Raw genomic sequence first — 49,828 nt, 5'->3', positions numbered from 1 at the left:
AAAGTAGGCTTCTCTCTTTCATAGGAGTAAAAAATCTAAAAGATATGTCTTTTAAACAAGCACAAACCGCTTTGTTTTCTTTGAAAAAAAAGCAACGAAAGCAAATGAATAAAGCACAACAAGAGCAATTAGATGCACCTATACAAGATATCGAATATGCGCCAACTCAACAAGAAACGGCGGTGTGAAATGGAACAAAGGACAGCAGAGTGGTTTCAAGCGCGCTTGGGTAAAGTCACTGCATCTAATGTCTACAGCGTACTCAGTAAGACAGCTAAAGGCTTGCCTACCAGCAAATATGAAGACTACAAAACGAAACTCATGACAGAACGCTTAATAGAGGAAATAAGCCAATCTTATACAACACCTGCTATGCAATGGGGTATCGAACATGAAGAAGATGCCTTAAGAGAATATGAATTCATTTATGACGCAGAAGTCACAAGATGCGGGTTTATCCCCCACCCCAAAATGGAAATGGCGGGGGCTAGTCCTGATGGGTTGATTGGAGAGGACGGTTTAATAGAAGTCAAATGTCCACAATCAACCACGCATTTGCGTTTTTTTATTTATGACGAAATCAAGCCTGAATATATCGCACAGATGCAATTCCAAATGGCATGCACTGGACGCAAATGGTGTGATTTCATGAGCTATAATCCAAACTTTGTAGGCAAATCTACTGGTTTGAGAATGAAAATCAAACGCGTCCTCCGTGATGAGAAACACATTGAAGAGATCAATAAAGCGGTCGAAATCTTTTTAGGGGAAATAGAACAAGAGATGCAAAAGATTTTGGCAAAAGCTGCTTAAACCTATGGGGGTGCTCTCTCCTTCCAGCACTCCCACCCATTTAATTAATATAAAAAAGAGAAAGGTAATGAGATGATATTTGATGATGGAGATAGATATGTAACGACACGTGAGTGTGCACAGCTTTTTAGTGTATCCACAACAACGATTCGCAATTGGGTGCTTCAGGGGTTGTTTCCGGAGCCATATAAGCTAGGGAGAGCAGTGAGATGGAGAAAAAAAGAGATCTTAGCCTTCACTCCAAAGAAAAATAAGGAGCAAATAAGAACAAATTAGGTAAAATTATATAAACTGTAGAAGGTGGTCTAAAAGGTGGTCTGAAAATGGCTATTTAAAGAAAAAATCTATATATTTCAATATGTTCAAGAAATAAAATGGTGCCCCCAGAGAGACTCGAACTCCCGACCCCCTGATTACAAATCAGGTGCTCTACCAACTGAGCTATAAGGGCGTAACCATGTAGGAGTTAGCACAAACTAACAAAAAGGAAAACAGAAAATTATTAAATTTTATGTATATTAAAAGAAAACTATGTAAAAAATAACCAATTTATTTCCTTTTTCCACTTTTTACAGCAAGGTTGGAACTATCCTTATGTTGATATCTTATAGAATCTTTTATAAGAATGCACCGTTTTGCTATCGAATTACGAATCTGAAGACTTTGATTGATGAGCAAGGTAATTTTCTAGCCAGTGAATATTATAATTACCATCAGCAACATCTTGATTATTAATAAGATCGCGAAAAAGAGGTAGTGTAGTTTTTATCCCATCGACGACAAATTCATCTAAAGCACGCCGTAAACGCATCATACACTCTAAACGGGTACGTCCATGAACAATCAGCTTTCCAATCATGCTATCATAGTAAGGAGGAATGCGATAACCTGAATAAGCGCCTGAATCAACACGAATCCCTAAACCTCCAGGTGTATGAAAATGTGTAATGGTTCCAGGTGATGGCGTAAAGTTAATAGGATCTTCTGCATTAATACGGCATTCAATGGCATGACCAGAAAAACAGACTTCATCTTGTGTCACTGAAAGTTTACAGCCTGATGCAATATGGATTTGTTCGTGGACTAAATCTATACCTGTAATTGCTTCAGTTACAGGATGCTCGACTTGTAAACGTGTATTCATTTCAATAAAATAAAATTCGCCATTTTCATAAAGAAATTCAATAGTACCAGCTCCACGATATCCAAGTTGGGCACAAGCATTTGCAACAATATTTCCAATTTTTTTCCGTTCAGTTTCATTAAGTGCAGGTGACGTAGCTTCTTCCCATACTTTTTGATGCCGTCGTTGAAGTGAACAATCGCGTTCTCCTAAATGAATAGCATTTCCCGCACCATCACCTATGACTTGAATTTCAATATGACGGGGTTTTTCTAAATATTTTTCTATGTAAACAGCGTCATCACCAAAAGCAGCTTTCGCTTCTGAACGCGTTGTTTTGAGAGCTATAGAAAATTCTTGTTCAGAATGAACGACTTTCATACCACGTCCGCCACCACCGGCAGAAGCTTTTATAATAACTGGATAACCAATTTCACGAGCAGTGCGTAAAGCATCTGATTCTTCAGTGACTGCTCCATCTGAACCTGGAACTACAGGAATACCAAGTTTTTTGGCGGTTTTCTTTGCTTCGATTTTATCGCCCATGATGCGGATATGAGTAGCTGTTGGACCGATGAATGTAATATCATGGGCTTCTAGAACATCTGCAAATTTTGCATTTTCAGAAAGAAAGCCATAACCTGGATGAACAGCATCCGCTCCTGTAATTTCACAAGCAGCAATAATTTGCTGAATACTCAAATAAGAATCACGAGCGGGAGGAGGGCCAATACAAACACTTTCGTCAGCAAGACGAACATGCATTGCATCTGCATCAGCGGTAGAGTGAACAGCCACGGTTTTTATGCCAAGTTCTTTACATGCACGTAAAACGCGAAGAGCAATTTCTCCTCGATTAGCAATGAGGATTTTTCGAATCATGGTTGCCCCTCGCTTTATTCAACAATAATAAGTGGTTCACCAAATTCAACAGGTTGACCATCTTTGACAAGAACAGTGGTTACCGTACCGGAGCGCGGTGATGAAATTTGATTCATTGTTTTCATGGCTTCAATAATAAGTAATGTCTCCCCTTCAGAAACATTTTGTCCTACTTCTACAAAAGGTTGTGCGCCTGGTGAGGGTGCAAGATAAGCTGTTCCAACCATTGGGGAGGTTATTGTGTTTTTTGATTTATCTTCTTGGATAGATTGTATAGGAGATTCAGCTGTTGGAACTGGAGAAGATGTTACAGAAAAAGTAGGAGTAGAAACAGGGGCATAGATTGCTTGCTCAGAAGAAGTTAAGGTATTTTGGCGTGAGACACAAATACGAAGCTCCCCTTGTTCAACTTCAATGTTCGTTAAATTTGTATCATTCAAAATTTCAGCAAGATCACGAATAATTTTCGTATCAATTGCGGTTTTTGCCGAATCCATTTTTTTTGTTGCCATTTTATTTCTAACTCCTTGATCAATGAAGATCGTCATTATCTCATTTTATGACCGAATATCTCTAGATTAGGGATGACATCTTTTGAGGCTTTAAAGATTTTTATTTCCTTTAAATCATTATACTTTGCAATTTAAAACTTGTATCTGCTTTACGTAAAATTGCACTTATAAGCCTGTTATCAAAAAAGAGAAAGCATAAAATTACCTCATTTACAGTATTCTTCCTAAAACGGATCAGGTATTCACTGTGTATTATCTATCGCTTGTTTTAGAATATCTTGTCTGGCTGCGCCGATGAATATTTTATCACCAATGATGTAAGAAGGTGTTCCCGTAATATGAAGTGCAGAGGCAATTTGAATGTTTTTTTTAAAAGCGTTTTGCAGAGTGGGATCTTTTATTGCATTATGTAGTTTTTTTTCATCTGCTCCTAATGAAACAGCTACTTTAATAGCTTTAGCTTCATTTGCACGACCCTGATACATTAAAAGCGTTTTGTGAAACTGAGGATATTTCTCTGGAAATTGTTTTCGAAATGCGTAGGCAACAGTATGGGCTGCCATAGAATCAGAGCTTAAAATTGGTAAGTCCTTGATAATAACCTTTAAATCTGGATATTCTTTTATCAAGTCTTCTATATTTGAATAGGAAATTTTACAATAACCACAGTTGTAATCAAAAAAATTGACAAGCACTCTTTTACCATTTGGGTTTCCCAAAACAGCGTCATGAGGAGAATGAAAAATCTCTTTTTCTAATGAATGAATGACAGAAGTTTGTTTTTGGTTTTCGTATTCATTCTGTTTTTCCAGCTTATCTTGAAGAATAAGCTGCATTTCAATCATAATTTCTGGATGAGTAAGAAGATACTCTCTGACGATTTGTTGAATATGATGAGAATCAGTATGTGGTATCATTTTTTCTTTAAGCTTAGATAAAAAGCTAGAATCTTCCAAAAGTTGTGATTTAAGCTTTTCTAAGCTTAAATCATTTGCTGTTTTTGAGTGTGATGTTGCGTTTGATAAAGAAGGTAAAAAGATTAAAATACTCGACATAACTATGACTAAAATTTTTGAAAAAAGTGTTATTTTCGAGTTTTGAGAGTGATAATTCATTTGTATACCTTCACATTTTTTAGGGTGTCATTGAGTGAACTATATGAAAAGCGCTATCTATGTGCAATGAAGCATTTAGTTATAGTGTATCTTTAAGAATGAGAAAAAACATCAATTTTTCTCTAAAAAGATTTCATATGATAAACCTTGGCTTGGTAAGGATTATGTTTTGTAAAAGATAAAAAAAATCTCTTTAATTTGTCAAATGTTGTTTTGATGTATAAGGGTATCAAAAGCTTTTTGTGCGTGTTTATTTTAGGAAAAAGTACGTTGATAATACAATGAAGAACATTTGTATTATTTTTTCCTGTTGCTTTATTGAGTACTGAGAAACAAAATTAAATAATGAAAAGTGAAATTATGAAAACCACAACACATTATGATCTGTTTATCATTGGAGGAGGGATAAACGGCTGTGGATTGGCAAGAGATGCAGCAGGACGCGGATTTAAAGTGGGATTGGCTGAAATGAACGATCTTGCATCTGGGACCTCAAGTGCGTCAACAAAGCTTATTCATGGTGGGCTTCGTTATCTTGAACACTATGAGTTCAAACTTGTTCGTGAAGCATTGAAAGAACGCGAGATTATTTTACGTATGGCTCCACATATTGTGCGTCCTTTGCGTTTTCTCCTTCCTTATCATAAAGAATTGCGCCCTGCTTGGATGTTGCGTTTTGGACTTTTTATTTATGATTATTTAGGGAATTGGAATCAGAAATTGTGGCGCAGTAAAACGATTAATTTTTCACAAAAATTTTGCTCTACACTGAAGAAAGAATATCAGAGAGGTTTTGAATATTCTGATGCAAGAGTAGATGATGCGCGTTTAGTTATTGGCAATGCTCGTGATGCAGAAAAGTGGGGAGCTGATATAAAAGTACGAACAGAAGTTCTCTCTTTAAAAAAAGAAGACAATAAATGGCGTATCTTTCTTCAAGACAAGTTAAGTAGCAAAGAATATAGTGTCACAGCTTCTTATGTCGCGAATATGACAGGTCCTTGGATTGATCATGTTTTAGCAAGCATATTAGATTGTAAAGAACATTCACCAGTACGGCTTGTTAGAGGTTCTCATATTTTGGTTCCCAAGCTTTATACTCATGATCGTGCTTATATTTTTCAAAATGGTGATGGGCGTATTATATTTGCTATTCCGTATCAAGAAGAGTTTACCTTACTTGGAACAACAGATTGTAATTATCAAGGAGATCCGGCTGACGTTCATATTACTGATACAGAAATTGATTATATTTGTGCAGCAGCCAGTGAATATTTCATACAACCAGTGTTGCCTGAAACGATTGTCTGGTCTTACTCGGGAGTTCGTCCACTCTATGATGATGGAGCTTCAAAAGCACAAGAAATTACGCGCGATTATGTTTTAAAAGAAATGGGAACAGGAACGACACCAAAGATACTTAATCTTTATGGTGGAAAGATTACAACTTATCGTAAGTTGGCTGAAGATGCGATGAAATTTGTTGAAAAAGAGCTTGGTAAAAAGAGAGCATCATGGACGGCTAAGGCAGTACTTCCAGGGGGTGATTTTCCCTATAACAAATTAGATACAATCGAAAATAGGATTGCTCTTTTGATGCCAGATTTAGATGCTTTTACACATCGCAGGCTTGCACGCTCCTACGGTACGGAAGCATTGGTGATCTTTGCACATGGTAAGGCAAATAAAGGAAAAAATTTTGGACATGGGCTTTATGAAGTAGAAGTAAAATGGTTGATGGAAAAAGAATGGGCTAAAGTATGTGAAGATGTGTTATGGCGTCGTTCAAAACTGGGTCTCCTATTTAATGAACAAGAGGTTGATACTCTTTCTTCCTATATGCAAAGCCAACAAGAGATTGAACAACTTTTATGATCATTTTATTTTACAGATTTTATCTGCAATATTGTAAAATATTTTCCTTAAAGAGATACTGATATCAGTCATAGATATTAAAAAGGCAATGGCTGTCTATACCCTGATTTTAGTTTTTTTTGCAAGAATCACAAAATGGCAAAATTAGATAGAATATTTAGGATGAAATTTGTCTATCTTATAAAGTGAAATTCAAGAATGTTACCAAGAATAACTCATTGAAAAAAATGATTTATAATTAGATTCATGTGAAATAAGGATTTTTCCTTCTTTAAGAGAAGATAAAAGCTACTTTCTGTATCGTTTATTTGCACAATGAGTTAAAAAAATCTAAAGAAAATTAAATCGATCATGAAAAATTCTATAATGTGTTAGTTTAGCATTTATTATCTTAAATGCTGTACTAAATCATGTAAGGGAAGAGGCTTGAAGAGCGTAAGAAGAACTTATAAATGAGTTTTTTATATTATAGTAAAAATCTTCTTTTTTCATGTTTATATACCTGAACACTAATCTATGAGAAATGCGATATTGTGTTTTGGCATGATTGATTGTAGTAAACCTTGATATCAATTGAAAATAATGAGCTGTTATTATATTCATGATAGTATAAGAGAATAAAATTTTCCGTAAACTAAAAGTAAGTATTTTTTATGTATAAAGAGAGAGCTATAGGGACATGAGAGTAATACCCTCATGATATTTTACAATCTTCCATCGCCTATAAAATTTGCAGTAGCACCAATGTTGGACTGGACAGACCGACATTGCAGATTTTTTTATCGTCTTTTAACGAAAAAAGCTCTCCTTTATACGGAAATGATGGTAGCAGATGCTGTCATTCATGGTGTTCGCGAACAATTGTTGGCTTTTAGCGATAAAGAACGTCCAGTTGCATTACAACTAGGGGGGGCTGATCCGAGAAAGTTAGCAGAAGCTGCACGAATTGCTGAGGATTTTGGCTACAACGAAATAAATCTTAATGTCGGGTGCCCATCAAATCGTGTTCAAGCAGGTGTCTTTGGGGCTTGTTTGATGCTACATCCAGACATTGTGGCAAATGCCGTGGAAGCGATGAAACGAGAGGTTACTATACCTGTAACTGTCAAATGTCGGATTGGAGTGGACGAACAAGATGAAGAGTTAGCGTTAGATCTTTTGGCTAATCAGGTTTGGAATGCTGGATGTGATGCGCTCTGGATACATGCACGCAAGGCATGGCTGCAAGGATTGAGTCCGAAAGAAAACCGTAATATTCCGCCCCTTAATTATGAAAGAGTTTACAAATTAAAACGTAAATATCCTCATAAATTCATTGGGATAAATGGTGGAATTAAATCGATTGATGAGATCAAAGAACACTTAACTTTCTGTGATGCTGTCATGGTTGGTCGCCAAGTTTATCATAATCCAGCTTTGTTAAAACATATTGATTTTGAACTCTATGGTGAGACGCAAAATAATCTGAGTGAGAGTGATCTTATTGAGGTTATGTGTGATTATACAGCTCGACATATTGCATCGGGGGGGCGGCTTTCTCATGTGACACGTCACATGATTGGTTTATTTCATGGGCGGGGTGGGGCACGTCGATGGAGGCAAATATTATCAAATGATGCGACAAAACCAAATGCAGATATATGTATTTTAAAAGAAGCTTTTTATGCTCTCATTTAATAATAGCCTAATAATTAACATATATTAAAGTTGAGATCCTTTGCGTTTGGATGTCTTTGCGATAATTTTGATCTCTTCAATTTTATAAGTTTTTGAAAGTTTATAACTTTTATTATGCATAAGAATTGTTGGAATGTATATATTAAACGGCATGCTGATTATGCCTATTAAATAAAAAATAGGTTAAGGGTATCACTGTAAAGGTAATCATAAGATATTAATAACATTTTGAATCTTGCACGTTTGTTATTAGGGTTGAAAATAGAATGTAGAAATTATTGCTTTCATAGTATTTAACATTTTTAAAGCACTGTTAAAAAAACAATAAATTATTCATATCCTGTATATATGACGGGATTTTCATAAACATTGTAGATTTTAAAAGGTATCCTTATGACCGCTAGTCCATTTGATGATTTTCGTGCTTTGCTTACAAATTTACCTGTTGCTGATGAGTTTTCTATAATTTTGGCAAAAAAACGGCAAAAAGACTTAACAAAAGAGCAAGGAACATTAGGAAAACTAGGAGATATTGCTGTTTGGTATGCGGGGTGGAGGGGTACAGAAAAACCTATCGTAACGAGACCTTTGGTCGCTATTTTTTCTGGAAATCATGGTATTGTAGAGGAGAATATTACACCATTTCCACAATCTATGACACAAAAAATGGTAGAAAATTTTGCCTCTGGTGGAGCTGCTATCAATCAAATTTGTATTGCTTATGATCTTGGATTAAAAATATTTGATTTAGCATTAGAATATCCAACAATGAATATTACGAAGGATGCCGCAATGGATGAGCGGAGTGCGGCTGCTACAATGGCATTTGGAATGGAATCCATTGCGGGTGGAACAGATCTTTTATGTATTGGAGAAATGGGAATTGGAAACACAGCAATAGCTTCAGCTTTATGCTTAGCATTGTTTGGAGGGGAAGTGGAAGAATGGACAGGAAATGCTATGGAATCAGAAGGTGATTTTTATCAGCGTAAAATTGCAGCGGTTAAGACAGCTATTTCTTTGCACAAGGATTATTTCAATGATCCTTTTGAGATAATGCGTCGCTTAGGAGGACGTGAGATTGCTGCTATGGTTGGTGCTATTTTAGCAGCAAGAATAGAAAAAATACCCGTTATTTTAGATGGTTTTGTGGCAACAGTAGCTGCAGCGGTTCTTTATAAAATGCATCCAAAAGCTCTTGATCATACCCTTGTTGGACATGTTTCTTCTGAGACAGCTCATCGTAAACTTTTAAAAAAAATTGGCAAAGAACCACTTCTAGATTTGGGGATGCGTCTTGGTGAAGGGACAGGAGCAGCTATGGCAGCTGGTATCGTCAAAGCCGCTGTTTTAACACATGCACAAATGGCAGTTTTGGAACAAGAAAGTTTGAATGCCTAAAAGATCATGAGACGGATATAAAAATCTTAAGAGTTTTGTTCATGCGTCTTGTCGTGTAATTTAATATAATTAAGTGGAAGTTCCGTTGTATATTTAATCTGTTCCATTGCGAAAGAAGATGAGACATCACGGATATCAATTTTAGAAATTAATTTTTTATAAAAAAGATCATAAGCTTCAATGTTGGGCACAACAACACGCAATAAATAGTCAATATCTCCACTCATTCGATAAAATTCAATGACTTCACGGAATTCTTGCACAATTTTTGAAAAACGCTTAAACCATTCATGACTATGTGTATTTGTGCGAATAGACACAAAAACAGTGACGTGTGCGTTTACTTTTTCTGGAGAAAGAACAGCAACACGACGCTGAATGACGCCATCTTCTTCAAGTTTTTGAATTCTACGCCAGCAAGGAGTGGTCGAAAGTCCCACTTTTTTAGCAATATCAGCAACAGAAAGTGTCGCATTTTCTTGCAAAAGATGTAAAATTTTTCGGTCAAGACGATCCATATTTTTTCTCAATATTTTAATTTATAAAAATTTACGCACTAAACAACGCAGATATACAATAAGCTCATCGTTAAACCATGGGTTTTTCTGTAACCAAGAAGTATTTCGCCATGACGGATGAGGCAAAGGCATAACATTATAGCCTCGAGGTTGAGGAATGGAAAGAATATTTCTCCAATCACCAACAGTTGCAGAAACGGTTTTATGTTTTAATTCTGTAATGTGCCACTTTTGCGCATAACTGCCAATAGCAAGAACAAGCTTTATTTGAGGCATTGCCTGAAATATCTTTTCATGCCATATTTCTCGACATTCACGTCTTGGTGGTAAATCAGCTTTATTTTTATCATAACCTGGAAAACAAAATCCCATAGGAACAATAGCAAAGAGAGATTTATTATAAAATTCTTCTTTCGTGACACCCAGCCAATTACGCAATTTTTCACCAGAGCGATCATTAAAAGGGATAGACGTTTCATGGACACGCAACCCTGGTGCTTGGCCTGCAATTGCAATCGAAGCAGTATCGGATAAATAAACGACAGGGTTTGGTTCATGAGGAAGAGGAGGAAAATAATGGGGTTGTTGGACGCAAACACGACAGGAATAGATCTCTTTTTCAAGTTTGATAATTGGGCTACATTGTTTCATTAGTAAATAAAATTAAAAAATATTTTTTTATTCTGTGCGAGGATTTGCTTTGCGCCATTCTTTTGGTCGTTGAAAACTTGATGCCCATATTCCTTTCTTTTTCTTTCTAGCTTCTTGCTCTTCTTTGGGGTATTCATAATAATTTACAGCCCAACCATTATGTACAAGTGTTGCGTTGATATTGCTAACTTGTTTTGTTTTACATGTTGCAAGAATACGGCGATATTTATCTGTTTTTTTCCAGTGACATGTAACAGTTTGATTTTTTAATAGTTGTTCTAAATATTTTTTTGCCTCAAGCCCACAAGGGTAGCGCGCTTCCTTTTTTCCACAAAATTGGTGGAGTTCAGGAGCATCAATTCCAGCTAGTCGAATCTTAATTGAAGAAATCATAATGGTATCGCCATCAATGATTAATGCATTTCCTTCAACAGAGTTTTGAGAAGAAAATTTTTCTTTTTGAGGCAACCGCTGAGTTTTCTTAAAATAAGTTGACATAATGATAAGAATGCTAGCAGCGACAAAAATACTGAAACCGATAACTTTTAGATTAAAGCTTCTTAGATTAAAATGAGAAAAAGATTTTTTCATGAAATAAAGAAACTGCTAACATTATTATAACTCTATTTTAGTATTGTTTATAATTGACCCGAGAAACTTTATTCATATGACGAAACAGTGTTTCGTTTTAATGACAAAATTTTCATTAGATATCACAATAATCAAATACTCATACAGAATATATGTAAGCAACTTAAATAATAAATCAACTTATCCAAATCCGTACAAAACATACAAAGTTTAAAGTAAACTTTTTAAACTTAAGGAAATAAAAAAACATCCCTCAAAAAATAACTTTGAAGAGCAATACTCCCACATTTCTTTTGGAGTATAAAATCTATCAATTTAATAATAATTTTATTTATTTAATTTTTGTTTCCTTAAATTCAACGTGCTTTTTTACAACTGGATCATATTTACGCTTGCTCATTTTATCTGTCATTGTACGGCTGTTTTTCTTTGTTACATAGAAAAAACCAGTATCTGCAGTTGATAAAAGCTTGATCTTAATGGTTGCTGCTTTAGCCATAATGTAAATACCCTATTTATACTGAAAAAATATTATTGCTGTCAAAACTTATTTCCGACATCATCAGATTTTCCGGCAACACTACGGATGTTCTCAAAAAAGTCAAGAGCTGATTAATTTTCTCATAAGTTGGACAAACACCAAAATGACATATAAACCGAAAAAAACAGCCATGGCTATTGAAAAACCAAAGGGTTTAAAGATATCCATGGATTTTCCGATAAAGGTCGGTCCGATGAGCATACCAATTCCATAACAAAAAATAAAAGCAGAATTAGCAGCAGCAAGTTCTTGCCCCTTGAGACGGGCTCCTAAATGTGCAAGACTAATTGTATAAAGGCTCGCTGATACACCACCCAGAAAAAACAAATCAAGCATCAGAATCCATGGATATTGAAGAATCCATGGTACTATAAAAGTTCCTATAAAACCTAAAATAGCGCAACTCATCAGCGGGTAGCGTCGATCTTTGGCGTAGTCGCTTATAATGCTGATAGGAATTAAGAGGAAAATATTCCCAAGTGCAAGGGTTGCCATAAAATGTGCTGCTTCATTCTCATTATAACCAATGGATAAACTAAAGGGTATTATAAGAGTTAATACGCCCATTTGAATGGCCCCGTAAACAAGGACCGCCATCATTGCACTTGGAACGTGAAAAAGATAACGAAAAAATGGCATATATTGATTTTTTTGAAATTCTGGACTTAATTTCCAAGCGGTAAGAATTGGTATAGTAGCAAGTATAATAAGGCTATATCCAACAGCAAAAGGAATAAATCCTTGTGTTCCCACTTTTGCTAGCAGCGTTAGACCTATTATAAACCCTAATCCTAAGACAATAGCATAAATAGAAAGGATCAAACCGCGTTTTTTTGGGGGAGCATAACTGTTGATCCAAAACTCTGACAGGATAAACATAACTGTCATGCTGAAATGTAATATAAACTTTAAAATAAACCAAACCCATATGGGATCAAAAAAATAGAATCCTAAAAAACTTAAAGATCCTATCGCCATCATAAGCAATATTGTTTGAGCGATTCCTAAGTATAAGGCAATTCGAGACGTAAAAATAGCTGCAATAATTGTGGCGATTCCACCAACTGTTCCACTATAGCCGATTGTACTGTTGGAAAGTCCTTTCTCTGCCATAAGAAGAGAGACAAGTTGTGTTCCCATTGCCAATGCTGTTCCAACAGTGCCAATGGTTGCAATAGCGGCAATAATTGCACGCAAAGAATTATTTTGAGAGTCAAAAGGTTTTTTTTTCATGAGAATGGCTTAAGGTACTCTTGTTTATTTAAACAATGAAAAGATGAGCTGAAATGAAAGGGAGCCAAAACTATCCTTTGCAGTTTCTCTCATTTTCTAAGTATAAAAAACTGCAAGATTTTTATATGGTTATTATAGACTTAACAATAAAATTTATCCTCTTGTATACTAAAGAAATAAGATTGTATATATAAATATTATATAATATAAGTCATTTCTTAAATTGAATTTATTATTCATATATATTCAATGGAGGGCAAGAAGATTAATTTTTTCTTTTCCCATAAAAAGTATACTTTTGTTTTTTTAATTTGTTTTTATGGTAGGATGTCGGTGAAAATTTTATTGGACGAGGTTTTGTTAACAGTTCAAAGCATAAAGCGCCAGCAAAAGGTTGTACCGTTATAAGTTTTACTTCTACAACATCACTGAGCTGATAGCCTTTATGGCTACGCTGTCCTACAAGAACATGTTGTGCTTCATCAAAATGATAATAATCATTTTTAAGTGTAGAAATATGGACAAAACCATCTGTATTGAGTTTATCAAGTGAGATAAAAAGACCTGCTTTTGTAACTCCGGAAATGCGGCCTGTAAAAATACGACCGATTTTATTCGTTAAATAGTGAGCAACAAGCCGATCAATCGTTTCTCTTTCAGCCATCATTGCACGGCGTTCGTATAAAGAAACTTGCGTAGCAATTTCTGCAAGATTTTGTTCTTGTGTATCTGTTAATTGATCATTTCCTAATTTGAGAGCTTTAATGAGTGCTCGATGAATAATGAGATCAGCATAACGACGGATTGGTGATGTAAAATGTGTATAGTTCTGCAAATTTAAACCAAAATGGCCACTATTTTTAGGGTTGTACTCTGCTTGTGATTGTGAACGCAAAATAACTTGATTGACTAGTTCTTGTTGTTGAGTATGAGCGACCTTTTCTAAAATTCTATTAAGGCGCGCTGAGGTAAGTTCGCTTCCGCGGGAGAGTGGTATCCCCAAACTTTGAAGAAAGCTCCGAAGTATTTCTTGCTTAGCAAGAGAAGGTTTTTCATGAATACGATAAATGAGCGGCTGGTGATGTTGTTTTAATGTTTCAGAAGCTGCAATATTAGCTTGTATCATAAACTCTTCAATTAAACGATGCGCTTCTAGTTGTGGTTCACTCACAACATCTTTTATGCATCCATTTTGATCAAGAATAATCTTTTTTTCTGCAATTTCTAATTCTAGTGGTTGGCGACGATTTCGCGCAGCTTTAAGGCATGCATAGGCTTCCCATAAGGGGTGCAAAATGCTCTCAAAAAGAGGGGTTATTTTTTCATTTATATTACCTTCAATTGCCAATTGTACTTCTTGATAAGAAAGTTTGGCTCTTACACGAATCATAGTACGATGAAAACTATGTTTTCGTTTATTACCGTTTGCATCAAAAATCATACGAACGGCTAAAGCTGGTCTTTCTTTTCCTTCACGCAGAGAACATAAATCATGAGAAAGGCGTTCAGGTAACATTGGCACAACGGTATCGGGAAAATAAACAGAATTTCCACGTTTCAATGCTTCTTTATCTAAAGCACTTCCTGTTTTGATATAATAAGAAACATCTGCAATGGCTACAATAATAATCCAACCATCATTATTTGCTGGATCCTTATCCTTGGTTGCATAAACTGCATCATCATGGTCTTTTGCATCTGGTGGATCAATTGTAATAAAGGGTAATTGTCGCCAATCTTCACGATTATCCATATTGGCAGCTTTGATATGTTTGGCTTGCTCAAGAACACTTTCAGGAAAAATATAAGGAATTCCTTTCGAAAGAAGCGCTATCATTGAGAGTGTTTTCTCACTCTTAATGTGCCCTAAAACATTCTTTATTTTTGCGCTCTTTAATCCGTAACCAGTATTTTTTTTTATTTCGACTTCAACGAGATCACCAATTTGAATCTTCATTTCTGGAGACATTTCAACAATGAGTTCATTGGTTTTGCGGTCTATAGGATCAAGGCGCCATTGATTATTTTCCAATTTTCGTACAATAGCAAATGCGCTTTTGGGAGATACATCAATTTTACGAATAATTCGTCCCGTATAAGGATGGCTTGAGCTTTCAGAATTTTTATTTCGAAAAACTTTTACAAGAATATGATCTCCAACACCAATATTACTTCCTGTTATGTGATGAAAAGAGTGTATTTCAATATTGGGCTTTGGAGAATCTTCCCATTCAAGAGGTTGTGCAATAAAACTTCCATCTTTATCACGTCCGCTAATTTTTACTAAAGAAACAGGGGGTAATTTTCCTTTGTTTATTGCTCTTTTGTGGTGTTTAGATATGAGATTTTGATCCTTTAACTCACGTAACATATCTCTAAGCCAGATACGAGAATCGCCTTTTAAGTTAAAAGCTTTAGCGATTTCTCGTTTACTTGAGTGGTTAGGATTCTCAATTATAAAGGAAAGGATTGCTTCCTTATTGGGAAAAGTTTTCCCCTTGAATGAAGAGAGATATTTTATGTTTTTTTCACCTTTAGCCAAAATTTATGTCTCTTTTATTTTTGCTTTTGTTTTAGAAGAAGCTCTTTTTGAAGTTGTTTTTTTACTCGATGCTTTAGCCGATATAAGTTCTAGTGCCTCTGGAAGTGTTACACTAATGGGATCTTTATCTTTTGGCAATGTTGCATTAATTTTACCCCAATTGACATAAGGACCATAACGCCCGTTGCGCACGGTAATGGTTCCTCCTTCGGGATGCTCTCCTAATGTTGCCAATGCTTCAGGTGTTGTTCTGCTTTGCCTGGTTTTGTTTTCTTGTTGTTCTGCTAATACTGTAACAGCGCGATTGATACCAATATCAAAAACTTCATCTGCATGAAGAAGGCGCGCAGATTTTCCATTATGGCTAAGATAGGGACCATATCGTCCAATCGTAGCCGTGATTGTTTTTCCGGTTTCAGGATGAATGCCAATTTCACGGGGAAGGGATAGTAAAGCCAAGGCTTTATCAAGGGTTACATTTTCTGCCTGCCATTCTTTTGGTAATCCTGCACGCTTAACTTCTTTGCTTTCACCAAGTTGAATATAGGGACCAAACCGGCCATTACGAAGAGAGATCTCTTTTCCTGTTTCAGGGTCAATACCAAGTATAACAGGTTCATCATTGCGTACAGCTTCATTCTCTTCTCCAGTATCTGTACCAAGTTGGTGTGTGTATTTACATTCGGGATAATTGGAACAGCCAACAAAAGCACCATAACGCCCAAGTTTTAATGATAATTGACCATTTTTACAAAGAGGACAGGAACGCACATCACTTCCATCTTCGCGTTCAGGAAAAGCGAGAGGTGCTAATGTTACATTTAAAGCATCAAGAACATTGGTTATACGGAGTTCTTGGATATTGCTAATAGATGCATTAAATCCATCCCAAAAATCTCGCAATACGTCTTTCCAAGAAAGTTTGCCATCAGAGATAAGATCCAGCTTTTCTTCAAGATCTGCTGTGAAACCATATTCTACATAGCGATTAAAAAAATTTTCAAGAAAGGCTGTAACAATACGTCCCTTGGCATCGGGAATAAGCTTTCGTTTATCAATGACAATATATCCACGGTCACACAATGTCGCTAATGTGGATGCATAAGTTGAAGGACGACCAATTCCTAACTCCTCAAGCTTTTTAATTAATGAAGCTTCAGAATAACGAGAAGGGGGCTCTGTGGTATGTTGTACAGATTCAACTTTTTCTTTTGTAAGTGCTTCACCAGTGTTTATTTGTGGTAAACGTGTTGTTTCATTTTCTTCATTATTTTCTTCGTCTCGTTGATCCGTGTAGACGGAAATAAAGCCATCAAAACGAACAACAGATCCTGTTGCCCGTAGATTTGCACGCTCTTCTCCTTGCTGTGCTTCAATTTCAACGGTTGTACGTTCAATGTCAGCAGAGCGCATTTGGCTGGCAATGGCACGCTTCCATATCAGATCATAGAGCTTTGCTTGATCGCTATCGAGAAAATTACGGACTTGACTAGGATTGCGTTGAAAATCTGTTGGGCGGATCGCTTCATGTGCTTCCTGTGCATTTTTTGCCTTTGTTGAATAAAAACGTGGCTTTTCAGGAATATAGTCTTTTCCGAAAGTTTCATGAATAACTTTTCTTGCTGAATCAATAGCCTCAGGTGCTATCTGCACACCATCGGTACGCATATAAGTAATAAGCCCTGCCGTTTCACCATTAATTTCAATGCCTTCATAAAGCTTTTGGGCAATTTGCATAGTGCGAGAAGCTGAAAATCCTAATTTTGAAGAAGCTGCTTGTTGTAGTGTAGAGGTTGTAAATGGAGGAAAAGGATTTCTCTTTGTAGGTTTTGCTTCAACACTGAGTGTATGATATTGAGCTTTCTCCAGCATAAAGCGAATTTGGTCTGCTTGTTCTTGAGATTGAATATCAAGCTTGCCTATTTTTCTTTGATTAAACATTGTCAATCTTGCTTGGAAACTATCATTTCGGATGGTTTTTAACTGTGTTGTAATGGACCAATAATCTTCTTTGATAAAATGTTCTATTTCTGATTCACGATCACAAATAATACGCAAAGCAACCGATTGAACGCGTCCTGCTGAACGCGCACCAGGGAGTTTACGCCATAAAACAGGTGAAAGTGTAAAACCAACGAGATAATCGAGAGCACGACGTGCAAGATAAGCATCGACAAGGGATGTATCAATATTACGTGGATTATTCATAGCATCAAGCACAGACTTTTTGGTGATGGCATTGAAGACAACTCTTTTAATAGGTTTATCTTTTAAAACTTTTTTTTGACGAAGAACATCCAGAATATGCCATGAAATAGCTTCCCCTTCACGATCAGGGTCTGTTGCTAATATAAGGCTATCAGCTTCTTTAACGGCTTTTGCTATTTCATTTAAACGTTTAGCGGCAGCAGAATCTATATCCCATTTCATAGAAAAATCTTGATCCGGTAAAACAGAACCATCTTTTGCAGGCAAATCACGAACATGTCCAAATGATGCGACAACTTTGTATTGAGATCCAAGATATTTATTAATTGTTTTTGCTTTTGCTGGAGATTCAACGATAACGATATTCATAATTTTACCCAAATATTGAAATAAAAATTTTTTTATAAACGCCTTTTACGCGAATAGCTAATGCCAATTGCTTAAGAGCACATAAAAAAATATTAGCCATATAAAAAACATGAATATTGTACAACTTATGATTGTCATTATTAGAGTACACCCTATATAGAATTACACGATTTATTTTCCACTGTTATTACAAAAACATACGGCGAAATACTAAGATAACGTCTATTGAGAGGTAGGAGGGGAAATGCTCAAGGATAGAGGATTATGTTTATAAATCATTTAAAAGTTATCCAATATATTACAGACATGTCAAAGCAAATGAATCAGATGGCGCGTCAGGCGCACAGTCCGCTTTTAGCATTGCTTTTGGATATGGTTGCCAAAGAAGGGCAAAGCATTATTAATAGTGCTGAGGCTCTTGGGGAAGATCAAGATTCGACAATGACACACAACCACCAGAGTGTCGAATAAGCTTTCCAGCAAGCTCGAGTTCTACCAACAAGAGGTAGAGAGTTGGGAGTGAAATACCTGAGTGGATACTGAGTGTGTCTAAGTCGATTGGCGTTGTTGAAAGAGCGGAGAGAACTGCTGCACGTGCTGCATCATCATCTGCTAAAGAGAGATCGCTGTTTTTTTCATCTGCTAAATTAAAATTCTCCTTTTCAAGTTGTAAGGAGGATGGTTCCTCAAAAAAATTGAGTTGCGAATTTGGAAGCGGTGAAATTAATGGCGTAAGTGTTTCTATAATGTCAGAAGGATGTGTGGTGAGTAGAGCACCGTCTTTGATAAGATTGTTTGTACCAACAGATCTTGGATCAAGTGGAGAACCGGGAATGGCAAAAATTAGCCGTCCCATTTCAGCTGCTTGACGTGCGGTAATTAAGGACCCTGAGCGCAGGGCTGCCTCTACAACCAAGAGACCAAGTGATAGAGCTGCAATAATACGGTTTCTTCTTGGAAAATCGATAGCACGCGGCTTCCAAGAAATGGGCATTTCGCTGATGATGGCTCCACCGTTGGCAATAATATCTTCATGCAACTTTTTATTTTCAGGAGGATAGATATGATCAATTCCTCCCGCCATGACTGCAACAGTTCCTGTTTTTAAACTTGCTTGATGCGCAACGCTATCAATTCCACGAGCGAGCCCAGAAATTGTTACAAAGTCTGCTTCTCCGAGAAAACGCGCAAATTGAGCTGTAAGCTTTTTTCCCGCAGCTGAAGCATTTCGAGAACCTATAATTCCAATAGAAGTTTTTTGAAAAATTGAAACATTACCTTTGATAGCAATAAGCGGCGGAGGGGCTTCTGTAACCTTAAGAAAAGCTGGATAATCTGGTTCTCCCATACCGATAAACCGGACACCTAATCTTTCAGCTTCTTGCATTTCTTTTTCTGCATCTTCTAAGCTTGCTATTTTAATAGATACAGAACCACCCCCTTTTCTACTAAGCTCTGGCAGTGCTGCCAGAGCATTTTCTGCTGTTTTATAATGATCAATGAGATTGCGAAAACTAACAGCTCCAATATTTTCACTGCGCAATAACCGTAACCAGCTTAGACGTTGATGATCAGTAAGCAGGATTCCTTTATTTATCTCCGTGTTGCGTACCAATCTTACTTTCTTCCCCAATTAATAATCTACCGATATTTGCAGAATGTTTTATAAACACAAATACGCTCATCACAATCAGCATACAATAGAAATAAGAAGCGGAAAAATAAAAAACAAATATCGGTGTGATCGTAACAGCAATAAGCGCAGATAATGAAGAATAACGCATGAGGAGAAAAATCGCACTCCATACAATAATAAAAATAATTGCTGCAGGCCAATAGATTCCTAAGCAGACTCCTAGATAGGTAGCAACACCTTTGCCACCTTTAAATTTAAGCCATACGGGGAAAAGATGTCCTAAGAAAACAAAAAAGCCTGCTAGAGAAACAAGGATACTATTGTCTAGCGGATCACTAAAAAACTTTATAACGAAAACAACGATAGTTCCTTTCAACATATCACAAAGAAGTGTTAGAGCAGCAAGCTTTTTATTTCCTGTTCGTAAAACATTTGTTGCTCCAATATTGCCGGAACCGATTGTTCTTATATCACCAATTTTGAACAATTTCGTAAAAAGAAGCCCAAATGGAATCGAGCCAATGAGATAAGATACGAGGAAAATAAACCATGGAGTGGACTGAAAAAATATTTCTGCTTCATTCATTAAGAATCTCATTAAGTTTGTTGATCAAGTTTAAAAACGTTTTTCCCTTTCACAAAAGTCTGGATCACGCGTCCTTGAAAACGTGCATTCTCAAAAGGGGTATTTTTTGAACGTGAATAGAGCTTCTCTTTCGAAACAACCCATGGTTCTTCAAGATCAACCACAATAAGGTCTGCATGAGCCCCTTTTTTGAGTGTTCCTGCATTGAGTCCAAAGAGCTTTGCAGGCGCCGTTGACAAAAGTTCCGTTATCCGTAGAAGAGATAGGCTCTCATTATGATAAAGACGTAAGGCTGCGCTCAATAAGGTCTCCATACCAATAGCGCCAATTGCCGCGTCATTAAATGGTAAATGTTTTGTGTCGATACTCTGAGGATCATGAGAAGAGACAATAACATCTATAATCCCATCCTTTATTGCTTCAATCATTGCTACACGGTCTTCTTCTGTACGCAATGGGGGCATTAAGCGAAAAGAAGTGCGATATTGTCCAATGTCATTTTCATTGAAAGATAAATGATTAATAGATACACCCGCTGAAATTTTCTCACTGCGTTTTTTACCTAAACGAAGTGCATCAGCAGAGAGTGCTGTCGATATTTGAGCGGCATGATAGCGTGTTTGCGTTAATGCTGCTAAACGTAGATCTCTTTCAAGTGGGATAACTTCTGCTTCGCGAGGGATGCCAGAAAGACCAAGCCAACTGGCAAGCAGTCCTTCATTCATCACACCTTGCCCTGTAAGATCTTTATCTTGCGTTTCATGCATCAATGGAACATCAAAATCGCGTGCATAAGTCATTGCACGCCGCATAACAGATGAATTTTGAAGTGTTTTTTTTCCTTCACTAAAGGCAACGGCTCCAGCATCTTTGAGCAAACCAAATTCGGTTATTTCTTGTCCGTTGAAACCTTGTGTGATTGAAGCAACGGGATAAATATTGACCAATGAGATTTCCTGTGCTGTATGCGTAATAAATTTAACGAGTGCTACATTATCAATAACTGGATGCGTGTTTGGCATCATAAGAAAGGAAGTAATACCACCTGCTGCGGCCGCGTAACTTGCTGATGTAATTGTTTCACAATGTTCATTCCCTAATTCTTCAACAAAAACGCGCGCATCAACAAGTCCAGGGAGAATTGCTTTGTTTTGTGCGTTAATAACTTCTGCTTCTTCAGGGAATCCCTGATTCAGAGCTTCTTTTCCAGCGGCTATAATTCGTCCATTTTCAACAATAACTGTACCAATTTCATCGATTACGCGCGAAGGATCAATAATACGAGCATTTTGAAAAACAACTGGTTTTATCATTTTTTTTCTCCACTGATCTTTGCGCGTGAATCTAATAGAGCCTCCATGACAGCCATACGCACTGCAATTCCCATTTCTACTTGCGTATGAATCATACTTTGTGGTCCATCTGCTATATCGGATGCAATCTCTACACCACGGTTTATTGGGCCAGGGTGCAGAATAATAGAATCATTTTTGGCATAGGCTAAATTTTCTTTATGTAAGCCAAAATAATGGAAATATTCACGCGTAGAAGGAATAAAAGAGCCTGTCATCCGTTCATGCTGTAAGCGCAACATCATGATAACGTCAGCATTTTTAAGACCTTCTTTCATCGTGTTAAAAACCTCAACACTCATATGAGCGATTTCTGCGGGTAAGAGTGTTGAGGGAGCAACAGCACGAACACGAGCACCCAAAGCATTGAGACACAGGATATTGGAACGGGCAACACGTGAGTGTAAGATATCTCCGCAAATCGCAACAGTTAATCCTTCAATACGACCTTTTGCCCTTTTAATGGTTAGAGCATCTAATAAAGCTTGGGTTGGATGTTCATGAGCACCATCACCTGCATTAATAACACAACAATCAACTTTTTGCGCTAATAAAGCTGCCGCTCCTGCACTGTTATGGCGAAAAACCAGTATATCTGGCTTCATCGCATTGAGAGTTGTAGCAGTATCAAGTAATGTTTCTCCCTTTTTTACAGATGAGTTGCCGATCGCAAGACTCATCACGTGTGCACCTAGCCTTTTACCCGCTAATTCAAAAGAAGATTGTGTTCGCGTAGAGGCTTCAAAAAAGAGATTAATTTGAGTCCGTCCATGCAAAGTAGATTTTATTTTATCAATTTTGTTAGAAAGGATAATATTTGCTTCTGCACGATCAAGCAATGTATTAAGATCTTGTACACTCAGATCTTTAATAGCTAAAAGATGTTGATGAGGGAAAAGTGGGAAAAAATTATCTTGCATCATAGCATTCTTCTTTATCTCTCTCTAAACAGGTTAAACAAGCATTTGTTTGAATATGATAAATGTTTCTTAACTCTAAAAAGACAAATAGTCTATGATATGAATGATTTGAATGTAGGAATATACCTATGAGTGCTGTATCTGCGCAAAATACTCGTCGAAAAAATACATTTCTTAGCGATACGCTTATGTTTCGTATTGCTTCTACTTTGCCTAAGTTTTTGTTAGCAAGTTTTGAAGAAATAGGGGATTTTGCCGCGAGTCGAGAAGCATGGAAACTTTCTTGCTTAGCGAATCATTATAAGCCTTTACTATGCTATAATGATGAATGGGGGCAACCAACAGAAAGATTAGAGATCCATTCTTCCTATCAAGCTCTTCAACAATATTCTAGACAAGCAGGTTTGGTTACCTCGCTTTGGGAAAATACGAGCTCAGAAAATGGAGTACGCTATCAAGCGCGTGCGATTCGTTTAGCTTTATCTGCTGGTTTAGAAACAGGACATTTGAATGAAGTTATCATAACGAGTGCAGCTATTGCTGTTTTAATTAGTGATATTGAGCTCTTCAAAAAATGGCAAAATGTACTTTTATCACGCCAATATGATTCCTCATCAAAACCTATTCATCATAAAAAGGCTGCTTCTCTAACTTGTGCATTTGACGATATTGAAAAATACGCTTTCAATTTTCCAAGTGTTAAGAAAATTTCTTTCGATGAAAGTATGGAACGTGATCTATATCGTTTAAATGTTGTAAAAACCAACGTTATTAATCCTACCGCTGACGGATATCTTGTTAGTGCAGATTTAGATGGTCATTTAAGTTGTTTTTTTATTCCACGCATACAAGAAAATGGCGCATTAAATGGATCTATATCGATTCGTCATTTAATTCAGCGTTCTGGAGAACTTTTAACACCAGAGGGGGTTGTCGACTTCCAAGGCAGTTATGGCTGGCTTTTGGGAAATGCTGGAGAAGGGCTTAAAGTTATTAAAGATATCGAGACGATGATGCGTTTCGATCAATCTGTCATATCGGCAGGTGTTTTACGAGCGGCTCTTCAATTTGGTATGGATTTTTTCCGGAAAAAAATACCCAATCAGCCTTTACCTCCACTGACAGAACGTATTTTTGCAGATATTGCATTAGATATAGCTGCCTCACAAGCATTGGTTTTGCGTTTAGCGAGAGCATTTGACAATGCAGCAAATGACCGTTCTGAAGCAGCTTTTGCCCGCATTATGACACCTATTATTGCTTATCATGTAAGTCAATTGGTTGTGCCTATTATTGGTGAAATTATTGCACAACTTGGTATTGAAAGTTTTATAGAGAATAATCCATTATCACAAATGTTGCATAATGGGCCTGCGCGAATTGTGAGAAATAGTTCTGCTAATCAATTGGTAAAGGATGCAATTCTTATTGCTGAAAAAGCACCGGGATTGTTTCAGAAATTGTTGGAAAAAATTGCTCTTGATATTGGACCAGCGGGACCCCGAGCAATTGAAATTATTAAGTCAGCAGGTGATATGGCATCAGCAAATGAAGGTGCAGGAAGATTTTTTGTTGAACAAGTAGCTTATGCAGCAGCAGCAGCAGCATTACGTTCTACAGACATAGAACATGTTGCGAATGCCTATATGGAAAGCCGCCTTGGGGGACAATGGAGATCTTCTTACGGGATGCTCATTGCACGATATAATGCAGGGCATTTGCTCAATGTCCTCTATCCTTCCATATGATGAAAGTTTTGAATTCTATTGAGAGCACCTTGCAATATAAAAGCGGCGGCTGCCGAATCAATACGGCTTGCTCTTTTAGCGCGCGATACATTCATTTCTAAAAGAGACCGTTCCGCAGCAATTGTTGATAAACGTTCGTCCCAAAAAACAAATGGAATTTTTGTATAAGCTTTCATATTGCTCACAAAAGCTCTGGTTGCTTGAACACGAGAGCCACTGCTTCCATTCATGTTAAGAGGTAAGCCAATGATAATAACGCCTACATTTTCACGGTCAAAAATTTTAATAAGTGTGTAAGCATCTTCTGTAAATTTTTTTCGCTGTAGTACAGGACGCGGATTTGAGACAGTCAGCCCCATATCAGAAATCGCAATTCCGATAGTTTTTGTCCCTAAATCTAAGCCTGCTATTGTTTGTCTAGGCAAAAGATGTTTTATAACTTCATCTATATTAATAACAGTCATAAAGGTATAATACGTTTTTTAATGTTTCAGATCTATAGTTATATTCTTTATTCATGTTATCTAATATTCTTGCACTTACAAGTGCACCCTTGTATAGCCAGAATAAAGATCAAATAAATAAACAAAAAAGCAGAAAGGCGTAAAGAGTATGTCTGTTGATCAAGAGACAGTCAAGCGGATAGCACATTTAGCAAGGATTGCCCTCCACGATGATGAGATAGAACCTGTGACAAAAAAATTCAATGCTATTTTAGGTTTTGTAGAGCAATTGAATGAAGTTAATGTCAGTGGGGTTGAGCCATTAACATCTGTGATGCCGATGACTCTACGAATGCGTGAAGATAGTGTTACAGATGGCGATAAAGCAGCAGATATTGTAGCCAATGCCCCTGTTACAGAAGAAAATTTTTTTCTTGTCTCAAAAATTGTTGAGTAACTTTTTATATTTTTGAAATTTGAGAACCAATATGACTGATTTAACAACTCTCACAATTGCGCAAGCTCGTGATGCTCTAACAAAGAAAAATCTCAAAGCAACAGAATTAACGGAAGCTTATTTACAAGCAATAGAGTTGGCGAATCCAACTTTGAATGCTTATGTAACAATAACAGCAGAACAGGCAATGAAAATGGCTGCTGAATCAGACAGTCGCTTAGCGAAAGGGCAGGGAGGGCTTTTGGAAGGAATTCCCTTGGGGATTAAAGATCTTTTTGCAACCTATGGTGTTCATACTCAAGCCTGTTCAAATATCCTTGATGGTTTTAAACCGCACTATGAATCAACTGTCACGGCTAATTTATGGCAAGATGGTGCTGTGATGTTAGGAAAACTTAATATGGATGAGTTTGCTATGGGCTCATCCAACGAAACATCATATTATGGTCCCGTTATTAGTCCATGGAGAAAAAAAGGCTCAAATGAAAAACTCGTACCCGGTGGTTCTTCGGGAGGATCCGCAGCCGCTGTTGCTGCACAAATTTGTGCTGGTGCAACTGCAACCGATACAGGTGGCTCAATACGTCAACCAGCAGCTTTTACTGGAACTGTGGGAATAAAGCCAACTTATGGACGTTGTTCGCGATGGGGCGTTGTCGCGTTTGCTTCATCTCTTGATCAAGCTGGACCTGTTGCTAGAGATGTTCGTGATTGTGCTATCTTACTCAGATCAATGGCCTCTTTTGATGAAAAAGATTCTACTTCCGTCAATTTACCAGTTCCTGATTATGAAAGTTATCTTGGTCAATCAATCAAAGGAATGAAAATCGGTATTCCAAAAGAATATCATGTGGATGGAATGTCTCCAGAAATTATTGAGCTTTGGCAAAAAGGAATAAATTGGTTAAAAGAAGCAGGTGCTGAGATTAAAGATATTTCTTTGCCCCATACAAAATATGCTCTACCTTCTTATTACATTATAGCTCCTGCAGAAGCCTCTTCTAATTTAGCGCGTTATGATGGTGTGCGTTTTGGTTTGCGCATGCCTGGGAAAGACATCATTGAGATGTATGAAAATACGCGTTCTGTTGGTTTTGGTGATGAAGTCAAACGGCGCATTCTGGTTGGGACTTATGTTCTTTCATCAGGTTATTATGATGCCTGTTATTTAAGAGCTCAAAAAGTAAGAACACTCGTAAAACGTGATTTTGATCAATGTTTTGCTTCAGGCATTGATGCTATTTTGACACCAGCAACACCAACATCTGCTTTTGGTATTGCTGATGAAAAAATAAAAAATGATGCTGTAGCAATGTATCTTAATGATATTTTTACTGTACCAGTTAATATGGCTGGATTACCAGGAATTTCTGTTCCTGCTGGTCTGTCATCAAATGGTTTACCTCTAGGATTGCAATTGATTGGTAAACCTTTTTCTGAAGAAGTCATTTTTCAGATAGCGCACATTATTGAACAAGAAGCAGGAATATTCAGTGCAGAAAAATGGTGGATGTAATAGTCAAAATTCACAAAAGAGCATTTCTCATCCTTAATGAGAAATGCTCTTTTAAATGGTGGAGGGAATGAGCTCTATTTCCTTAATTCGTAGTCTTACCCACCAAGATAGGCTTCTTTAACACGCGAATCAGAGAGCATAGTTTTTCCTTCACCGTGAAATAAAATATGTCCTACCTCTAAAATATAAGCATAGTCAGCTATGGAAAGTGCAGCAAATGCATTTTGTTCAATAAGAAGAACAGTTTTCCCCATATCATTAATTTTTCGAATAATCGAAAAAATTTCTCGAACGAGAAGTGGTGCTAACCCCAACGAGGGTTCATCTAATATGACCATATCAGGATTGCTCATGAGTGCACGGCCCACAGCAACCATCTGTTGTTCACCACCTGACATTGTTCCTCCCAACTGTTTTGCTCTTTCACGTAGGCGCGGAAAAAGGTCAAATATCCATTCAATATCACGGGAAATTCCCTGCTTATCGTGACGAATATAAGCGCCTAGATGAAGATTCTCTAAAACAGTGAGATGGGGCATGATACGTCGTCCTTCAGGGCTTAAAGCAATCCCTAATCGCAAAATCTCTTCTGGTGATTTTTTAATAATAGATTTGCCATTATAGGTAATTTCTCCATAAACAGAGCGATTAAGCCCTGTAATAGAACGTACAATACTGCTTTTTCCTGCACCATTGGCTCCAATTAAAGTGACAATACTGCCCCGCTTTATGGACATAGAAAGATTTTGGACAGCTTTAATGGCGCCATAATGAACGTAAAGATTTTTTATTTTAAGAATATCCATAAACATCTCCGCCAAGATAAGCTTCAATAACTTTAGGGTTATTACGAATTTCATCTGGTGTACCACTGGCAATGCAACAGCCATATTCCATAACCAAAATATGTTGGCAAAGCCCCATAACCACTTTCATATCGTGCTCAATAAGAAGAATTGTAAGATCAAAGTCTTTTTGCACTTTTGCTATGAATTTTCTAAGATCTTCACTTTCTTGTGGATTCATGCCAGCAACAGGTTCATCAAGAAGAAGCAATTTGGGCTTTGTGGCTAACGCACGTGCAATTTCTAGACGTCGTTGCACACCATAAGGTAAAGCTGTTGCCGATTGATTGGCAAGATGATCAAGTTGTAGCTGTTCAAGGAGCTCCAAGGAATTTTTATAAACTTCCTTCTTTTCTTTTATTGCTTTTGAAAAAAAGAGAGCTGAAGAAAACCAAGGATATTTTTGTCGAACATGCGCTCCTACCATAACATTCTGCAAAACCGTTAACCCTGAGAAAAGACGAATATTTTGAAATGTTCTGGCAATATGGCTTCTACAGATAATATAAGGAGACGCTCCAGAAATTTTTTTCTCATCAAAAAGAATGATGCCGCTTGTAGGAGCATAAAATCCAGAAATCATATTGAAAACTGTTGTTTTTCCAGCACCATTGGGACCAATTAATCCAGTAATACTTCCTCGTTTAATTGCCATATTAACATTATTTACAGCAACTAATCCGCCAAAACGCATTACAATATTATTGAGTGAAAGGATATTGTCGTTCATAGCTTTCCCTCAGTATTAGAAAGCTTTTTGCGTGTCAAAAAGCTATAAATTCCATTCCATGAAAATTCTCGTTGTCCCATTAACCCTTTTCTCCAAAACAAGATAATTACCAGCAATAAAAGAGAAAAAACAACCATACGAAGCCCTGGGGTTTCTGGAATATGTATAAAACCTAAGTCAAATGGACTTTCAATGATACGAAGCCATTCAAGCATGACTGTAATAATAATGCTGCCAATAATGCTCCCTGTAATTGAACCGAGACCACCAGCAACAACAATCATTAAAATATTAAAAGTCAGAAGAAAATTAAACATTTTTGGATCAATGGTTGAAATAAGAGCCGCCATTAATGCGCCACCTATACCTGCAAAAAATGCTCCAACAGTAAAGGAAAAACTACGGTAGAAAAAAGCATTAATTCCCATAGTTTTCGCAGCTATTTCATCATCACGGATAGCACGTAATACGTTACCAGTATTGCTTTGCAGTAAGAGGACAATAAAGAGAACTGTAAATGCTAGCCAACCATAGTTCCACCATAATGTTGCATTTTGAGGTATTCCTTTGATTCCCAAAGAGCCATTTGTGAGCGATGTTGCGTTCGTAATGACAATGCGAATAATTTCCGCAAAACCTAATGTTGCAATTCCAAGATAATCGCCACCAAGACGCAATATTGGTAAAGCAATTAATAAACCTACAACAGCAGCACACAAACCACTTACGACAACAGCGATAAAAAAAGGTAACTGCAAATGATATAATGGTTCAGCAATAGGATCAAGAATCCACATCATTTCTTTTTGTTCAGGGGAAAGAAGTAAAATTGCGCAAACATAAGCACCAATAGCCATAAATCCAGCATGTCCAAGAGAAAACATACCTGTGAAACCGTAAATCAAATTAAGCGAAATTGCCAATATCGCATTAATAGCAATCAGATTGATGATACGAAGCGTATAGTCATTAAAATGGCTATCAGCATAAAATAAAAAACCTATGAGAACTAAAACACTTATACACGATAAAACAGTTGTCGCTGACTTTGCCATTAGATTTTCTCCTGATTTCTTTTACCCATTAATCCTGTGGGCAATATCAATAGAATCAGAATCAATAAAATGAAAGCGAAGGCATCTCGATATCCAGATAGCGCGGGGAAAAATGCGATAATCATAATTTCAATAAACCCTAATAACAATCCTCCCAACATTGCTCCTGGTATCGAACCAATACCTCCGATAACAGCAGCAATAAATGCTTTGAGACCAGGAAGAACACCCATATAAGGCTGAATTTGAGGATAACGTAAAGACCACATAATGCCTGCTATGGCGGCAAGAGCTGAGCCTATTCCAAATGTAAACGCAATAACTTTATTGACAGACACACCCATCAAACGTGTTGTTTCAATATCATGGGAGATTGCGCGCATAGCAAGACCCGGTTTTGTTTTATGGATAATCCATAATAGTAATAAAATAAGAATTAATGACACAAAGGGAACGATCAGAGACATGGGAGCAATTCTGATGATACCATCTGCTCCTGATCCTAGATGCCATAAAAATGGTGTTACAAGAAAGTCTGGCTGTTGTACACCTTTCGGAACACCACTAAAGAGTACAGTAGCAAGATTTTCAATAAAAAAAGAAACACCAATTGCACCGATAAGTGCCGAAATACGCGGAGCATGGCGTAGAGGTTTATAAGCAAATTGATCAACAGCAACACCCACAGCACTTGTAATAAAAATGGAAAAACAAAGAGCTAAAACCCAAATCGGTGTAAAGTCTTGCGGGGAAATTTTAAAATAATAAACAAATCCTAGCGCAAGAATTAAAAAAGCAGCAATCCAATAAATTGGAGGACGCCTTTTAAAGCCTATAAAGACCGAATAATAAACAAGAGCAGCAAGGAACAAAAGAAGAAAAGCTGCCCAAGCAGGCATAAAGCCAATTGTGGAAAAGAAAACAAAATATGCTCCCAGCATAAAGATATCACCGTGAGCAAAATTAATGAGTCTCAGTATACCGTAGACCATGGTGTAGCCAATAGCAATAAGCCCATAAAGAGATCCCAATGCCAGTGCATTAAAAAAGTACTGGATGAACATTTCAGTGCTCATCTCTCATCCTTCCACATTTGTTAATTTACATAGGACAATAAGAAATTTCTAAGTTTTTGGTTGAGAAAAAGATCCTCAACCAATTCTTGCATTTTAATAAGCACAACTTTTTAATTAAAAAGCAGGTTTAACTTCTTCTAAATAAACACGTTTTCCATCCTGTATTTTAATGATACCAATAGGAATTTTAGGATTATGATTTTCATCCATTGACATATCCCCAAAGGGGGTAGGAAAATCTTTTAATTGGCTAAGTGCGATAGTAATTTTTTCACGATCAGTGCTACCAGCATTTTCAATAGCCTTCATGAACATCATATAACTCGTGTATCCCAAAACAGAATTGATATTTGGCTCTTTGTCTGGGTAAGCTTTTTTCCATTCTTTTGTGAATTCTTGCGCAGCTACTGACATATTTGGCATATCCTCACTATAGGGAAGTGTCGTATGTAAGAAACCTTCTGCAGCTTTTCCTGCAATCGTAATGGTTTCTGGATTATCCATAGCATCTCCACCCATAATTTGAAATTTAGCCCCTAATTCTCGTGCTTGTTTCATGATGATAGCACCTTCAGAAAAGTAAGATGGAATGAATAAGATATCAGGTTTCTGGGCGATAATTTGCGTGAGAACAGCTGAAAAGTCCTGATCTCCAGAATTATAATTTAAATTTGAGATAACTTCACCACCTAATTTTTTGAAAGCACGCGTAAAATAACTTGCAAGACCAATAGCATAATCGCTTGAAATATCTTTAAGGATAGCAGCCTTTTTTGCGTGTAAAGTTTGGCTTACATAAGTTGCGATTCCTACTCCTTGATAGGAATCAATAAAGCAAGCACGAAAGTAATATTTTTTACCCTGTGTAACAAGGGGACTTGTTGAGGACGTTGCAATGGTTGGAGTCTTTGCCTTTTCAGATATTTCACCACCTGCTAACGAGAGCGAAGAACCATAGCTACCAATGATTCCACTCACTTTTTCACTTGCTGTTAAACGCATAACAGCATTAGCCGCTTCTACTTTATCAGACTTATTATCAATAATAACAAGTTCTACTTTACGTCCTAAAATTTCTGGAACTTTTTTATGGGCTAATTCTATACCTCTAATTTCAAGCTGACCTCCAAATGCATTTTGACCACTTAATGGAAGATAAACACCAATCTTAATAGGTTCACTCGCATAAACATTTGCTGTAAATGCCATAAATGCTGCGATTATCGTAAGGATTTTCTTCAATTGCATTGCGCATTTTCCTTAATTGAATTGTCGTTTTTTCACCTTATATTGAACTTCTTCATCATGCAAGTTACACATTAATCAAAATATCATTATGTAAAAAAACTTTTATATGATCTCTTTTGTAGGGCACTTCTTGTAAGGTATGTAAAGTGTACAATCAAATAGTTTTATAAATATTCACGTTGATATTCTCTGACATTAACATAGAAGATACGACAATGTGGGGAAATCTTATCTTGGGGCTTGCGTGTTGATACAAGAGCAATGTTTACTTAAACCTAGAGAATCAATATCGTACAATTTATAAGCTACAGGATCACGTTATTATGACGAGTAAGGATGCATTAAAGGATTGTTCCCCATCTGAGGATAGTATAGGTGCTTGTGGGGAGATTATCGAAATCAGTGGTGTCATTAAGTGGTTTGATGGTAGTAAGGGGTATGGATTTATTGTACCTGATTTACCTCATTTCCCCGATATATTATTGCATGTTACAGTAATGCGAAGGGATGGTTTTCAAACAGCTTTGGAGGGAGCTAAAGTCATTTGTGCTGTGGAAAAAACTGAACGAGGATTAAAGTGCGTTCAGGTGAAATCCATAGATTGTTCTTCAGCAATCCATCCATCAGAAGTTCCAGCCCGTACCCATGTTGTTGTTACTCCAGAAAGTGGACTAGAACGAGCAATTGTTAAATGGTTTAATCGTGACAAAGGATACGGTTTTCTTAGCCGTGGGCAAGGAACGGAAGATATTTTTATTCATATGGAAACATTGCGCCGTTTTGGTTTAGCAGAGCTTCGTTCGGGTCAAGTTGTTCTTGTACGTTTTGGTAAAGGAGAAAAAGGTTTAATGACAGCAGAGATTTATCCGGATATAGGCATTCCTTTAGCTACGCATTAAATTTCACGAGTGAAATCAGTGTGTTTTCTATATTTTTAAAGGTGATTGTTTCATAAATTGCTATAGAAGTAGATTTTTAAAGAAAATATAGCTCTCGTGAATCCATAAACCAAATGAAGAAAATTGTGCATATTACGTTGAAAGAAACTAGAAAATAACAAGGAAGCAATTCTCTTGTTTTTTGACTTTTAAACTCTGGTACTTTTTATTTTATAAACAAAATTTAAAATTTTTCTCTGGTGGAGACAAGAATGTTAAAGCCTTTTAAAAAGGAGTATATTGTTTTATTGGTGATGCTTTTTATGTTAGATATGCCTGTTGTTGTAGCAAAGGAGCCCATAGAGATTCCTGTGCATCCGATTCCTTTAGAAATACATACAAAGCAAGGTCCGGTTTTTTATAAGGTAGAGATTGCTTTTACGCCATCTCAAGCAGCAGCTGGTTTAATGTATCGAACTGATTTTCCACGCGATCGTGCAATGCTCTTTAAGCAGCTAAAAAGTTATCCATCGGGAGATGAGCAGAAAATTTTTATGTGGATGGCAAATACGCCTTTACCTTTAGATATGATTTTCTTAAACTCTGAGGGAATTATTGTATCGATTATTGAAAATACTTCGCCACTTTCAACAAATACCATTTCATCAGAAGTTCCTGCAGCTTTTGCACTTGAAATTAACGCTGGTGAAGTTTCTAAAAAAAAGATACAAAAAGGACAACGTGTTATTCATCCTGTACTTTGTGGAAAGTGCAATAAAAAATGACCGCTGAAGATATTCGTTTTTTTGAATATAATGGTTTGCGATTTGCTTATCGAGAAGAAGGGCAGGGCGCGCCTATTTTGTTGATCCATGGTTTTGGATCTTCTGCACGGGTGAATTGGTATGCAACGGGTTGGTTTCGTATTCTCACTGAAGCAGGATATCGTGTTATTGCTCTTGATAATCGCGGTCACGGAGATTCAGTTAAAAGTTATGATCCTATCTTTTATACACCTCAAGCTATGGCTGGCGACGCAGTAAAGTTACTGCAGCATTTAGAGTTATCTAAAGCTCATGTTATGGGATATTCTATGGGAGCTCGTATTAGTGCTTTTATGGCTCTTTTGCATCCAACATATGTGAACAGCGTTATTTTTGGTGGTTTAGGTATTGGTATGGTAACGGGAGCAGGAAATTGGGAGCCTGTGGCTGAAGCTCTTCTAGCGGAAGATATTTCTACCATTACCAATACGCGCGGTTTAATGTTCCGTAAATTTGCAGATCAAACGAAAAGCGATAGGCGTGCTCTTGCTGCTTGTATCATTACATCAAAACAGGAGTTAACGGCGTCTGAAGTTTACAAAATCAAACAACCAGCACTTGTTGCCGTTGGTTCATTAGATGAAATTGGCGGTGATGCAGAGCCATTGGCAGCCTTGTTGCCTTGTGGTGAAGCTTTATCAATTCCTGATCGAGATCATATGCTTGCTGTAGGCGATAAAGTTTATAAAAAAGGCGTTATCGATTTTCTTTCTCGTTATCCTATAAAATAAGAACTCTTCATAGCTTTTAGAATTTACAGAAATACCCAATATTTTTATTTCGTATAAATTGAAAAAAGCTTATTAAAAATCTTTCTGTTATGACGTAAGTTTTTATAAAAAATGAAAAGAAAAATAAACTCTTATTAGCTTATTTTGTATATTTTCCAGAGAGGTAATTCTTCTAAGATTAGATAATTATACTTTAAAGGTTATTAAAAAGAATTATTTTCGAATGATGTAATAAATATTTTTTGCTAAAAAATGTAGTTTTAAATAAAAAAATATTTTTATTTGTATTTTTTATAAAATAAACAAAATTATAAATTATTGATCAATTTATTCTTACGAATATGCATTTTAAATACAGATGCTAAAATTGGAGATAAAGTAAAATTATTAAAAATATACAGTTTTTTTTTGCCATTTTTTAATCTATACGGGTATATTTAATAATGATAGACTCCTTTTGTAAACGTTCTTTATGAATGTATAAAGAACGTTGTGAATATATGTAATATTAAGTAAATATTCAGATTATGCTTTTTTACTGACTTTACAGAATCATAAGAGTGTCTTATTTGCACGACACGCAATTATTTTAATCGTTTCAAAAAAACAGGAGAGCATAGTGAATGCTGATGAAATAAAAAAACTTGATAATTATTTTAAAAATATATTCCAAAACTCAGCATTGCAAGTCAGAGCACGGCCTAAAAAGAGTGATTCTTGTGAGGTTTATATAGGAGATGAGTTTTTAGGCATTATCTATCGAGATGAAGATGAAGATGAGCTCTCCTATAATTTCTCAATGGCTATATTAGATATTGATTTAGAAAATTGATTCGTTATTCATAGTTGAATGAAGTCTTTTTTATCCCATAAGATTTATATAAGTTTTAACGCTTTAAAACTCGTATGGTTATTTCGTGCAATAATAAGATGGTCATGGATAATAATGCCTAATGCATTTGCTGCATCTTTTAATCTATATGTCATTGTTATATCTGCATTAGAGGGGGTGGAATCGCCAGAAGGGTGATTGTGGACTAAGATAAGTCCTGATGCGGATAACTCTAAAGCTCGAGAAATAACTTCACGAGGATAAACAGGGGTATGATCAATGGTTCCAGTTTGTTGCACCTCATCAGCAAGTAAGCCGTTTTTCTTATCAAGAAACAAAATACGAAACTGTTCACGTGTTTCGTGAGCCATAACAGCTTTACAATACGCTAACACTTTATCCCATGATGAAAAAATATCGCGCTTAAACAATTGCGCACGAGCAAGACGTCCAGCAACATCTGAAATAATTTTTAAATCAACTGCAGTGGCGGGACCACATCCTGGAATTTCTTGAAGTCGGTGAATATCCGCTCCCAACACATCAGCTAATGAACCAAAACGCGCTATCAAATTTTTAGCTATGGGTTTTGTGTTTGCACGGGGTATTGTGCGAAAAAGCAATAATTCAAGATATTCATAATCTTCAATTGCATTTCCTTTTGACTTTAAATAGCGCTTCCGAAGACGTTCACGATGGCCTTGATAATGTTTATGAAGCTGTGCGTTTTTCTGAGGCTCTTCACTTTTTCTTTCTGATACTGGGGTGAGTGGAGAACTCGATGTTAATGCAAAGTGATTACTTTGAGTATCTTCCTTTTGATTTAATTTTTTAGCCATAACATCTCTACATTGCGTTAGGTATGGGAATTTGGAATATAAAAAATATTTTTAGGAGATTGTGTAAATATTTCATACCCTTCATTTGTAACACCAATTGTATGTTCATATTGTGCTGTCAGAGAGCGGTCACGGGTAACAGCAGTCCAACCGTCAGATAAAATCTTAACTTGTGGTTTACCAAGGTTAATCATAGGCTCAATTGTAAACATCATACCTTGTTTTAATTCAACTCCTTCTCCAGGATTTCCATAATGGAGAATATTGGGAGCATCATGAAAAAGCTGGCCGATACCATGTCCGCAAAAATCTCTCACAATTGAACAGCGTTCAGATTCTGCATACTGTTGAATGGCTGCCCCAATATCACCTGTCGTTGCTCCAGGCTTAACGACAGCGATTCCTTGCATAAGACTTTCATAGGTTATTTTTAGCAAGCGTTCTGCGGCACGCCTAATTTTTCCAACAGGATACATTCGGCTTGAATCCCCATGCCAACCATCAAGGATAAAGGTTACATCAACATTTACAATATCACCTTCTTGCAAAGGTCTTTTATTGGGAATGCCATGGCAGACAACGTGATTGATAGATGTACAGCATGAATGGCTGTATCCATGATAATTTAGATCAGCAGGAAGTGCTCCTCGCTTAGCTCCAAAAATAAATACAAAATCATCTATTTCTTGCGTAGTAACGCCCGGCTTAATAATATCTGTAAGCGCATCAAGGCATTCTGCAGCAATACGACCAACTTCACGCATTTTAGCAAAAGCATAATCATCGAAAATGCGGATTTTTCCATTAAATTTTAAAGGGATTTTATTATATTCGATATACTCAGTCATTGTTTCTTCTATTTTCTATTTTTACTCTCTGAATCGGAAAAATGCCTTCTACACTTACATGACACTTTACAGCATAACATTCTACTCCTGATTTTAATGCTAAATCAAACTTACGTCCATAGAGTGGATCAAGATCATGACAAATTGTAAAAGCTGAGCAATCTTCTCGTTGAATAATATAAAGCATAGCAGCTCGTTTTCCTTGTTGTACAACTTCTATGAGCTCATCAAGGTGACGTGCACCACGTTTTGTTTCGCTATCAGGAAATTCTGCTAATCCTTTCTGACGAATAAAATGAACATTTTTGACTTCTAGGTAACAATCAGGAAGAATGTCATCACGTAAAAGAAAGTCAATTCGTGATTGTGTCCCATAGCGTTGTTCTTTTAAAATTGTTTTATATCCATTTAATTCTGGTAGTAATCCATTTTGAATTGCTTCTAACGCAAGTTTATTGGGTAAAGACGTATTAATGCCAACCAAAGTATTATCGGCTTCAATAATTTCTAATTGATAGGCATATTTTCGTTTGATGTTGTTATGATAAGAAAGCCAAATATTGGTGTTGAAAGCTGTTAATCCAAGCATTGATCCTGTATTAGGTACAGACACGGTGAGGACATGCTGATCATCTTGTTGAACATCCGCAAGGAAACGTTTATAACGACGGATAAGCTTTGCAGGAAAAAGTTTGGGCATAAAGTGCATATCCCTTTTTTAGGATTTATGATTTCATAATTCAACTGAGATTATGATTTATAGGGGCTGTTCCCTATTTAAAAAGATAAAATTGATGTAAAAAACGCTACGATATCTTATATAAATTGTTATAAATTCCATCGTTCACTTTAATGGCTTTTAAAATTTATTATTAGGTTTAGAAACTATTATCTTTGAATGAAAAGATAGATTATCTATAAGTTATTATTAAACAGCATTAGAGTATTGTGAAAAAGGTTTCGTAAAAAATAGTGGAGAGGGAGATAGTTTAAGTGAAACTAGGTAAAATTGATGGCAGGAACGAATAGGAATCGTGAAAATTTAACAAATGGTCCCATTATTATTTTAGTTGAACCGCAGCTTCCTGAAAACATTGGTATGGTCGCAAGGGCAATGGCAAATTTTGGGCTTTCTAAGCTTCGATTAGTCAATCCTCGAGAGATGTTTCCAAATGAAAAAGCTAGAGCTGCTGCGAGTAAAGCTGATCATGTCATTAATAATGCTGTGATTTTTAACACATTGCGTGATTCAATTGCAGATTTACACTATGTTTTTGCCACAACAGCACGTGAAAGATGTGGATTTAAAACTGTAAAAAGTGCTGTCGAAGCAGCAAGCGTATTACGTCAGCGTGAAAGTATCGGACATAAGACTGGGATTGTCTTTGGAAGAGAGAGATGGGGACTAGAAAATGATGAAATCAGCCTTGTTGATGAAATTATTACTTTTCCAGTTAATCCTGCTTTTGCGTCACTTAATATTGCGCAAGCGGTTCTTTTAATGTCTTACGAATGGATGAAAGCTGGTTTAGAGAATGTCAGCGATACGGCATTTCGTGCAGCAGAGATGGAACCTGCAAATAAAACAATATTCCATGGTTTTTTATCTCAGTTAGAAGAGGCTTTGAATATCCGTGGGTATTTTAGACCACCAGAACGTAAAGAAGTAATGCTTGCAAATTTGCGCTCTGTTTTTACGCGCGCTAACTTTAGTGAACCTGAGGTTCGTTTATTGCGAGGCATTATATCTTCTTTGGATCATTTTTCGCCACAATATCCACGGGGGAGTAGAGCACCGGAAGAGCGTGATCGTAAAAAAATTAAAAATAAGTGTGAAAACTAATGGATGAACGACCTGTTCTTTTTTTTGATAGCGGTATTGGTGGTTTAACAGTGTTCAGGGAAGCGCGTATTCTTATCCCCGACATGCAATTTATCTATGTTGCTGATGATGCAGGATTTCCTTATGGAAATTGGAAAGAAAATATTTTGAAAGAGCGTATTTTGAAGATTTTTACAAATCTTTTAACACGTTACAATCCAGCTTTATGTGTGATTGCTTGCAACACTGTTTCTACACTGATGATAGCAGATTTACGACAGAATTTTCCTCATGTCCCTTTTGTAGGAACGGTTCCTGCAATTAAATCAGCTGCTGAACAAACAAAATCTGGTTTTATTTCCGTATTAGCGACTCCTGGAACAGTTAAACGTGCTTATACAAATGAATTAATTAACTCTTTTGCTGGACAGTGTCATGTTCAGCTTGTGGGAAGTAAAAAGCTGGCTGGACTTGCTGAAGATTATTTACGGGGAAAATCTATCGATTCAGAAGAGTTAAGAAAAGAAATCTTGCCATGTTTTGTGGAAAAAAATGGACAATATACGGATGTTATTGTTTTAGCCTGCACACATTATCCTTTTTTGATTAATTTCTTTCGTGAACATGCTTTATGGTCCGTTGAGTGGATTGATCCGGCGAAAGCGATCGCCAAACATATCAGATCTTTATTACCATTGTCGGGAAAGATACACCATCAATATATAAAGAAATATCAAGATTTTGCGTTGTTGACATCAAAAAATATCACTTCTTTAACGGAGAATTTGTTTAAAGGATTTGGCTTAAAACTCATGAAAGGAGTTGACTTTGGGTTACGAGACCAATAATGATGATCTAGCTATTTTTTCAAGAAAATAGCATTAATTGACGTGTCCCGTGGATAACTTTGCATATTGATATGTTAAGGTATTCTGTCAGTCTTTAGTATTTAAAGGCAGAGGAGGGCGCGTTTCCTTGGGGTCTTAAGATCTCGTGTTTTATTTTATAAGGAAATGCGATGAGTAAACGCGAAACAACAAAGTATAAAATTGACCGTCGTATGGGAGAAAATATTTGGGGGCGTCCAAAATCTCCTGTCAATCGTCGTGATTATGGTCCAGGTCAGCATGGACAGCGTCGTAAAGGAAAACTTTCTGACTATGGGGTGCAGTTGCGCGCTAAACAGAAATTGAAAGGGTTTTATGGAGATATTTCAGAAAAACAATTTCATAAAACCTATGAAGAAGCTGCCCGTCGACGGGGCGATACTGGTGAAAATCTTATCGGTCTGTTAGAATCACGTTTGGATGCTGTTGTTTATCGTGCAAAATTCGTACCTACGATTTTTGCTTCTCGCCAATTTATCAATCACGGTCATGTTAATGTCAATGGGCGGCGCACAAACATTCAATCTTATCGTTGTAAACCAGGTGATGTTATTGAGGTTCGGGAAAAATCGAAACAACTTGTTTTAGTGTTAGAATCAGTGCAATTGGCAGAACGTGATGTCCCTGATTATATTGAAGCAGATCATAAACAGATGAAAGCAACCTTTACACGTATTCCTGCTTTTGCAGATGTTCCTTATGCTGTGCAAATGGAACCTAATCTGGTTGTTGAATTTTATTCTCGATAATTTTTCTGTAAGAGAAATTGTTTCTCTCTTCTATTATGATAACTTCAAAATATTGTGTTATTCTTACAATATTTGAAGTTAATAAGTTCTTTTTGTAAATGGTTCTATATTAAGTTTATTGCTATGTTTTATAGTCATAAATTTGTATAGTTCCATTTCTTTTTTGTGTATCTAATTTATAAATTCAAAAAACATAGATGTAAGCTTGCTTTAATATTTGTTTTTATCTTTGCAAAACGAGCCGTTTATTGTGCAGGATATGGTATTATGAATGATGTTTCAGTTGAATATCAGGCAATAGAAGAAAACAAAGGGAGAGATGATCCTTTAATAAGCGAAGCAGATAATTGTCATCCAATGTTTCGTGTTGCTCCTTCAAGCGTAGAATTTAATAAATTGCGCAAACGACTTTTACGTCATATGCGACAAGCTTTGGATGATTTTTCTATGCTCTCTACAGGGAAAAAATGGCTTGTTGCTTTATCGGGTGGAAAAGACTCTTATGGTTTATTAGCGCTTCTTTTAGACTTAAAGTGGCGAGGTCTTTTATCCGTTGAAATTCTAGCCTGTAATCTTGATCAAGGGCAACCAGGATTTCCTAAGCATATTCTTCCAGACTTTTTAAGTTCTTATAAAATTCCATATCGTATTGAATATCAGGATACTTATTCCATTGTTACAGATAAATTGGCAGAGTCGCAGACATATTGTTCACTTTGTTCTCGATTACGACGTGGTAATCTCTATCGTATTGCACGTGAAGAGGGATGTTCTGCATTAGTTTTAGGTCATCATCGTGATGATGTTTTAGAAACATTTTTTATGAATTTGTTTCACGGTGGCCGATTAGCTGCCATGCCTGGAAAACTTAAAAATGATGAAGGAGATCTTTTTGTATTACGTCCTCTTGTTTATGCTGCTGAGGAAGATATGGAAAAATTTTCTCAAGAAATGCAATTTCCAATTATTCCTTGTAATCTTTGCGGTAGTCAAGATGGATTACAACGTAATGCAATGAAAGAAATGCTGAAAAATATAGAAAGACAAATGCCAGGACGTAAAGATACGATGATTCGCGCTTTAACAAATGTACGCCCAAGTCATTTGCTTGATAAGAAATTCTTTGATTTTAAAACGTGTTAATAAAAATTAGATATTTTAAAAATAAGTTTAAAGAGTTTAAGATAAGAGACTTATTTATAATGATAATTTATTTTTTTCATTTAAATATCGTCAGATTGTTTTGTTTCAAATTCTCTTATATTGCAACCATAAAAAACATCCGTTTGCATATCACAAAGGAAGTTCTTGTGTGCATAAAACACTCTTGAAAAAAGTTTCCTTTCACTAACCAATGACTGTCGTAATATGAAAAATGGGAAAATAGTACGGTTGTCGATTTGCTCTTTTGTTAATTAAAAATGGTGAGCCTTGTGGATTTTATTCTTTTGCGCCGCCGTCACCGCCATTTAAAGCTCATTTTAAGGCATTAAATTAAGAGAATATATAACTGCTTGGTGTTTTGGGAGTGTATAGCAAACATTCAGAGTAAGGATTGCTCATAAATTCTCATGAAGTAAGTCACATGATCGGTTCTTGTTATGAAAAGTCGCTTTTTTATAAACTAATGCTGATAGAAATCTTCATCATTGAGGACAGGGAAGGAGTTAAATTTTTAAACTGCTATACCATAAAGGTCATAGGCATCCGATTGTTCGATTTTAACGGTGACAAATTCACCAACACGCAGTGGGCGTCGTGATGATATATGGACAACACCATCTATTTCTGGAGCATCGTACTGACTACGTCCTTTGGCAACTTTTCCTTGACTTTCATCGATAAGCACTCGGAGTCTTTTTCCAATTTTTTTCTTTAAAAGATGTGTAGAAATTTGTTGTTGTTTTGCCATAAAACGATGCCAGCGGTTTTCTTTCACCTCTTCAGGAATATTTTCTAATCCCAAATCATTTGCGGCAGCTCCTTTTACTTCTTCATATTTAAAGCACCCCGCGCGTTCAATTTTTGCTTCTTCTAGCCATTCTAGAAGTATATTAAAATCTTCATTCGTTTCACCAGGAAAACCAACGATAAATGTTGATCGCAAAGTAAGATCTGGACATATTTTCCGCCATTTTTTAATTCTACGGTTTGTTTTTTCCATAAGTGCGGGACGCTTCATGTGACGCAAAACAGTTGGTGATGCATGCTGAAAAGGTATATCCAGATAAGGAAGAATTTTTTTTGCAGCCATAAGTTCGATAACTTCATCAACATGGGGATAAGGATAAACGTAATGCATACGTACCCAAATACCCATATCGCCTAGTTCGCGACAAAGATCAAAGAATTTAGTTTTGATTGTACGATCTTTCCAAGAATTTTCGAGATATTTAAGATCAACACCATAAGCACTCGTATCCTGTGAAATAACCAAAAGTTCTTTTACACCCGCTTGCACGAGTTTTTCAGCTTCACGAAGAACATCGCTGATGGGACGTGAAGTGAGATCACCACGCAGTGTAGGGATGATACAAAAACTACACCGATTAGAGCATCCTTCAGAAATCTTTAAGTAGGCGTAATGGCGAGGTGTTAAACGAATACCTTGGGGAGGAACTAAATCAAGAAAAGGATCATGAACAGGAGGAATTGCTGTATGAACAGCTTCTATAACGCTTTCATAAGCTTGCGGTTTTGTAATAGCCAATACATTAGGATATGTTTGGCGAATAGCATCAGGATCAGCACCAAGACACCCTGTTACAATAACTTTTCCATTTTTTTTAAGAGCTTCATCAATATTGGCTAACGATTCTCTCCTTGCCGAGTCAAGAAAACCACAGGTATTCACAATAACGACATCAGCTCCTTGATGTTGACGTGAAATCTCATACCCTTCAGAGCGAAGGCGTGTAATAATTCGCTCAGAATCTACGAGTGCTTTTGGGCATCCGAGGGAGACAAAACTAATACGAGGTGCTACCATGATGATCCTACAATTACTATGAATGATTGAGTTACGCTTTTATTAATTTAAAAATAATGTTCTTTGTTTTTATACCTATGCAATACAATCTGTTACAAAGTTATTTGATTTTTTTCTACAAAATTTTATGTGTTTGTATGCATGCATACAATTTTGTCTTATTATATCGTAAAATTCCGTTATTGAGGATGATGATATAAGAAAGCTTCCTTCAAAGCATTTAAGTTCTTTTCAAAGTACGTGGTGAATATTTTAAAACTTACTTGTCAAGCCTTGCATTAAGTGAAGAACATGGAGGGAAGGGAAAATTAAACCCGCTCGATAAGGATCTGGATTGTTTATAAACCGAATTGGGGGCATCCTTTGGCTGTGGAGAAGAAGTCAATTGCGTGTGGCACAATAAAAAAATACTCAACAGCTTCTTACTGCGATATCTATCGCGTACTATAAGGTTTATTTTTTAATATTTGCGAATAAGTCCGGTAAGTTTTCCTTGTATTTCTATACGCTCGGATTCGTATGTCCGTACTTCATAATGAGGATTTGCGGCTTCTAATGCAATAGAAGCTCCTTTGCGTCGATAACGTTTTAATGTGGCTTCTTTTTTATCAATAAACGCAACAATAATTTCACCTGTTATTGCTGTATTTTGACGTTTTACAATGATCGTATCTTTATCAAAGATACCAGCCTCCATCATAGAATCATCTTTAACTTCTAATGCGTAGTGCTCACCTGTATTAACCATATCGAGTGGAAGAGAAAGGCTGTTTATTTGTTGCAGTATAGCAGAGGCGGGTACGCTCGCAGAAATACGTCCCATAATAGGAATGGTGATATTTTTTTTTTCTTCTTCATCAAAGGGACTCAAGCTTTTTGATATTTCCCTTTTCTTTCTTTCTATCATACTGGGAGAAATTTTACGTGCTAAAGAAAGGTTAAATGTTATTTTCTCAGGAAGTCGAATCACCTCCACAGCACGAGCACGATTGGGCAAGCGACGTATAAAACCTCGTTGTTCTAAGGCTATAATGAGCTTATGAATACCAGACTTTGAAGAAAGTTCTAATGCATTTTTCATTTCTTCAAAAGAAGGAGGAACACCAGTTTCTTTTATATGGTTATGAATAAATAAGAGTAGCTCATACTGTTTACATGTTAGCATTCAACATTCCAATCAAAATAATAAAAATTAGTAAAGTAAAAATACATGTATATATAACACTTTTACAATTTTTTATCGCCAAATCAAAATTATTTTATTTGTTTTTGATCTTATCGTTTAATAAATCAATATGTTTATTTATAGATATATTTAAATTATTATTTATATACTGTATATATACATTAATATTAAATAATGTATAAATATACTTTATAGTTCTGACTGAATTATCCAACACTAAATTTTGTGACTAGTATTATCCTTTTCTTCTAAAAATATATCTACGTATTTTATAATTTTTGATATAAAAAAGTTAACTAGAAGGCATTCTATATATTCAAAACACTTAAAATAATTTTGCATACTGCATATTATTTCTGCTTTTTTATTCTTAGTAAAATTATCTACAGCTCTAATAGTGAGCATAATTTATAGTCATTCGGGATATTTTCAATGAGACTAAATTTTTGCTTCATATCTACTTGATTCTATAGGATAAATTGGCTTTCGTTATATATTCATTATACATGAATAAAAATCATACTCTCAAAGCCATTGTTGCTCATTGTTCCATTTTCAAGTCTAACGTGTCAACCGCTATATACTATTTCCATGAACCCTAATGTTGCGATAATTTTTGGTTATTGAAAGGAAGCATAAAAGGTATTTTCATTTCTTTTTTATAGTTTTATTCTCTCGCTTATATCGGTCAAGAAAATGCTTTTTATTGTTTCAATATAAAAAAGATTTGAAATGAGAAAAACTTACAGTATTTGAGAATTTTCACTCAAGTAAAAAGTAATAAATTATTATAAATCAATATATTATCTTATAAAGCTGTATTCATATTTGAGAATTGAACACTAAATATAAAGATATAAAAATAATATTATAATAAAAGGTATTTTTTCTTCTCTACCCATTATGCTCAACAACCCATGTGAGGGGAAGGGGGTATTGCTCATAATTTTAACGCTTCGAATCTATGCAATATTTTGCAGTGAAATTTTTCCTTTATTGAAACTTCAAAAAGAAGATTAAAGAGTACTTATACAATGATGAAGTAAAGGGGCGAAAACGGAAAATTATTGATAACTGAAGAAAATAATAATATTTTTTCCAAAAGGTGTTGACCAAATGGAAAGTCAACCGTATGTTCCCTTCACTTTCTGCAAACTAGATAGCTTGTGTGAGAGCGCGTAGCTCAGCTGGTAGAGCAACTGACTTTTAATCAGTAGGTCCAGGGTTCGAATCCCTGCGCGCTCACCAAATTTAAGTAATATCAATAGGCTATAAAAAATTTAAGAATCTTTTTTGTTTTGATTCTTTTTGAAGTTTTTATCGATTCTATAGTCTGTCATTTTCTATCAGCTGTTTTTGGAATAGAGCGGTGCTATGCTGTCTCCATTTTCAACAAACTTACGGATAGGGTTGTACCTGCGTTGGCAGCACATGCGGTTTCTAATTTTCTCAATCCATAGGTGGTTTTTAATACCCACTGCATTACATGATTCGCAAAACAGTTGCTAAAATCACCACTTATTCACACTTATATTATGAAATGAATTTTCTATAAGATGTTGATTTGTTTAAATTTTAATCTTTTTAACATCTACTATAGTACATTTATTTTGTATGAAAACCATAAAAAGGTTAACAATACGTTAATTTCTTGATAAAAGGGGCCAATTCAAGAGTGGTATATACGCGAGGGGAATCATTTAAAAACGTAAATTCTTCCGTTGCGTACAAAGAGCGTGACGTGGTTTTTACAGTAGTACTTAACAGAAATAAGTGGACTGAATAGATGCCTTCAAATAGAAAAAAGAAATTTACTTTTATGATTAAACCAACACTTCAATTGTTTTCTATGATCGTCATTTCTCAGTCACTGGTATCTTGTTGCGCAAGCCAAACTATGAATTTTTCAATAAAAGATTCCTATCATAATAAACCAATTAACGTAAACACTTCTGTACTACCTCAACAAGTCTCCAATAAGAAGAATCAATCGGAAGAAAAAAAGCGTGGACGAGCGATTGTTGGTAAACCTTATCAAATAAAAGGAAAGTGGTATTATCCTCAAAGTGATCCAACTTATAAACGTGTTGGCGAAGCATCATGGTATGGTTCAGATTTTCATGGACGTTTAACTGCCAACGGTGAAATTTATGACATGAATCTTTTGACTGCTGCTCATCCTACAATGCCTTTACCTAGCTATGCTCGTGTCACTAATTTGAAAAATGGATCTTCAATCGTTGTTAGAGTGAATGATCGCGGACCTTTTATGAAAGACAGAATCATTGATTTATCAAGGCAAGCTGCGACAATACTGGGGTATGTAGATAGGGGAGTTGCAGATGTTAAAGTAGAGTATATTGCTGAAGCACCTGTTGGCTATTATGATGGTGCATATTTAATGTCCTCTTATACTCCTGGAAATGCTGCCCCATATTCATTAGCGTCGGAAAATGTTGCGAAAAAAAGAGAAACTGTTTTGTTAAAAGAGCAGCGCAATACAAGGAACAAAAAAGAATTAGCTAAAGCAGCTGCTGTTGAACAAGAACAACGTAATAAAACTGTTGCAGTTAAATTGCCAGAAATTGGTCCTATCATGGTTGATAAGCCGATACCATTCGATCAAGTTGCTTCTATAAATAAGCTAAACAAAAAAACAAAGGTTAATTGGCTACAACTGTTTTAAGAAAAAATGCATTGATTTTTTATCTATATAATTTTCTAGTAAAAAAGGTAAGAAATTACGGATTTAGTGTAGGATTTTTATCTTAAAGCGCTTTGTCCTTTTCAAAAAGCGTGGTTGGATTCTATTATTATAAATTCAGTACGGCCTTTCCACTCCATTGCTGGTCTATTCGTCGTTTTATGATATTGCTTGCTTAATAAAGCGTGTACTTTTCTTGCTGTAATAGCTTTTGCTAGACGAAGGTAAATTATTGTGTCAGTCTGTTTGTGTAATCTCTAAAACAACTTGTACTCTCGATTTGAGAGGAATAAAAAGCTTAACAAGTAAAAAAATATTTTCTTTTGATTCGGCCTTGCATCTTTCTAAAGTATCTACGGTAATATCTTATGAAAAGATTATGCATTATCTCATGCTTTTGTTTATCATGTTCTTTAATGGAGTAAGTTCCCTCACGAAAAACAGAGCGTCTCAAACAAAATACACTTACATTGCCAATTCATGGACTTATTTAAAAGAGACATACTTTAACACGCTACAAGCCTATTTTACGACAGCCCCTGTGAATGGTATAACGATAAAGCCATTGAGCACCACCATCTTTATGCTTATGAAGAAGCAAGCCGGCACCATCATTATATTTGCCAGCCCCCAATGTTGCGACAGCCCTTGCATTAAGACGGTTCATAAGAGCCATTTTTAATCTTATACAAATTTTATCCACATACTCATCCCGCTTGTTATGTGCAAGCGAGTGGTTTTGATTGATTCAACATAAACAGGTTTGGAATGAGAGAATCTTGCGTTATTCGAGGGTCTAATTCAATATGAATAACGCTAGATTATCATTATAAATCAATATGATTGTATCTTTAATAAGAAATAAAAGTTTGTATTTTGGCGTCGAGTAGAACCTCTTTTAAAGGTAATTTCACCGCAAGTAGTAGTTCACAAAATTACAATTAAAACAGAAAAATAATTGAAAAATTTTTCTTCTGAGAAGCTGATTTACGCAACAACTATTCTTTATTTCAGCCCCAAAAAAACTTTTTAAAATTACTTGATAAAGCAGAGCATTGCATATTTCTTATTGCGATTGAAGTGAAATAGCCATTGAAATCAGGAATAACACTTTTTGAATGAACTTAATAATTAAAATGGAAATTAGCTGAGCACAAGAGTTTTTCGATTTATACCGGTATAGGCTAATTTGTTTTCCAAACTGAATATTGCGTAATACAGTTAAATTGACTTTACAATTATAAAGTTGTAGAATTTTAGACTTTTTATAAAATACTAATTGTCTTGAATATAAATAAAGTACATAATAACAATATGAGGGGGATATTATGTCATATAAAAAACCGCAGGTGATTGGCACTGTGAATAGTGCAACTTTAACTTGTTATAAACCATTGGTGTGAGATAGAAAAAAATAAAAAAGCAGGATAAGGGCGGTGCAGCGCCCTTATCCATTGTATTATTGAGAAACAATTTAGGAGGGGAAATGTTTCGTATTAATCTCGACGAGAATAGCATAACTAGATTAAATGATTTTTAGACTATTGTGCTTAATGATTCAGCTATAATTTTAATTGATTCAGCTTTTTTACAGAATCAGAAAATTGAAACTGTTGCGGCAAAGCTTAATGTAGAGACAGAGATTTTAGCATCAGATTTTTTAATCTTGTTAAGAGAACTAGAAAAGAATGGCTTTCTTTTAAAGAAGGAAAACTTGATTAGTGCGTCAGATTCGATTTTTGATCTTAAAAAATTATGGGTACCTGTAACACCTATTATACATATTATCCAGAATTGCAATAGCCCTTGTATCATGTGCGATTGCTGGAGGATTAAGGAAAAAAATTGGCATACTCCAGAAAGTTTAATACCCTTATTTAGAATGTTGAAAGAAAAAGGAGCTGCCTCAGTGATGCTTTCTGGGGGAGAACCTTTAATGCATCCGAAGCTTAAAGATATTTTATTAACGTTGAATGAACTAGGTCTGCCCGTTGAATTAAATACTAATGGCATCTTATTGCATAAAAATTTATGGATTTCACAGTATGACATAAAAGAAATTGTTATTTCTATGGATTCGACTAGTGTCCAAGGATATTATGATATACGGGGGGCGAATAAATTTGATCGCGTGTGGAAAAACATTGAAACAGTTAAGAATCTTCAACCTCTGCAAAGTATAGGAATAAGAGCGACAGTTACCAAAGAGATTCTAGAAAATATTATTAATTTTATCGATTTTTGTATAAGCAAAGATGTCGATTATATCGGATTCAGTCCGCTCGATACGTCGTCATTTAGTTTTTCTAGAAAAAATAATACAAAGGATCGATCTAAGGCTTTAAGAAACAAAACTCTTCCGCCAAACGCTTCACTTTTTCATTTGAGAGATGAATTATCAAGGAAAGAATCCCCCCTCCAGATTTATATAGATAAAAAGTTCCAAGAAAGGAAAATCTCATGGACGTCACAAAATTTTGTAAATTGTATTAATTATTACTTAGGCGAAAATTCTGCGTACGTTTCGTCGCCGTTAATGTGTTTATTTCCATTTTGATCCTTGGTATTGGACTATAATGGAGATTTAAAAAATTGCTTTTATTCAGAAGCTTTTGGGAATCTACAAATTATGAGGCAATAGATTGGTCTGCTCAAAGCGTTTTAAAATCTTTGAAAGAATCTGGCGCATGTAGCGGATGTCGTGGGAAGGTATTTTGTGGATAAGGTTAAGCAATTTAAGATTTATAGCGTTAGCAAGTCTACTGCTCTAGTGGTTGCTGTTTTACCACTTTTTTTGTCGGAAAAATTGCATTTGTCGCAAGCGGATATTGTTTTAATCGGTAGTTATTTTTTATTGCTTCCTTTGATCTTAGAAG

At 36.0% G+C, this 49,828-nt stretch carries 45 protein-coding genes, 2 tRNA genes and 2 pseudogenes (1 of these 49 running past the window's edge); 22 read left to right on the top strand and 27 right to left on the bottom strand.

Annotated features, from left to right (window positions below):
• The 3 genes and pseudogenes from ACFINX_RS04230 to ACFINX_RS04220 form a co-directional block, all read left to right on the top strand.
• Positions 1-188: pseudogene (locus ACFINX_RS04230) on the top strand (recombinase); the annotation flags it as partial.
• A gap of 1 nt (position 189) precedes the next feature.
• A complete protein-coding gene (locus tag ACFINX_RS04225; protein ID WP_375638900.1) occupies positions 190-813 on the top strand; it encodes a lambda exonuclease family protein in 624 nt (207 codons plus the stop codon).
• A 72-nt stretch (positions 814-885) separates the two neighbouring features.
• Entirely contained in the window at positions 886-1,089 is a 204-nt protein-coding gene (locus ACFINX_RS04220; protein ID WP_005865986.1) for an AlpA family transcriptional regulator, read from the top strand.
• Positions 1,090-1,188: 99 nt separating this feature from the next.
• Here the strand turns inward: ACFINX_RS04220 and ACFINX_RS04215 are convergent.
• From ACFINX_RS04215 to ACFINX_RS04200, 4 genes are all read right to left on the bottom strand, one after another.
• Positions 1,189-1,264: transfer RNA gene (locus ACFINX_RS04215), tRNA-Thr, on the bottom strand.
• A gap of 195 nt (positions 1,265-1,459) precedes the next feature.
• Positions 1,460-2,818 (bottom strand): acetyl-CoA carboxylase biotin carboxylase subunit, encoded by a 1,359-nt coding sequence (gene accC, locus ACFINX_RS04210; RefSeq protein WP_375613402.1) that lies wholly within the window; start codon positions 2,816-2,818, stop codon positions 1,460-1,462.
• 14 nt (positions 2,819-2,832) lie between these two features.
• Entirely contained in the window at positions 2,833-3,330 is a 498-nt protein-coding gene (gene accB / locus ACFINX_RS04205) for an acetyl-CoA carboxylase biotin carboxyl carrier protein (RefSeq protein ID WP_375613403.1), read from the bottom strand.
• Positions 3,331-3,572: 242 nt separating this feature from the next.
• Positions 3,573-4,445, bottom strand: a complete 873-nt coding sequence (locus tag ACFINX_RS04200) for a DsbA family protein (RefSeq protein ID WP_375668375.1) — start codon at positions 4,443-4,445, stop codon at positions 3,573-3,575.
• Positions 4,446-4,790: 345 nt separating this feature from the next.
• Between ACFINX_RS04200 and glpD the strand changes: the two genes are divergently transcribed.
• The 3 genes from glpD (at position 4,791) to cobT (ending at position 9,398) form a co-directional block, all read left to right on the top strand.
• Positions 4,791-6,320 carry a glycerol-3-phosphate dehydrogenase gene (gene glpD, locus ACFINX_RS04195; protein ID WP_375628154.1) on the top strand — a complete coding sequence of 510 codons (1,530 nt, stop codon included), beginning with the start codon at positions 4,791-4,793 and terminating at the stop codon, positions 6,318-6,320.
• Between the two features lie 696 nt (positions 6,321-7,016).
• Positions 7,017-7,997, top strand: coding sequence for a tRNA dihydrouridine(20/20a) synthase DusA (gene dusA / locus ACFINX_RS04190; protein ID WP_375613406.1), 981 nt, complete (start codon positions 7,017-7,019; stop codon positions 7,995-7,997).
• Between the two features lie 393 nt (positions 7,998-8,390).
• Positions 8,391-9,398 (top strand): nicotinate-nucleotide--dimethylbenzimidazole phosphoribosyltransferase, encoded by a 1,008-nt coding sequence (cobT, locus tag ACFINX_RS04185; RefSeq protein WP_375628152.1) that lies wholly within the window; start codon positions 8,391-8,393, stop codon positions 9,396-9,398.
• A gap of 26 nt (positions 9,399-9,424) precedes the next feature.
• On the opposite strand, the gene ACFINX_RS04180 is transcribed toward cobT, so the two are convergent.
• The 7 genes from ACFINX_RS04180 to topA form a co-directional block, all read right to left on the bottom strand.
• Complete coding sequence (locus ACFINX_RS04180) at positions 9,425-9,916, bottom strand: Lrp/AsnC family transcriptional regulator (RefSeq protein ID WP_015856433.1); 492 nt, start codon at positions 9,914-9,916, stop codon at positions 9,425-9,427.
• Positions 9,917-9,937: 21 nt separating this feature from the next.
• Positions 9,938-10,567, bottom strand: a complete 630-nt coding sequence (locus ACFINX_RS04175; RefSeq protein WP_375613408.1) for a uracil-DNA glycosylase family protein — start codon at positions 10,565-10,567, stop codon at positions 9,938-9,940.
• Between the two features lie 27 nt (positions 10,568-10,594).
• Positions 10,595-11,158 (bottom strand): thermonuclease family protein, encoded by a 564-nt coding sequence (locus ACFINX_RS04170; protein ID WP_375628149.1) that lies wholly within the window; start codon positions 11,156-11,158, stop codon positions 10,595-10,597.
• 331 nt (positions 11,159-11,489) lie between these two features.
• Complete coding sequence (rpmG, locus tag ACFINX_RS04165) at positions 11,490-11,657, bottom strand: 50S ribosomal protein L33 (protein ID WP_004864083.1); 168 nt, start codon at positions 11,655-11,657, stop codon at positions 11,490-11,492.
• 102 nt (positions 11,658-11,759) lie between these two features.
• Complete coding sequence (locus tag ACFINX_RS04160) at positions 11,760-12,932, bottom strand: MFS transporter (protein WP_375628148.1); 1,173 nt, start codon at positions 12,930-12,932, stop codon at positions 11,760-11,762.
• 265 nt (positions 12,933-13,197) lie between these two features.
• Positions 13,198-15,474: a ribonuclease R gene (gene rnr / locus ACFINX_RS04155; protein ID WP_375650382.1), complete on the bottom strand. Its 2,277-nt coding sequence runs from the start codon at positions 15,472-15,474 to the stop codon at positions 13,198-13,200.
• Positions 15,475-15,477: 3 nt separating this feature from the next.
• Positions 15,478-18,051, bottom strand: a complete 2,574-nt coding sequence (gene topA / locus ACFINX_RS04150) for a type I DNA topoisomerase (protein WP_375668374.1) — start codon at positions 18,049-18,051, stop codon at positions 15,478-15,480.
• Positions 18,052-18,315: 264 nt separating this feature from the next.
• Between topA and ACFINX_RS04145 the strand changes: the two genes are divergently transcribed.
• Positions 18,316-18,522: a hypothetical protein gene (locus ACFINX_RS04145; RefSeq protein ID WP_005773510.1), complete on the top strand. Its 207-nt coding sequence runs from the start codon at positions 18,316-18,318 to the stop codon at positions 18,520-18,522.
• Here the strand turns inward: ACFINX_RS04145 and dprA are convergent.
• Genes dprA through ACFINX_RS04125 form a run of 4 tightly spaced genes read right to left on the bottom strand, consistent with a single transcriptional unit; the run spans position 18,452 to position 22,548 of the window.
• On the bottom strand, positions 18,452-19,684 hold the full coding sequence (gene dprA / locus ACFINX_RS04140; RefSeq protein ID WP_375650374.1) for a DNA-processing protein DprA: 1,233 nt from the start codon (positions 19,682-19,684) through the stop codon (positions 18,452-18,454). The genes ACFINX_RS04145 and dprA overlap by 71 nt on opposite strands.
• Positions 19,641-20,273, bottom strand: coding sequence for a glycerol-3-phosphate 1-O-acyltransferase PlsY (gene plsY / locus ACFINX_RS04135; RefSeq protein WP_375611937.1), 633 nt, complete (start codon positions 20,271-20,273; stop codon positions 19,641-19,643). Before plsY ends, dprA begins: the two co-directional genes overlap by 44 nt.
• An 11-nt stretch (positions 20,274-20,284) precedes the next feature.
• Positions 20,285-21,586 carry a dihydroorotase gene (locus ACFINX_RS04130; protein WP_375668373.1) on the bottom strand — a complete coding sequence of 434 codons (1,302 nt, stop codon included), beginning with the start codon at positions 21,584-21,586 and terminating at the stop codon, positions 20,285-20,287.
• Positions 21,583-22,548 carry an aspartate carbamoyltransferase catalytic subunit gene (locus ACFINX_RS04125; protein ID WP_375638414.1) on the bottom strand — a complete coding sequence of 322 codons (966 nt, stop codon included), beginning with the start codon at positions 22,546-22,548 and terminating at the stop codon, positions 21,583-21,585. The genes ACFINX_RS04130 and ACFINX_RS04125 overlap by 4 nt, the downstream gene beginning before the upstream one ends.
• A gap of 125 nt (positions 22,549-22,673) precedes the next feature.
• Between ACFINX_RS04125 and ACFINX_RS04120 the strand changes: the two genes are divergently transcribed.
• Positions 22,674-24,293 carry an acyl-CoA dehydrogenase family protein gene (locus ACFINX_RS04120; RefSeq protein WP_375613414.1) on the top strand — a complete coding sequence of 540 codons (1,620 nt, stop codon included), beginning with the start codon at positions 22,674-22,676 and terminating at the stop codon, positions 24,291-24,293.
• Here the strand turns inward: ACFINX_RS04120 and ruvX are convergent.
• Complete coding sequence (gene ruvX / locus ACFINX_RS04115) at positions 24,278-24,757, bottom strand: Holliday junction resolvase RuvX (RefSeq protein WP_375611932.1); 480 nt, start codon at positions 24,755-24,757, stop codon at positions 24,278-24,280. The two genes, ACFINX_RS04120 and ruvX, sit on opposite strands and share 16 nt — an antisense overlap.
• A gap of 148 nt (positions 24,758-24,905) precedes the next feature.
• Between ruvX and gatC the strand changes: the two genes are divergently transcribed.
• Positions 24,906-25,193, top strand: a complete 288-nt coding sequence (gene gatC, locus ACFINX_RS04110) for an Asp-tRNA(Asn)/Glu-tRNA(Gln) amidotransferase subunit GatC (RefSeq protein WP_375650356.1) — start codon at positions 24,906-24,908, stop codon at positions 25,191-25,193.
• 31 nt (positions 25,194-25,224) lie between these two features.
• Complete coding sequence (gene gatA / locus ACFINX_RS04105; RefSeq protein ID WP_375611931.1) at positions 25,225-26,709, top strand: Asp-tRNA(Asn)/Glu-tRNA(Gln) amidotransferase subunit GatA; 1,485 nt, start codon at positions 25,225-25,227, stop codon at positions 26,707-26,709.
• A 95-nt stretch (positions 26,710-26,804) separates the two neighbouring features.
• On the opposite strand, the gene ACFINX_RS04100 is transcribed toward gatA, so the two are convergent.
• From ACFINX_RS04100 to ACFINX_RS04080, 5 genes are all read right to left on the bottom strand, one after another.
• The gene (locus ACFINX_RS04100) at positions 26,805-27,515 is read right to left on the bottom strand and encodes an ABC transporter ATP-binding protein (protein WP_273791026.1); all 711 of its coding nucleotides are present in this window, start codon (positions 27,513-27,515) and stop codon (positions 26,805-26,807) included.
• A complete protein-coding gene (locus ACFINX_RS04095) occupies positions 27,502-28,284 on the bottom strand; it encodes an ABC transporter ATP-binding protein (protein ID WP_375611930.1) in 783 nt (260 codons plus the stop codon). Before ACFINX_RS04095 ends, ACFINX_RS04100 begins: the two co-directional genes overlap by 14 nt.
• On the bottom strand, positions 28,281-29,339 hold the full coding sequence (locus tag ACFINX_RS04090; protein ID WP_375611929.1) for a branched-chain amino acid ABC transporter permease: 1,059 nt from the start codon (positions 29,337-29,339) through the stop codon (positions 28,281-28,283). The genes ACFINX_RS04095 and ACFINX_RS04090 overlap by 4 nt, the downstream gene beginning before the upstream one ends.
• A complete protein-coding gene (locus ACFINX_RS04085; protein ID WP_375611928.1) occupies positions 29,339-30,415 on the bottom strand; it encodes a branched-chain amino acid ABC transporter permease in 1,077 nt (358 codons plus the stop codon). Before ACFINX_RS04085 ends, ACFINX_RS04090 begins: the two co-directional genes overlap by 1 nt.
• Positions 30,416-30,529: 114 nt before the next feature.
• Entirely contained in the window at positions 30,530-31,663 is a 1,134-nt protein-coding gene (locus ACFINX_RS04080) for an ABC transporter substrate-binding protein (protein WP_273791030.1), read from the bottom strand.
• A gap of 323 nt (positions 31,664-31,986) precedes the next feature.
• Here ACFINX_RS04080 and ACFINX_RS04075 point away from each other — a divergent pair, with 323 nt between their 5' ends.
• From ACFINX_RS04075 to ACFINX_RS04060, 4 genes are all read left to right on the top strand, one after another.
• Positions 31,987-32,562 (top strand): cold-shock protein, encoded by a 576-nt coding sequence (locus ACFINX_RS04075; RefSeq protein ID WP_273791031.1) that lies wholly within the window; start codon positions 31,987-31,989, stop codon positions 32,560-32,562.
• Between the two features lie 251 nt (positions 32,563-32,813).
• The gene (locus tag ACFINX_RS04070) at positions 32,814-33,326 is read left to right on the top strand and encodes a DUF192 domain-containing protein (protein ID WP_375668372.1); all 513 of its coding nucleotides are present in this window, start codon (positions 32,814-32,816) and stop codon (positions 33,324-33,326) included.
• A complete protein-coding gene (locus tag ACFINX_RS04065; RefSeq protein ID WP_375668371.1) occupies positions 33,323-34,096 on the top strand; it encodes an alpha/beta fold hydrolase in 774 nt (257 codons plus the stop codon). The genes ACFINX_RS04070 and ACFINX_RS04065 overlap by 4 nt, the downstream gene beginning before the upstream one ends.
• A gap of 619 nt (positions 34,097-34,715) precedes the next feature.
• Positions 34,716-34,928, top strand: a complete 213-nt coding sequence (locus ACFINX_RS04060) for a DUF3126 family protein (RefSeq protein ID WP_375638411.1) — start codon at positions 34,716-34,718, stop codon at positions 34,926-34,928.
• 44 nt (positions 34,929-34,972) lie between these two features.
• On the opposite strand, the gene radC is transcribed toward ACFINX_RS04060, so the two are convergent.
• The 3 genes from radC to sfsA are packed head-to-tail and all read right to left on the bottom strand — an operon-like array spanning position 34,973 to position 37,324.
• Entirely contained in the window at positions 34,973-35,767 is a 795-nt protein-coding gene (gene radC, locus ACFINX_RS04055; protein ID WP_375613419.1) for a DNA repair protein RadC, read from the bottom strand.
• Positions 35,768-35,784: 17 nt separating this feature from the next.
• Positions 35,785-36,615, bottom strand: a complete 831-nt coding sequence (gene map, locus ACFINX_RS04050) for a type I methionyl aminopeptidase (protein WP_375611923.1) — start codon at positions 36,613-36,615, stop codon at positions 35,785-35,787.
• On the bottom strand, positions 36,608-37,324 hold the full coding sequence (sfsA, locus tag ACFINX_RS04045) for a DNA/RNA nuclease SfsA (protein WP_375668370.1): 717 nt from the start codon (positions 37,322-37,324) through the stop codon (positions 36,608-36,610). The genes map and sfsA overlap by 8 nt, the downstream gene beginning before the upstream one ends.
• A gap of 303 nt (positions 37,325-37,627) precedes the next feature.
• Between sfsA and ACFINX_RS04040 the strand changes: the two are divergent.
• The 4 genes and pseudogenes from ACFINX_RS04040 (at position 37,628) to ttcA (ending at position 41,216) form a co-directional block, all read left to right on the top strand.
• Positions 37,628-38,465: pseudogene (locus tag ACFINX_RS04040) on the top strand (RNA methyltransferase).
• Positions 38,458-39,285, top strand: coding sequence for a glutamate racemase (gene murI / locus ACFINX_RS04035; RefSeq protein WP_375611921.1), 828 nt, complete (start codon positions 38,458-38,460; stop codon positions 39,283-39,285). Before ACFINX_RS04040 ends, murI begins: the two are co-directional and overlap by 8 nt.
• A gap of 170 nt (positions 39,286-39,455) precedes the next feature.
• Positions 39,456-40,073 (top strand): 30S ribosomal protein S4, encoded by a 618-nt coding sequence (gene rpsD, locus ACFINX_RS04030; protein WP_273722651.1) that lies wholly within the window; start codon positions 39,456-39,458, stop codon positions 40,071-40,073.
• Between the two features lie 267 nt (positions 40,074-40,340).
• Complete coding sequence (ttcA, locus tag ACFINX_RS04025; protein WP_375634106.1) at positions 40,341-41,216, top strand: tRNA 2-thiocytidine(32) synthetase TtcA; 876 nt, start codon at positions 40,341-40,343, stop codon at positions 41,214-41,216.
• A gap of 532 nt (positions 41,217-41,748) precedes the next feature.
• On the opposite strand, the gene rimO is transcribed toward ttcA, so the two are convergent.
• Both rimO and lexA read right to left on the bottom strand, forming a co-directional pair.
• Entirely contained in the window at positions 41,749-43,062 is a 1,314-nt protein-coding gene (rimO, locus tag ACFINX_RS04020) for a 30S ribosomal protein S12 methylthiotransferase RimO (RefSeq protein ID WP_375668369.1), read from the bottom strand.
• A gap of 460 nt (positions 43,063-43,522) precedes the next feature.
• Positions 43,523-44,227: a transcriptional repressor LexA gene (gene lexA, locus ACFINX_RS04015; RefSeq protein ID WP_375650318.1), complete on the bottom strand. Its 705-nt coding sequence runs from the start codon at positions 44,225-44,227 to the stop codon at positions 43,523-43,525.
• 1,193 nt (positions 44,228-45,420) lie between these two features.
• Between lexA and ACFINX_RS04010 the strand changes: the two genes are divergently transcribed.
• Positions 45,421-45,496 (top strand) — tRNA-Lys (locus ACFINX_RS04010).
• Positions 45,497-46,034: 538 nt separating this feature from the next.
• Entirely contained in the window at positions 46,035-46,934 is a 900-nt protein-coding gene (locus tag ACFINX_RS04005) for a septal ring lytic transglycosylase RlpA family protein (protein WP_375668368.1), read from the top strand.
• A gap of 532 nt (positions 46,935-47,466) precedes the next feature.
• Here the strand turns inward: ACFINX_RS04005 and ACFINX_RS04000 are convergent.
• Positions 47,467-47,628 carry a DUF4102 domain-containing protein gene (locus ACFINX_RS04000; RefSeq protein ID WP_375668367.1) on the bottom strand — a complete coding sequence of 54 codons (162 nt, stop codon included), beginning with the start codon at positions 47,626-47,628 and terminating at the stop codon, positions 47,467-47,469.
• Between the two features lie 870 nt (positions 47,629-48,498).
• Here ACFINX_RS04000 and ACFINX_RS03995 point away from each other — a divergent pair.
• Both ACFINX_RS03995 and ACFINX_RS03990 read left to right on the top strand, forming a co-directional pair.
• Positions 48,499-49,509, top strand: coding sequence for a radical SAM protein (locus tag ACFINX_RS03995; protein WP_375668366.1), 1,011 nt, complete (start codon positions 48,499-48,501; stop codon positions 49,507-49,509).
• 159 nt (positions 49,510-49,668) lie between these two features.
• A protein-coding gene (locus ACFINX_RS03990; protein ID WP_375612536.1) for an MFS transporter crosses the window boundary here: on the top strand, positions 49,669-49,828 show its beginning. The gene runs 1,625 nt beyond the window's last position; only the first 160 of its 1,785 coding nucleotides appear in the window; it begins with the start codon at positions 49,669-49,671; the stop codon falls past the right edge of the window.

The sequence above is a fragment of the Bartonella sp. AP36NXGY genome (assembly GCF_042195865.1).
GTDB lineage: Bacteria > Pseudomonadota > Alphaproteobacteria > Rhizobiales > Rhizobiaceae > Bartonella.
This window is presented reverse-complemented; position numbering and strand designations above follow the sequence as displayed.

Coding starts and splice junctions, on each gene's coding strand:
- ttcA (WP_375634106.1), top strand. CDS start 40,341: ATGAATGATGTTTCAGTTGAATATCAGGCAATAGAAGAAAACAAAGGG.
- ACFINX_RS04160 (WP_375628148.1), bottom strand. CDS start 12,932: ATGAAAAAAAAACCTTTTGACTCTCAAAATAATTCTTTGCGTGCAATT.
- radC (WP_375613419.1), bottom strand. CDS start 35,767: ATGGCTAAAAAATTAAATCAAAAGGAAGATACTCAAAGTAATCACTTT.
- ACFINX_RS04085 (WP_375611928.1), bottom strand. CDS start 30,415: ATGAGCACTGAAATGTTCATCCAGTACTTTTTTAATGCACTGGCATTG.
- ACFINX_RS04070 (WP_375668372.1), top strand. CDS start 32,814: ATGTTAAAGCCTTTTAAAAAGGAGTATATTGTTTTATTGGTGATGCTT.
- sfsA (WP_375668370.1), bottom strand. CDS start 37,324: ATGCACTTTATGCCCAAACTTTTTCCTGCAAAGCTTATCCGTCGTTAT.
- lexA (WP_375650318.1), bottom strand. CDS start 44,227: ATGCTAACATGTAAACAGTATGAGCTACTCTTATTTATTCATAACCAT.
- ACFINX_RS04090 (WP_375611929.1), bottom strand. CDS start 29,339: ATGGCAAAGTCAGCGACAACTGTTTTATCGTGTATAAGTGTTTTAGTT.
- ACFINX_RS04075 (WP_273791031.1), top strand. CDS start 31,987: ATGACGAGTAAGGATGCATTAAAGGATTGTTCCCCATCTGAGGATAGT.
- glpD (WP_375628154.1), top strand. CDS start 4,791: ATGAAAAGTGAAATTATGAAAACCACAACACATTATGATCTGTTTATC.
- ACFINX_RS04125 (WP_375638414.1), bottom strand. CDS start 22,548: ATGATGCAAGATAATTTTTTCCCACTTTTCCCTCATCAACATCTTTTA.
- gatA (WP_375611931.1), top strand. CDS start 25,225: ATGACTGATTTAACAACTCTCACAATTGCGCAAGCTCGTGATGCTCTA.
- rpmG (WP_004864083.1), bottom strand. CDS start 11,657: ATGGCTAAAGCAGCAACCATTAAGATCAAGCTTTTATCAACTGCAGAT.
- cobT (WP_375628152.1), top strand. CDS start 8,391: ATGACCGCTAGTCCATTTGATGATTTTCGTGCTTTGCTTACAAATTTA.
- ACFINX_RS04220 (WP_005865986.1), top strand. CDS start 886: ATGATATTTGATGATGGAGATAGATATGTAACGACACGTGAGTGTGCA.
- ACFINX_RS04120 (WP_375613414.1), top strand. CDS start 22,674: ATGAGTGCTGTATCTGCGCAAAATACTCGTCGAAAAAATACATTTCTT.
- ACFINX_RS04000 (WP_375668367.1), bottom strand. CDS start 47,628: ATGGCTCTTATGAACCGTCTTAATGCAAGGGCTGTCGCAACATTGGGG.
- ACFINX_RS04175 (WP_375613408.1), bottom strand. CDS start 10,567: ATGAAACAATGTAGCCCAATTATCAAACTTGAAAAAGAGATCTATTCC.
- ACFINX_RS04200 (WP_375668375.1), bottom strand. CDS start 4,445: ATGAATTATCACTCTCAAAACTCGAAAATAACACTTTTTTCAAAAATT.
- ACFINX_RS04170 (WP_375628149.1), bottom strand. CDS start 11,158: ATGAAAAAATCTTTTTCTCATTTTAATCTAAGAAGCTTTAATCTAAAA.
- rimO (WP_375668369.1), bottom strand. CDS start 43,062: ATGGTAGCACCTCGTATTAGTTTTGTCTCCCTCGGATGCCCAAAAGCA.
- ACFINX_RS04080 (WP_273791030.1), bottom strand. CDS start 31,663: ATGCAATTGAAGAAAATCCTTACGATAATCGCAGCATTTATGGCATTT.
- ACFINX_RS04145 (WP_005773510.1), top strand. CDS start 18,316: ATGTTTATAAATCATTTAAAAGTTATCCAATATATTACAGACATGTCA.
- ACFINX_RS04095 (WP_375611930.1), bottom strand. CDS start 28,284: ATGAACGACAATATCCTTTCACTCAATAATATTGTAATGCGTTTTGGC.
- ACFINX_RS04065 (WP_375668371.1), top strand. CDS start 33,323: ATGACCGCTGAAGATATTCGTTTTTTTGAATATAATGGTTTGCGATTT.
- dusA (WP_375613406.1), top strand. CDS start 7,017: ATGATATTTTACAATCTTCCATCGCCTATAAAATTTGCAGTAGCACCA.
- rpsD (WP_273722651.1), top strand. CDS start 39,456: ATGAGTAAACGCGAAACAACAAAGTATAAAATTGACCGTCGTATGGGA.
- map (WP_375611923.1), bottom strand. CDS start 36,615: ATGACTGAGTATATCGAATATAATAAAATCCCTTTAAAATTTAATGGA.
- accB (WP_375613403.1), bottom strand. CDS start 3,330: ATGGCAACAAAAAAAATGGATTCGGCAAAAACCGCAATTGATACGAAA.
- topA (WP_375668374.1), bottom strand. CDS start 18,051: ATGAATATCGTTATCGTTGAATCTCCAGCAAAAGCAAAAACAATTAAT.
- plsY (WP_375611937.1), bottom strand. CDS start 20,273: ATGAATGAAGCAGAAATATTTTTTCAGTCCACTCCATGGTTTATTTTC.
- gatC (WP_375650356.1), top strand. CDS start 24,906: ATGTCTGTTGATCAAGAGACAGTCAAGCGGATAGCACATTTAGCAAGG.
- murI (WP_375611921.1), top strand. CDS start 38,458: ATGGATGAACGACCTGTTCTTTTTTTTGATAGCGGTATTGGTGGTTTA.
- ACFINX_RS04180 (WP_015856433.1), bottom strand. CDS start 9,916: ATGGATCGTCTTGACCGAAAAATTTTACATCTTTTGCAAGAAAATGCG.
- ACFINX_RS04130 (WP_375668373.1), bottom strand. CDS start 21,586: ATGATAAAACCAGTTGTTTTTCAAAATGCTCGTATTATTGATCCTTCG.
- ACFINX_RS04100 (WP_273791026.1), bottom strand. CDS start 27,515: ATGGATATTCTTAAAATAAAAAATCTTTACGTTCATTATGGCGCCATT.
- ACFINX_RS04225 (WP_375638900.1), top strand. CDS start 190: ATGGAACAAAGGACAGCAGAGTGGTTTCAAGCGCGCTTGGGTAAAGTC.
- accC (WP_375613402.1), bottom strand. CDS start 2,818: ATGATTCGAAAAATCCTCATTGCTAATCGAGGAGAAATTGCTCTTCGC.
- ruvX (WP_375611932.1), bottom strand. CDS start 24,757: ATGACTGTTATTAATATAGATGAAGTTATAAAACATCTTTTGCCTAGA.
- ACFINX_RS04005 (WP_375668368.1), top strand. CDS start 46,035: ATGCCTTCAAATAGAAAAAAGAAATTTACTTTTATGATTAAACCAACA.